We start from the raw sequence: 56,262 nt of genomic DNA on the forward strand, positions 1-56,262 counted from the left end.
AAAATATCAAACCCGCTATCGCAAAGATGGCGGGTTTTTTGTTGTCCGGATTTTGAAACAGAAACCGGCAACTAACCCGCTTAGGCCGGGAAGCTGTGATCTCCATCAAAGTAATTCCAGATATGTGAGGCCACCAGACCCAAGTGGTGATTGCCGCGCCTGGCAAGGCAGATTGACAGGCTAATGTCTCCAAGGGTTGGGAGTGGCTTCAGAACGCCCTCAGTGAGCTCCTGAGCAATCATGTGACGGGGGAGGCGGCCCCAGCCCAGTCCAGAGGTAATCAGATCTTTCTTCGCCTGCAGGTCCGTGACAAACCACTTAGGCGCATCTGAAAGCAGGCCGCTGTCCGGTGATTGAGCATCAGAAGACTTCACCACGATCTGAGGATGCTGAGCCAAACTTGCCCGCGTAAGCGAAGATGGGGCAACCTTTCCAAGCAGACCACCGGAGATAACAAGGGGCACATCCATATTGGTGATTTGCATGTAGTCCAATGACGCATTGCAAGTGGGGGCGGCGAAGATGGCCATGTCGACAGCTTCGGACAGGAGCATGCGCTCCCCTGAGGCTACTTCTACATCAAGATGGATCGTTGTCTGAGGAAATTGAGTACGAAGCGACTGCAAGAGGTCTGTGATCCAAGTGACTGGAAAGATGCTGCTGACAGCCAAGCGGATCTCTGGCTCGTTTTCTCCCTTGAGATCTCTCACTGAATCTTCGAAGGCTTTAGCCTGCTCCAGAAGCCTTCTGATCTGAACCAGCAGAGTTTTACCTTCAGGCGTGAGCTCCGGTCGGTACTTGGAACGATCAAAGATCTGGAGTTGGTAGAATTCTTCGACCTGCTTGACTGAATAGGATACCGCGGAGCGTGCCTTGTTCAGTTTTTCGCTTGCAAGTTGGAAGCTTCCGACCTAACAGATCGTGCTGATGACATTGAGATGATCTAAATTCGTCATGGTCTAATAATGTGACGGAGTTGGTCAGAAAGCTATGCTTTTTTCTGAATGAGTTGGGGCGTACATCAGTTTTCAAGAAACACAGACTGATTAGGAGTTTGAGATGAAAACTGTTGTTGTAGGTGGCACTGGCCTTGTTGGAAGTGAAGTTGCGAAACTGTTGGGGCAGGAGCATGAGGTGATCACTGTTGGCAGGTCCAGTGGTGATATGCAGGCTGATATTGAAGACAAAGCTTCTGTTGAGGTGCTTTTTGAAAAGATTGGGGCCGTAGATGCGATCATCAGTGTCGCTGGTGATGGTGTGTTTGGCGGCTTTGATGAGGAAGGCGACCATGCCTATGAGCGGGCTTTGCAGAGTAAAGTCATGGGGCAGGTGAACTTGACCGTGTTGGTCACAAATACCTCAACAAGGGTGGCTCTATTATTCTGACCTCTGGTGCTGTTGCCCAATATCCGATGCCGAACACCGCTGCAATTGCGATTGCAACGGCAGGTGTTGATGCGTTTGTGCGAACTGTGGCGCTGGAGCTGGCTGATGATAAGCGCATCAACTCAGTGAGTCTCTCGCTCGTGAAAGAATCTGCCGAGAAGTTTGGAATAGACAGCACGCATTGTGTGCCTGCTGCCAAGGTTGCGGAGCATTATCGTGATGTTCTTGGTAGTTCAGAGAGTGGCCAAGTGGTTCTGGTGCAGAACTAAGAATTTTTCGCGGGCAGGCTCATGAAAGCCGTAGTCCTCCAACGTTGCCCGCGTTTCAACCGGTGTGGTTGATGATGACAAGGACGAGGCTGTCCTTGTCATCTAGCAGGTTCTGCTTGCTGCCTAAAAGATTTGTCGCCGTAGATAAAGCGGGGACCGCGTCCATAGCTGGCGGCGGCGTCGCCTGCGTTGTAGAGCTCGCATTTGTCGAGTGAGAGACAGCCGCAGCCCATGCAGCCTTCCAGCTGGGATCTTAAGCGTTCCATGCGGGTGATGCGCTCATCCAAGTGCACTTTGAACTGTTGGCTCAGGCGTTTCCACTCTGCTTTGTTGGGTGCACGGCCCGGTGGCAGCGTTCCAAGTTGCTCTGAAATCTCTTTAATGGTGAAGCCAAACTCTTGTGCGACGAGAGCGAAAGACAGACGACGGATGTCGGCGCGCATGAAGCGGCGTTGGCCACCTGCGTTGCGGCTGGCTGTAACTATTCCCTTGGTTTCGTAAAAACGGATAGCGGATGTGGTGAGGCCGGATCTTTCGGCGAGTTCACCGATTGTCATGACGTCTGAGTGCTTCATAAATTTCTCAAAAATAGTGCTTGACTTAAACTTAACTTGAAGTCCTAAACAGGGTGTCATCAGAAGTCAAAAGAAAGGCTATTGCGATGACAAAGAGTTTTTTAGAGCACGTAAACATCACTGTTTCTGACCCAGTTGCGACCGCAGGCCGTCTTTCAGATTGGTTTGGCTGGCATGTGCGTTGGCAGGGTGCTGCCCGGGCGGGTGGAACCACTGTTCATGTTGGAACAGATGACAGTTACATCGCCGTTTATTCTCTCGGAAACACCAATGCGACCAAGGAAGACAATTACGTCACACACGGCAGTCTGAACCACGTTGGTGTGGTGGTTGATGATCTGGATGCGGTTGAGAAGAAAGTGCTGGCAGGCGGGTATAAGACCCGGAACCACGCAGATTACGAGCCTGGTCGCCGCTTCTATTTCGATGATGATGACGGCATTGAGTTTGAGGTCGTCAGCTACGCATAGAGCAATGTGTACCGGTGCAAGAGCGTTTCCCCATAATGAGGAAGCGCTCTTTTTCGTTTTACCAGAGGTCCAGCCCCAGAAGCTTTTTGCCGAGGTCGGTCAGTTCAGCAGTTTGGGCGTTTTTCTTCTCCCATTCGCGTGGGTCGCCGGGGAAGGATGCTCTTTCCGGCGGTTCCATATTGCGCCACTGATGGATGCGCTCCTGCCTCAGATCTTCATTGCTCTGCTCAGATGGGAACATGGAGATGTATTGGGCGATGCGTACCTTGTCTTTGGAGTTGTTGGGACGGATGCCGTGGGCGAGGAGCGCATTGAAGATCATCAAGTCGCCCGGTTCCATCTCGATCTTTTCAATTTCAAAGCCCGAGTAGTCTGGATGTTTGGGATCACGATCCTCCGGTTGGGTTTTAACCCACTCCTCAAAGTCTTCGAAGAGTTTGGGGATACATTGGAAGCCGCCGGTTTCTTCGTCCTGCTTCACCAATGAGAGGACGCCCTGCACGCTGATTGGCAGAGGGCGCAGGGAGGTGTCGACATCCCAATGAATGAAGCCCGGTTTTCCGTCGCGGTCTTTCTTAGGGGGATTGAGATTTGCGCGGTCGATGCTGACCCAAAGATCTTCGCGGTCCCAGATATCTACGAAGGCATCGTAGATGCGTTGCTGCATGCGGTTGTCCCACAGGTACTGGTGGTTATAGATCTCCAGTATGCCTGCGTTGTTGAGCTCCAGCATTTTGTGAGCGCGGCGTTGTGGGGTGTACCAGGTGGATGGATCCTTAGGATCTTTCTCATCAAACTCCCAAAGCAGATCCACCAGGCGCTTTACGTTTTCCTGCGGAACGGCCTGGCGTACGATGACATAGCCGCGGGTGATCCAGTGTTGCCAGTCTTCTTCTGACAGTACGCGCAAGGGCAGGGTTTTCCTGATGTCCTTCAACTGGGTGTCGGTTGCGGTTGAGCCCCAGTGATTGTCTGCAAGCAGTTCAGCGTCCATGTGGTCCTCCCAGATCCTTCAATGGCTTGTAAGTTTATTCACTTTGGTATGTGAGAGTTGTTCTAAACTAGCTGATACTGATACTATTCTGGCGTCTTACTGGTTCAGAGGGTGAAATGCGGTCATATCTGGAGAAAGTGCCAGAGTCTGAAGACGGTTCATTCAAGGTGATGAACCGGCGTCTTCATGATGGCATTCCGTTCTCCTGGCATCATCATCCTGAGTATGAGCTGACGCTGACCTTGAACTCGGAAGGCCAACGCTATGTGGGGGATCATGTGGGCGATTATGGGCATGCAGACCTTGTGCTGCTTGGGCCTAATCTTCCGCATACATGGGCGTCCAACAGCAGGCCTGATGATGAGGAGCCCCATCAGGCGCTGGTGATCTGGTTTGAGCCGGAGTGGATTGAGCGGATCACCAATGAGATGTCAGAGCTCTCAGGCGTGAAGAAACTGTTTCAGCGGGCCTTGGCGGGTTTGAGTTTCAGTGATGATGCAAGGCATCGGGTGGTGCCGAAGATCAGGAGATTCTTTCAGGAAGATCCGTTGGAGCGCTTGTTTACCATTCTGCGGGTACTGGCGGAGCTTTCTGAAGATGAATATGCGATGCAGCTTGCGCATGATCCGGTGGTGCTTTCCAGCGCGGATGGTGGGAATGAGCGGATTGACCGGGTGCTGACGCTTATTCATTCCGAGTATTCACGAGCGTTGCCTTTGGAAGAACTGGCAGAAACTGCGGCGCTCAGTGTTTCAGGTGTGCATCGGCTGTTTCAACGCCATACCGGGCAGACGGTCTCCGAGTATCTGAAGCGTATTCGGATTGGGGATGCATGCGCGCAGCTTTCTGGTGGGGATGCGCCTGTGTCGCTCATTGCTCATAATGTTGGATATTCGGCGCTGGCCAACTTTAATCGCCAGTTTCGCGCAGTGAAAGGCATGACACCGCGCGAGTACAGGGCGAGGTTTCGCCGGTAGCTGGCAGGCTACATCACCGCGCCAATTTGCCAGGGCACGAACTCGTAGTCGCCCAGGCCCTGAGCTTCTGATTTGCTGTGTTCGCCAGAAGCGACTTTGATCATCAGCTCAAACAGTTCCGTTCCAACCTCTTCGACGGATCTACCTTCGGAGATGATAGAACCTGAGTTGAGGTCCATATCCTCAGGCATATGTTCGAAGAGAGCCGTGTTGCTGGCGACTTTGATGGTTGGCGATGGTTTGCTACCAAAAGCGGAGCCGCGACCCGTGGTGAAGACGATCAGGTTGCAACCACTGGCGATCTGACCCGTCACAGAAGCTGGGTCGTAGCCGGGGCTGTCCATGAAGACGAAGCCGTTGGTTTCAATTGGCTCGCCGTATTTGTAGACGCCTTGCAGGGCTGTGGTGCCGCCTTTGGCGACTGCGCCGAGGGACTTTTCTAGGATGGTTGTCAGACCGCCGCGTTTGTTGCCCGGAGAAGGGTTGTTGTCCATAGTGCCGTTGTTGCGGGCAGTGTAGTCCTCCCACCAGCGGACCCGTTCCACGAGCTTCTCGGCGACCTTCTGGCTGGCTGCGCGGCTGGTGAGCAGATGCTCGGCACCGTAGATCTCTGAGGTTTCAGAGAGGACTGATGTGCCGCCGTATTTAACGAGCAGGTCTGTTGCATAGCCAAGGGCCGGATTGGCAGTGACGCCGGACCAGCCATCGGAGCCGCCGCATTGGAGGCCGACCATCAACTTGGAAACCGGTGCTGGCTGGCGGGTGGCTTTGTTGACCTCCAGCAGCATGGCTTTGACCTTCTCAATGCCTGCTTCGATGGTTTTGCGCAGACCGCCCATGCCCTGAATGTTCATGAACTGGAAGGTCGGTGATTGCTTCAGGCCGTAGGCGTCCAAAAGGAAGTCGATCTGGTTGACTTCGCAGCCTAGGCCGACCAGCAGAACGCCGCCGACATTTGGGTTTCTGGCGTAACCCCAGAGCACGCGTTGCAGGTTGGCGAAGCCTTCGTTGTCGCCTGCCATGCCGCAACCTGTGCCGTGGGCAAAGGAGGCAACGCCGTCGACGTTTTCAAACTGAAGCAGATCTTCGTCACTGAAAGCATCGGCGATGCGATGGGCTGCGGTGGCGGAGCAGTTTACGCTGGTGAGGACGGCGATGTAGTTGCGGGTGCCGACGCTGCCGTCTTCGCGGTGATAGCCGAGGAAGGTGCGTTCTTCCGGGTGCTCTGCGTATTGGGTTGGCTTGTAGTCCTTGCAGAAGCTGTGGTGTACGCCGGGATCGGAGAACTCCATGTTGTGCGAATGCACGTGGGAGCCCGCCTGAATGTCGGTGATGGCGAAGCCGATTGTCTGGCCGAACTTGATGAGTGCTTCGCCTTGCTTGATATCACGCTCAGCGATTTTGTGGCCTGCCGGGATGTTGTCGCGGACCTGAAGGTTGCCTGCCTGATCGCCCGGCTGTAGTGCTCTTGTGGCGATGATGACGTTATCCGCTGGCTGGAGTTTGACGCTGGCTGGAATGGGTGCCGACATTTCAGAGAGTTTCCATTGTTTTGGTGAGGTAGAACTTTGCAGCGGTGCCACCAAAGATGGCCTCCCAATCTGCCTGAGGCAGGTCAGCGGTGAGCTGCTCCACCATATCCACCCAGTTTTGATAGGTATTCGCGAGGAGAAGAACCGGCCAGTCGCTGCCGAACATCACGCGCTCAGGCCCAAAGCATTTCAGGATGTGAAAGGCGTAGGGGGCAATGTCCTCGATCTCTGCATTCTCGGAGGCTTCGGTCAGGAGGCCGGAGAGTTTGCAGCAGACGTTGGAGGTGCGGGCGATGTCGCCGACGTGTTGGGACCACGTCTCGATGGCCTTGTTGCGGATATCCGGCTTTGCGCCATGATCGATAACTGCGCGCAGATCCGGATAACGGCTGAGGAAGGTTTTAAGGTGCGGCAAGTGCCGGGGCTGGACCAGAAGGTCGAGCGTCAGGTTGTTGTCGATGAGAGCCTGAATGGCGGGGCGCAGGTTGTCCTGCAGCATCCACTCATCGTTCTCAATGTCCTGTATCATCGGGCGAATGCCGACCAGTTTTGGATTTTGTGAGAGCTCCCGAATAACCTCAGGTGCGTTTGCAGCTTCCATGTCCACCCAGCCGACAACGCCGAGGATCCAGTCGTGCTCTGCGGCCAGTTCCAGCATGAAGTGGGTTTCTTCAATGGTGTCAGCGGCCTGAACGAGGATGGTTCCGTCCATCTTGGCTTGCGTGAGCAGGGGCTGGATGTCACTGACAAGGAAGTCGCGATAAAGGACGTTCAGGTCTGAGGTCAGCCAGCTGTAGTCGCCGCGGGAAAGCTTCCAGAAATGGTGGTGGGCATCAATCCTAAGCATGCTTCACCTCTTGTTCGAAGAAAAGATTGCCAGAAGGGACAGGGGCGTCTGCCGGGAGTAGTTCTCTTTCTTTTAATCGCGCCCAGAAAGCGTCCGGGATGTCGGCTGCGATCCATTTGAGGATGCCTTCCAGCTCATTGCGGTTGCGCATTCCGGGAATGACGCTGGCGACTGCCGGGTGTGCGAGTGGGAAGTGGAGGGCTGCTGCAGCGAGATCAACGGAGAACTCCTGACAGCACTCTTTCAGCGCGTTCACATGTGTCAGTATCTCAGGTGGAGCGCTTTCATAGTTCCAGGTGTTGCCGCCAACGAGGATACCGGAGTTGAAGGGACCACCCAGAATGATGGAGGTTTTCGCTTCAAGGCAGGCTGGTAGCAGGTCTTGCAGAGGGGCTTGTTCCAGCAAGGTGTAACGCCCTGCGAGCAGGAAGGCATCCCAATGGGCTTGCTGCATCAGCTCCATGCAAATGGCGGTCTCGTTGACACCGAGGCCCATGGCTGAGATTGCGCCGGAGCTCTTGAGTTCCTGAAGGGCTCTGATACCGCCTTTCAGGTCTTTCATATGGCGCAGGTTTTCTTCCGGGCCGTGGGTGGCGGTACCGATATCGTGGACCAGCAGGATGTCGAGGCGGTCAAGGCCAGTGCGGTGCAGGCTGGCTTCGTAGGAGCGCATAATGCCGTCATACGAGTAATCATAGACTGGGTGGAAGGGAAGCGGATCTGGCCAGCCGAACTGGGCCGGATTGTCTGCCATGCCGGGTTTCAGCAGGCGGCCAACCTTGGTGGAGATGATGTAGTCGTACTTGCGTACGGCATCTCCAATGACGCGTTCAGAGCGGCCAAAGCCGTAGTAAGGGGCGGTGTCAATGTATGTGAGACCAACCTCTTTGGCGCGATCCAATGTGCTCATGGACTCTTTGCGAGGTGCTGTTGCAAACAGCCCGCCAAATGCTGCGCCGCCGATCCCCAACGTCGGTAGCTGCAGATTTGTTCCTCCCAATTGTCGATGAGCCAGCTTCCCTCCCAAGCCCATAGCGATTTCCTTAGGTTGTTACTGTGCCGTAAATGTTGGTTATGTCCTTCGCGACCTGAGCGTAGGCCTCCTGAACCTCTTCAATTCCCGGTGCTTTAAAGTCGTCTATCCGCTCCATGAACGGGCAGCTGAGTGCTGCAACGGCATGGCCGTCCGGTCCCAGAATTGGGAAGGCCAGATTGGTGACGCCGACCGTGCTGGCGGATGGCATGCGTACAAAGCCCTGCTGCTGCACCTCGTCCAGAATGGCACGGAACTGGTCGTAGCTCATCTCCGGTTCTCCGAGGGCGCGTTCATGCTGGTTGTACATGAGCTCGCGGATCTCCGGCTTTTGGAAGGCAGCGATTGCCCGTCCGGTGCCTGTGTTCCAGAGGCCGATGACCGAGCCGGTTTTGAGCACGAAACTCCAGTTGCCCGGTGCTTCCACGCTGGCGACGACGACGATCTCTCCCTGATGTTCCATGCCGATGTGGCTGGACTGGTGAACGTCTTTGGCCGTTTTGCGCATCATGGGGACTGCTGCTTCCAGCAGGCGGGTCACCGGTGGGTGGCGATGCGACATGGAATACATTTTCAGGCTGAGCTGAAAGCGGTCACCCTCGATGGAGCGGGAAACATACTCGCGGCGCACCAGTGTGGTGAGCATGCGGTAGATCTCGTTCGGAGACCGGTCGAGTGCTTTCGCGATTTCTGCCTGAGACAGGCCGGATGCGTACTGGGAGAGTAACTCCAGAATATCCAGTCCCTTCTCTAGGGCGGGCGCGCGGTATTTCTCAGCTTTGTCTTTTACTGCTTGTGTGTCTGCCATAATCAGCTCTGTTCGATTTGAGCTTATTGTTTGATGCAAAACCGGCGGTTGTCAATTTCTAATTTACATTTGAAAGAAGTTTTTATATTTAAGTTATGCCATTGTGTGATTTGGTGAACTGACGGATTTCTGCGGTCTTTGGGAGAAGGCCAAGGGGTCACCTGCCTTTTGCTTTGACGATAAGCAGTGCTTCCTCTCTAATAATCCGCATTTCTGGTTGGTTCGGCCGAGCCTATATTTTTAAAGAATTCAGTCCGGGGGAGGACACATGGGACGACTTACTGGCAAGACAGCCCTGATCACTGCGGCAGGGCAGGGGATTGGCCGTGCGACGGTGGAAGCCTATGCCGCTGAAGGTGCAAAGGTTTTTGCGACTGACATCAACGAGGCTGCGCTTGCGGAGTTGAACGCCATTGATGGTGTCACCGGCCTGAAGCTGGATGTGACCAATGCGGATGAGGTTCAGGAAACCCTGAAGAAGACCGGTCCGCTGGATATCCTGTTCAACTGCGCTGGCTTCGTGCACAACGGAACGATTCTGGAGTGTGATGAGGATGCCTGGGACTTCTCTTTCAATCTGAATGTGAAGGCGATGTACCGTTTATGCCGTGCGGCGATTCCAGATATGCTGGAAAACGGTGGTGGGTCCATCATCAACATGTCGTCCGTGGCGTCTTCGCTGAAAGGCGTGCCGAACCGGTTCGTATACTGTTCTTCCAAAGCAGCGGTGATTGGCCTGACCAAGGCGATTGCGGCGGACTTCGTGACCAAGGGCATTCGCTGTAATGCGATTTGCCCGGGTACGGTTGATAGTCCATCCCTGCATGATCGCCTGAAGGCGACCGGCAACTACGAGCAGGCCATGAAAGATTTTATTGCGCGTCAACCTATGGGACGCATTGGCAAGCCAGAGGAAATTGCTGCGCTGGCTGTGTACCTTGGTAGTGATGAAAGCGGATTTACAACCGGACAGACACACGCCATTGATGGCGGTTGGGCGGTTTAATAAGAAGGGTAGGACATGAAGCTCCTTAGATTTGGTGAGATGAACGCCGAGAAGCCAGGTGTTCTAGACGCGGATGGCAATATTCGTGATCTTTCTGGTGTGGTTGGTGACATTGCCGGTGACGTGCTGAGCGCAGAGGGACTTGCAAAGATTGCGGCTCTGGATCTGAACAGCCTGCCAGTAGTGGACGGGAACCCACGCATTGGCGCTTGTGTTGGTCATGTTGGCAAGTTCATCTGCATCGGCCTGAACTATTCTGATCATGCTGCGGAAGCTGGTATGCAGGTGCCGGAAGAGCCAGTGACGTTCTTCAAAGCGACCTCTGCAATTTGTGGTCCGAACGATGACATTGAGATCCCGCGCGGTTCTGTGAAGACAGACTGGGAAGTGGAGCTTGGTGTGGTGATCGGTAAGCACACCAAATATGTGAGCGAGGAAGAGGCGCTGGATCACGTGGCTGGTTATTGCGTGGTCAATGATCTGTCCGAGCGTGATTTTCAGCTGCATCGCAGTGGTCAGTGGGTGAAGGGCAAGTCTGCTGACACCTTTGGTCCGATCGTCCATGGCTTGTGACACGTGATGAAGTGGAAGACCCACAGAACCTTTCCATGTATCTGGACGTGAACGGCCACCGTTATCAGGATGGTTCCACCAAGACCATGGTGTTTGGTGTGGCGCAGGTGATTTCGCATCTGTCTCAGTTCATGAGCCTGCAGCCGGGTGATGTGATCTCCACCGGTACGCCTCCCGGTGTTGGTATGGGCCAGAAGCCAGAGACTTATCTGAAGCCGGGCGACAAGATGGAGCTGGGTATCGAGGGTCTCGGCGTTCAAAAACAGGTTACTTACGCCGCTGAATGAGGCGCGTGAGCTTGCTAAGCTCTGATGCCTTCAATAAGCTTTACAGAACTCTCCGCTGCGGTTTGCGCGGAGAGTTTTTTCATGAGCTTCCGAAGGAGGGGATGAGCATGACCACTGACGCAGAACCAATCACATATTGCACTTATGAGAGCCCAGTTGGGGAGCTTTTGATTGGCGGTGAAGCTGGTGGGCTGGAGTTTATCCATTTTCCTGAAAGTGCGCGCAGACGGTATGTTGAGGATGGCTGGATTGAGGATGCAACGTCTTATGCAGATCTGATTGCGCAGTTGGCAGCGTATTTTGCTGGTGATCTCAAGGAGTTTTCTCTCAATTGGAAGCTGATTGGCACTGAGTTTCAAAAGAGTGTCTGGGAGCAGCTTGCGGCGATCCCGTTTGGTGAGACGCGCAGCTATGGCGATGTGGCGAAGGCGCTGGGCAATCCGGGGGCGAGCCGTGCCGTTGGATTGGCGAACAATGCAAACCCGCTGCCGATTGTTATTCCTTGCCACCGTGTGATCGGCTCAAATGGGGCTCTGGTTGGTTTTGGTGGTGGCATAGATACCAAGATCTGGCTGCTGGATCACGAGGGCATTCCTCACGGAACCAAAGCCAACAAAGACCAGATGGCATTTTCTTTCTAAGCAAAAAGGGCGCCCGGATGAGCGCCCTTCTTTTTTGCCACTGTGATTGGATCAGGATGGCGTTGTTTCTGTTTCTTCAAACTGAATGCGTACGATCCTGTCAGTTCCAGACTCTCCGCCCCAAACTTCACCTTTGCGTCCTGCCATTTGGCGGACATCAGGATCGGTTTTGTTGCTTGGGAAGCTGGTGAACTCTTCTGTGTCCGGATCAAAGTAGACAACGGCATCGGCATCAAAGTCGGTGAGCCATACCTTGTCGTTTTCATCAACATAGACAGAGTAGGGCAGTGGGTCATTGCCGGGGAGGCGCCATTCGCGCCATGTGTCGGCTTGCGGGTCGTACTCGCTGACCTGTCCTGAGAGCCATTCACTGACCCAGAGTTTGCCTTCTGAGTTGGACCAGACACGTCGGGCGCCTTGTTCCTCTGTGGGAGGCGTGACAATGCGGGCGCGTCCGTTGGCTCTGTCGATGTTGGCGATGTGGCTGCCTGCGAGGGACGCGTACCAGACGTCTCCTTGCGGGGTGACGGTGATGCCATAAGGGCCGGGGCCTTGTGGGCTTGGCCAGACTTCAATTTCCTGCGTTACGGGATCAACGCGGCCATAGACGCCGTTTTGTCCGGTGAACCAGTAGATGCCATCGTGGTCAAATACGCCGGTGTTGAGGTTTGCGTCCTCAAACTCGGCGGGAAGCGGAATGAGGGTGACGGCGTCGGTGGCCGGATCTACGCGGGCAATGGCGTTCTGTCCGCCTTCTGTGACCCACATTGCGTTGTCCGGGCCAAGTACCACGCCGTGTGGCGCTGCTTTTTCGCCCAGTGAAACCGGGTGAAGTTCTCCAGTGTCAGGATCAAGACGTGTGAGCGTGCCATCTGCCTGTCCGCAATACCAAACCATGCCATCGGAATCGAAGCCAACGTCTCTGGAGCGCGCGCCGGGGCGGGCGTCAAAGTACGTGACCTTTGCGTTTTTGATGGAATTTGCTTTGTCTTTGCTTTCTGCGAAGACTGGTCCAGCCACGATGCCCATGTAATAGGCGCTGGAAATTGTTAGGGCAGATGCTCCGAGAAACTCTCGTCTGTTCATCCTACCTCTCCCTTATGCCGTCTCCTTGGTGGAGACAATCGGCTTGCCTTAATGCATGGGAGAGGCGTGTCTATGGCAAACTGCCTATACGCCCTCAAGCATTTTAAGTGAGGTTAAGGAACGGTCAGCGAAGCGGAGAAAATTGTTCGGGTCGTCGTGTTCCAGAATGTAGATTTTGGTGCGGCTCTTTTCCTGCAGGGCGGCGAGGATGTGGCCCCATGGAACGGTGCCAAAACCTACATCTGCCCAACCATCTTCATCCGTACCTTCGCCTTCCGGCGCGATGTCTTTGATATGGACAGCGGTGATGCGGGTGCCGTGGGCTTCGATCCAATCCAGCGGATCAAGGTCTGCCTTGATGATCCATGCAACGTCGATCTCCCATTCCACTGAAGGAGCTTCGGAGATGATGATCTCCATGGGGATGGTGCCATCGGGGAGGGGGCGGAACTCGAAATCGTGATTGTGCCAGCCGAAGTGAAAGCCTTTGTGCTTGAGCGTGCCTGCAACATGCTCCAGCCGGTGGGCGAAGACGGTCCATTCGTGCTTGGTTTTGGGGCGGTCTTCTGGCGTGAGGTAGGGAGCAAAGATGGTGTGCATGCCAAGGAGGACTGCGATCTTGATGCACTGGTCTAGGTTTTCTTCCAGATCCTTCAGATCAAAATGGCCGGAGGGCATGTCCAGGTCGTATTGGTCGAGCAACTCGCGGATTTTCTGGGCTGCTTCCAGTGTGGGATAGAGCTCTTCAAAGCCTTCGACCTGCGTGTATCCGAGGAGGGCGGTTTCCTGAATGACCTCTTTCCAGGGCTGGAAGTTTCGTGCGCTGTAAAGCTGTAGGCAAAAATCCATGATGCAGTTCCCCTCCCTGATCAACCAAAGCCTGCCGCTTCAGTTTAATCTTGCTTCACGACAATAGAGTTGCATCTGCCTGTAGGGCAAGGGGGGCTGCGAAACTGGCGGGAGGTGCGAGTGCGAACCGTCAAGCTGGGCTCCAGAATCGATCTTTAAGCAAAGGAAATTCAGGATTTGAACACACCCGGTGGAGAACGTCAGATTGCCGAAAATAGGTTCGAATTATTTCGCCGCGAAAATATTAGTTGGCTCAGTATATTTGAGTTTGAGTGAACACCTCAGTCTTTTCAAGGTGTTAAAGGAGACGGGTGTGGGGTGCAGGAATGACAGTTCTTCACCATTTTCAGCCGCACGTGGTGCGTTCTCATCCTAATGGATAACAACCGGGAGTTTCGTTTTGTCAATTTTCGAATTGACGCTTAAGTGGTTTCGCTTATATTTCGAAATTACGCGAATATGCGCGTAATCGGCTGTAAACGAAAATTGACGTGTAGGTTAGGACGTAGTTTAATTTTGGTCTCTAATGGCACTTTGTAGGGACGGAGCTGCGTAAGAAAGCAGAACTTGAAAGTGTTCGGGGAGGCTCGTGAAAATTTGACAGGAACGCAGCATCAAAAAGCTGCGATGTTCTTTAAAAGGCCTCGGCCTTTACTATGGGATTCAGCTCGGTTTTGAGCTGTTTATGGAATTACAGTCAGGAATTTAAAGGTACCGCAGTGCAAGCAGCGCGTACCGCAGAAAGCAGTCGGGTCGCTTTCTGTTCCGGGAGGGCAACATGCTTGAATTAAGGGGCGTCAGCAAAACTGTTGACGGCATGGATCATATTCGTGACGTGTCTCTGCGTCTTGAAAGTGGTTCATTGAACGTATTGTTGGGACCAACACTGTCGGGCAAAACAACGCTGATGCGTTTGATGGCAGGGCTGGACAAACCAACTGCAGGGCAAGTGCTCGTAAATGGACAGGACATGACCGGTGTTTCCGTGCGCAAGCGCGATGTCGCCATGGTCTATCAGCAGTTCATCAACTACCCGGCTCTCACGGTTTACGAAAACATCGCCAGCCCGCTGCGCGTTGCAGGGCTGAAGGGGGATGAGATCGAAAGCCAAGTGCGCAAAGCTGCGGATCTGATGAAGCTCTCACCCTATCTGGACAGAACACCGCTGAACCTTTCCGGTGGTCAGCAGCAGCGTACCGCTTTGGCGCGCGCGCTGGTGAAAGGTGCGCATCTGGTGCTGATGGATGAGCCACTGGCGAACCTGGACTACAAGCTGCGTGAAGAACTGCGCGACGAGCTGCCAAAGATCTTCTCTGAAAGCGGTGCAGTGTTTGTTTATGCAACAACAGAGCCAACTGAAGCGCTGCTGCTGGGCGGGCGCACTGCGACCTTGCATGAAGGCCGTGTTTCTCAGTTTGGCCCTACCATCGATGTTTACAGAAATCCTCAGGACATCGTAACTGCGCAGACTTTCTCTGACCCGCCGCTGAACCTGTTGGGCCTGACAAAAAGCGGAAGCGAGTTCCGTACGTCCAACGGTACGGTTATTCCGGCATCTGAGGAAGAAAAGCGTCTTCCTGATGGACATTACAAAGCAGGTTTCCGGCCCCATCACCTCTACCTGCAGCGCCCGAGCGAAGATGCTGTGTGTCTTCCTTCCGTTGTTGACGTCTCCGAGATCACCGGATCTGAGAGCTTCATCCACCTGACGTGCCTCAACCACCGCTGGGTGGCGCTGGAGCATGGCATTCATAACGTGGATGTGGATGCCGAGATCGAGGTGTACGTGGACGCCAAGAACTTCATGATCTTTGATGATGAGGGTCGCTCTGTTGCGTCTCTCATGAGCGAAGCGGCTTAAGGAGGCGAGCATGGCACGTATTGATCTCGACCACATTCGCCACTCTTATCTGCCGAACCCAACGAGCCCAAGTGACTACGCTTTGAAGGAAGTTAATCTGACCTTTGAAGACGGTGGTGCTTATGCGCTTCTTGGCTCTTCCGGCTGTGGCAAGACAACTCTTCTGAACATCATTTCTGGCCTGCTGACCCCATCTGAAGGTGAGCTGCTGTTTGATGGCAAGCCGGTCACGGAGCTTTCCACCGAAGCGCGTAACATCGCGCAGGTGTTCCAGTTCCCGGTCGTTTACGACACCATGTCTGTTTACGACAACTTGGCTTTCCCGCTGCGCAATCGCGGTGTGCCGGCGGCTGAGGTTGATCAGAAGGTCAATGAAATTCTGAAGATCATTGATCTGGAGAGCAAGGCCAAGCGCAAGGCGCAGGGTCTGACAGCTGATGAGAAGCAGAAGATTTCTCTGGGCCGTGGTTTGGTGCGTTCTGACACTAACGCGATCCTGTTTGATGAGCCGCTGACCGTGATTGACCCGCACATGAAGTGGGTTCTGCGCTCGCAGCTGAAGCATCTGCACAAGCAGTTCGGCTTCACCATGGTTTACGTAACCCACGACCAGACTGAGGCCTTGACCTTCGCGGATAAGGTTGTGGTGATGTATGGCGGTGAAGTGGTGCAGATCGGCACGCCGGATGAGCTGTTCCGACGCCCACAGCATACGTTTGTTGGTTACTTCATCGGTTCCCCGGGCATGAACGTTCTGCCGTGTGAGGTGGATGGCACCATGGCGCGCATTGGCGACCACAGTGTTCCGCTGCAGTGTGGTCTTGACCCGAAAAAGGTTGCTCAGAAGACCGAGGTGGGCATTCGCCCTGAGTTCGTGAAACTGGGTGGTGCTGGCGAAGGCCTGCCGCTGACTGTCAACAATGTGGAAGACATCGGACGTTACCGCATTCTGCGCGGTGAGATGGATGGCATTGCGCTGAACGCGATTGTTGGCGAAGGCGAGAGCATTCCGGAAAGCCCGACAGCTCTCTTCGACCCGACACAGACGAACCTTTATGCCGATAGCTGGCTCGTAAGTGAGGGGGCTTAAGCCATGGAAAAGACCGTAAACAACAAAGCCTGGTTCATGGTTTTACCGGTTCTTTTGCTGGTGGCCTTTACCGCTGTTATTCCATTGATGACCGTTGTGAACTACGCGTTTCAGGACAGCTTTGGAAACAACCAGTTCTTCTGGGTTGGTATTGAATGGTTTCAGGAACTGCTTGCCTCAGAGCGTTTTCATGATGCTCTGGTGCGCAACCTGATCTTCTCTTTCACGATCCTTGCGATTGAAATTCCGCTGGGCATCGGTATCGCGCTTTGCATGCCTAAAAAGGGCTGGGGTGTTCCGGTTTGTCTGGTGCTGATGGCACTACCACTGCTTGTGCCGTGGAACGTGGTTGGCACCATCTGGCAGGTGTTTGGCCGTGCGGACATTGGTCTGCTGGGTTACTTCCTGAACTCGCTGGGCATCAACTACAACTACACGCAGGATCCTGTCGCTGCATGGGCCACCGTGATTGTTATGGATGTGTGGCACTGGACCAGCCTTGTTGTGCTGCTGTGCTATGCAGGTCTGGTTTCCATTCCTGAGGCTTATTATCAGGCAGCACGCATCGATGGTGCGTCCCGCTGGGCTGTGTTCCGTTACATCCAGCTGCCAAAGATGCACAGTGTGTTGCTGATTGCGGTTCTGCTGCGCTTCATGGACAGCTTCATGATTTACACCGAGCCGTTTGTTGTCACAGGTGGCGGACCGGGTAACTCCACGACCTTCCTGAGTATCGACCTTGTGAAGATGGCGATTGGTCAGTTTGACCTTGGACCAGCTGCTGCAATGTCACTCGTCTACTTCCTCATCATCCTGCTGTTCTCCTGGGTGTTCTACACCGTGATGAACAATGCCGGAACTGAGAAGAAACAATACGCAGGCGAGGAGTAAGCACCATGTCGACAACAACTGGAACTGCTGCAATTGATCAGGGTGTTGCTGCTGGTGGACAGGCTCCACGCAGCCGGACCCGCGCAAAGGCACAAAGAACAGGAAGCCGTTATTCCTTCCTCGTGCCAACTCTGTACATAACGTTTTTGATGCTGCCGATCTACTGGCTCTTCAACATGAGCCTGAAGACCAATCAGGAGATCCTGAGCAAGTTCACCCTGTGGCCGGATGAGCCAACGCTCGCCAACTACATGGTGATCTTCACAGACCCTAGCTGGTACAGCGGTTACATCAACTCCATTACCTATGTGGCGCTGAACACGGTGATCTCCGTGGCGGTTGCGCTGCCAGCGGCTTATGCGTTCTCTCGCTACAAGTTTCTGGGTGATAAGCACCTGTTCTTCTGGCTGCTGACCAACCGTATGGCACCCCCAGCGGTGTTTGCGCTGCCGTTCTTCCAGCTTTACTCCGCATTTGGTCTGATCGACACGCACATTGCTGTGGCTCTGGCGCACTGTCTGTTCAACGTGCCGCTGGCCGTGTGGATCCTGGAAGGCTTTATGTCCGGCGTTCCGAAAGAGATCGATGAGACCGCGTATATCGATGGCTACTCCTTCCCGAAGTTCTTCGGCAAGATCTTCATGCCTCTGATTGCAAGCGGCATCGGCGTGGCAGCGTTCTTCTGCTTCATGTTCTCATGGGTTGAGCTGCTGATTGCCCGTACGCTGACAACCACTGCGGCTAAGCCGATTGCGGCGACTATGACCCGTACGGTTTCAGCTTCCGGCATGGATTGGGGTGTACTCGCAGCAGCTGGAATCTTGACCATTATTCCAGGTGCGTTGGTGATCTACTTCGTACGTAACTACATCGCTAAGGGCTTTGCCCTGGGCCGCGTTTAATCAGGAGAGCAAGGCATGGATTTTTCTTGGATGGCCTGGACGCAGCCAACTGCGATTTTCTTTTCCATGATTGCGCTGTTTCTTTCCGGAATGGCGGTTTGGGAGTGGTTTGTGCCGGGGGGAAGCCCGCGGCATGGCATCTTGAGATTTGAGACAACACGCGGCGACCGCTTGTTTGTCTCGCTGTTGGGCAGTGCGTTTATCTGCCTGTTTTGGCTTGGGTTTGTTAGCACAAACCTTTGGTGGGCTCTGTTGGTCTGTGTGGCATATGCGTTTTGCGTGTTCCGCTGGGTTTAGGAATGAGCTTTTTTCTCCGCACTGACGTCTAGGGGAACTGTCAGTGCAATAAATTATAGTCGGGAGGAATATATATGAGACGTCAGCTATTAGCGTCCGTTGGCTTTGCAGCCATGATCTGTGCTTCCAGCTCTGCATTCGCAGATATGGAAGCCGCTAAGAAGTGGGTGAGCGACGAGTTCCAGCCTTCTACTCTTTCTCAGGAAGAGCAGATGAAGGAAATGGACTGGTTCATCAAAGCAGCTGAGCCTTTCAAAGGTATGGAAATCAAAGTGGTTTCCGAGACCATTGCGACCCACGAATACGAAGCTAAGGTTCTTGCAAAAGCATTTACCGAAATCACCGGCATTAAAGTTACTCACGATCTGATCGGTGAAGGTGACGTTGTTGAGAAGCTTCAGACCCAGATGCAGTCTGGTGAGAACATCTACGACGCGTACATCAACGACTCCGACCTGATCGGTACTCACGCTCGTTACCAGCAGGTTCGTAACTTGACCGACTGGATGGCGAACGAAGGTAAAGACGTAACTCTGCCAACTCTGGACATTGAAGACTTCATCGGCAAGTCCTTCACCACTGGTCCAGACGGTAAGCTTTACCAGCTTCCTGATCAGCAGTTCGCGAACCTTTACTGGTTCCGCTATGACTGGTTCACCAACCCAGACATCAAAGCGCAGTTTAAAGCGAAATACGGTTACGAGCTGGGTGTTCCGGTTAACTGGTCTGCTTACGAAGACATCGCTGAGTTCTTCACCAACGACGTGAAAGAAATCAACGGCGAAAAAGTCTATGGCCACATGGACTACGGTAAGAAAGATCCATCCTTGGGTTGGCGCTTTACCGATGCATGGCTCTCCATGGCTGGTGCTGGCGACAAGGGTATCCCGAACGGTCTGCCAGTTGACGAGTGGGGCATTCGCGTAAACGGCTGTTCCCCAGCTGGTTCTTCCGTTGAGCGCGGTGGTGCAACCGATGGTCCTGCAGCGGTTTACTCCATCACCAAGTACATCGAGTGGCTGAAGAAGTACGCTCCAGCTGAAGCGCCAGGCATGGTGTTCTCTGAAGCTGGTCCGGTTCCGGCACAGGGTTCTGTTGCTCAGCAGATCTTCTGGTACACAGCCTTCACCGCAGACATGGTGAAAGATGGTATTCCAGTTGTGAACGCAGACGGCACTCCTAAGTGGCGTATGGCTCCTTCTCCGAAGGGTGCTTACTGGGAAGAAGGCATGAAGCTGGGTTATCAGGATGCTGGTTCCTGGACTCTGATGAAGTCTACTCCGGAAGATCGTGCGAAAGCTGCATGGCTGTACGCTCAGTTCACCGTTGCAAAGACAACTTCTCTGAAGAAGTCTCACGTTGGTCTGACCTTCGTACGTGACAGTGACGTTCGTGATGCGTCCTTCACCGAGCGTGCACCTAAGCTGGGTGGTCTGGTTGAATTCTACCGTTCACCAGCTCGCGTACAGTGGACCCCAACCGGTACCAACGTTCCCGACTATCCAAAGCTGGCTCAGCTGTGGTGGCAGAACATTGGTGATGCATCCTCAGGTGCGAAAACTCCTCAGGAAGCTATGACTGCTCTTGCTGCTGCTCAGGACAAAGTTCTGAAGCGTCTTGAGCGTGCTGGTGTTCAGGGCGAGTGTGGTCCTAAGCTCAACGAAGTTAAGGATCGTGACTACTGGCTGAACCAGCCAGGCGCACCTAAAGCCAAACTGGCTAACGAGAAGCCAACTCCGGTCACCGTTGACTACGACGAGCTGATCAAGAGCTGGGCAGACGCTTCCAAGTAAGCGCTGCTTCTAAGGTGTCCATCATCGGAAACAGAGGTCGTTTTCGATGATGCGCTTCCAAGACTAAACGAGAAACCCGGTGCCGTAAGGCGCCGGGTTTTTTGCTTTTGGGAGATTGGGCCGCACAGAAGGGGAGCACCAACCAAGGTGGTTGTTTCGTCTTCTGGTTGTGGTGTGCTAGGTAGATCTCGCGATGTCTTGGTCAGATTGAGGGAGGCTGCTGCTGTGAAGTGCCTACGTATCTACGCAACGCCGGATGGGGAATCGCATTTCGATGAAATCGAGATACCGACCAATCAGGTGTCGGTGCATCCTGATGCTGTGCCGTTTGATGTGACTGCCAGCTATCCGGCTTCACGTGTCCGCATCACCCGTATTCCGGCTGGGATGCGCCAAGTGGAGTGGCATACGGTTCCTGATCGGGTTTTGACTGTGCGGCTTAATGGGGCGGTTGAGTATGAGACCAGTGATGGTGAGGTTCGCACCGTCGAGGCCGGTGAGTTTTTGATGATTGAGGATACGCATGGCAAAGGTCACCTTTCGCGCCATTCGCAGGAGGCTCAGACCGTGATCTGGATTTCCTTGCCTAATGGGTTGGAGGAGCCAGCTTAGGCGGTGAGGTCAGCTGTGATTTACTGCTTCTAATTCCGCATATTAGAATTGTATTTTACAACTGGAATTCCTGCTGCGCCCTGCTAAACTACGTGGAATTGCGAATGATAGTGCGGCGCGGGAGTGCGCTTTGCCTCAGGGAGTTTCGAGTGTCTTCTTCAATTAAGTCATCAGGTCAGGTTTCCTATGAATTGCGCGGTGATGTTGCGGTTATGACCGTGAGCAATGCGCCGGTGAATGCGTTGTCTCTGGCGATCCGGCAGGATCTGGTTGCGCGCATCAAGCAGTTTGAAGAAGACGAAGCGGCGAAAGTTGCGGTGATTGTTGGGGAAGGTAAGGTGTTCATCGCGGGGGCAGATATCCGTGAGTTTAAGCGTCCAGCGACTGAACCGCATCTGCCTGATGTGATTGATGGCATTGAAGCCTGCACCAAGCCTGTGATTGCGGCCATTCATGGTGTCGCGCTGGGCGGCGGGCTTGAGGTTGCGCTGGGCTGTCACTTCCGTGTTGGGGTAAAGGGCGCCAAGGTTGGTTTGCCCGAAGTGCATCTGGGCATCATTCCGGGTGCTGGTGGCACGCAGCGGTTGCCGCGGCTTGCGGGCTATGAGAAAGCGCTGGAGATGATCCCGAGTGGAGCGCCGATTGGGGCGGATGCTGCGAAGGCCGCTGGTATTCTGGACGACGTGAGCGATGAGGCTGATGCGGTCGCAGCTGGTCTGGCGTTTGCACGATCTGTGATCGACAACGGAACTCCGCTGCGCCGTTGTTCTGAGTTGGTTGCTCCTGCTGTTGATGCTCAGGTGTTTGCGGATGCCAAGCTGCGGTTGCCAAACGGGCACGTGGTCAGAAGTCGCCGGTGGTTTGCGTTGAAGCCATTGAAGTTGCCAGCCAGACCAGCTTTGCGGATGGCATGGCGAAAGAGCGTGAGATGTTTATGGAGCTGAAGAACTCCGCTCAGCACCGCGCGCTGGCGCATGCTTTCTTTGCGGATCGGGCTCTTGGTAAGCTGCCCGAGATTGAAGGCATTGCCCCGCGTACGCTCAAGTCTATTGGTGTGATCGGTGGTGGAACCATGGGCGCAGGCATTGCGACCGGTGCGCTGATGAACGGGCTTTCCGTTACGCTGATCGAGCGCGATGATGAAGCGCTTGGCCGTGCGAAGGCGACGATTGCCAAGAACGTTGGCGGGGCGGTCAAGAAAGGTAAGCTTTCAGCAGAGCAGGAACAACGGATCTTTGATAAAGCGCTGTCTTTGAGCACAGACTATGCCTCGCTTTCTGAGGTGGATCTGGTTGTTGAGGCGGTGTTTGAAGACATCGACGTGAAGAAGCAGGTCTTCGAGAAGTTGGATGCTGTTTGTAAGGAGGGTGCGGTTCTGGCAACCAACACCTCCTACCTGGATGTGAACGCCATTGCCGCTGTCACCAAGCGTCCGCAGGATGTGATTGGCCTGCACTTCTTCTCTCCGGCGCACATTATGAAACTGCTGGAAGTGGTGGTTGCAGACAAGACGGCTCCGGACGTGATCGCGACTGGGTTCCAGCTTGGCAAGATCATGCGCAAGATTGCTGTTCGGGCTGGTGTTTGTGATGGCTTCATCGGCAACCGCATTCTGGCGACCTATCGCGCTGCTGCGGATGCGATTGTGGTGGATGGATCCACACCGTTTGAGGTGGATGATGTGATGCTGGAGTTCGGCTTTCCGATGGGGCCGTACGCGGTGGCCGATCTGGCAGGTCTGGATATCGGCTGGGCGACCCGCAAGCGGAAGGCGCCAACCCGTGATCCACGTGAACGCTATTTCACATTTGCAGACCGCATGTGTGAGCAGGGCTGGTTTGGACAGAAAACCAGCAAGGGCTATTACGTTTATGAGGATGGTGCCCGGAAAGGGACGCCAAACCCGGCTGTGCTCGACATTCTGACAGAAGAACGCAAAGAAAAACAAATCAACGCACAAAACCTTTCAAAAGAGCAGATCCTGGATCGCTATATGGCGGCGATGGTGAATGAAGCTGCGAAGGTGGTTGAAGAAGGCATTGCTTTGCGGCCATTGGACGTGGATATGACGCTGATCTATGGCTATGGATTCCCGCGTTGGCGTGGTGGTCCTATGCAGTATGCCGATGAGATTGGTCTGGAGAAAATCCTCAGCAATATCAAAGCGTATGCTGAAGAAGACGGCTACTTCTGGCAGCCTGCAAAACTGCTGGAGGAGTTGGTTGCTTCTGGCCGGAGCTTTGCTGATCTGAATGCAGAGAGCGGGAATAACTCAGCAGCTAAAAAGCACGAGAACGCTTGATTCTCTTCAGTTGCATCGCCATCTTTTAGCGGTGTACCCTTGGGGTAGCTCTGAAACAGCGCACATAGCAACGGCGCTGTTTTGGATGTTTGTTCGCGTATTCTCGTTCAGAAACCGCTGTTTGGTTCTCAGAGATATGCCCGTTGGAGATGGTGATGCTGAATTTTCTGGAATATGTGACCGGACGAGTTATCGCGATATTGTTCGCAATGGCTTTGTTGGCATTTATCCTCCTTGTGATCGGGTTTGCCTCAGGCCTGATGCTGGCCATCATTGCCATCACTATTCCCCTTGTGATCCTGAAGATCCTGTTTGGTAAGAACAAGCCCAAGATCACCTATCACTATGAGCGCAAAGACTAGCTTATTGGGGAATTTTTAATCTCGTTTTCGCCCCACATTTCCATTGCCTGAAGCACGGGTTGCAAGGATCTGCCTTTTTCAGAGAGGGAGTATTCCACATGGGGCGGGACAACTTCCATGACTAAGCGATCGACAATTCCGTCTGCTTCCAGTGATCTCAATTGGGCTGTGAGCAAGCGTTGAGAGACGCCGGACAGTCTGCGCTTCAGCTCGTTAAAGCGGCATGGAGCGGGCAAAAGCTCGTATATAATCAATAGCTTCCATTTTCCATTGAGAACGGTGAGCGTTCGGCGCACCGGGCATGTTTCGTAGCCAACGAATGCTCCACTTGGTGTGTCTGTGCTGTCATCGCTCATGGTATGCAGTACCCTTTTATATACTAGCTGCTAAAATAGTGCGTACTAGACCTTTTGTTTCTTTGCTTTCATATGGGGTTTGCCTAATGAAAACAAGGGAAATACACCAATGAACAAAGTGAAGCTCGCTGCTGCAGGTGCAGCTCTTGCCCTTTCAACTGCGGTTGCCGGTGCGACTGAAGCCACTGATCTTCTGAGCAAATTTTATGAGGTTGCTGATAGCCGTCCGTTTGACCGCGCGAAACTGGCTGAGTTCTACGCAGACGATATGGTGGACCATAACGGTCATGATGGCCAAAACGCCAAGCAGTCCGCGCTGGACACCTTCACAGCACTGGCAGCTGGTGCGCCGGACTCTCGCCATGAGCTTGGTATGATTGAGCCGGTTGGTGACGATAAGGTTCTGATTTACTGGCGCTATAAAGGCACAAACACTGATGGTCTGTTTGGTTCTGAAGCGAACGGTAACGCCTTTGATATTGCTGGCTTTGAGGTCTACCGCGTTGAAGACGGTAAGATCCGTGAGTTCTGGCATGTTGAAGAGCTGGCTTCCATGGGCGAGCAGCTTGCAACCAAGAAATAATCGATAAGGCCCGGGGTGTTCCTCCGGGCCTTCTTTTAAATCGGGTTTGTGAGATCGGGGAAATCAAGATTACTGGCTTGATCTGGCCGTGATTACCCGTTTTGTTAGTTGCAGCTTTGAGGGTGAGCAAAGACTGCCTGCCTTATTAGTTTATTGATTTCGCTTTTGAATTTGCATTGAGGAATATGTTTGTGAAGCTGCAAGATGGAACACTGAAACTTTCCGGTGGCCGCGTCCTTGCGTGGAGTGAATGGGGCGCTGCAGATGGGCGGCCCGTGATTTTGTGTCAGGGCGCGGGGATGGCCTCGGCCATTCCGTTTGGAGAGCAGGCCGCAACAGATCTTGGTCTGCGCATTCTCTCCGTTGATCGTCCTGGGCTGGGAAACTCAGAGGCAGATCCTGAGAAGAGTTTTGAAAGCTGGGCAGCGGATATCAAGGAACTGTTTGATTTTGTGAAGGCTAATCAGGCGTTTGCGATTGGCTTTTCGCAAGGTGCGCCGTTTGCGTTGGCGCTGGCTGATGCTGGCCTTGTTGATGGCGTTGCAGTTGTCTCCGGTCAAGATGAACTGGCCTCTCCGGAGCTATTTGCTATGCTTCCTGATGAGTTGAAGGGCATGGTTTCGCTTGCTTGTGATGATCCGGATCGTCTTGAGGCAGACATTACAGGCATGGCGACGGCTGACTGGTTGTGGCAGATGATTGAAGGGATGAGTGGGCCTGAGGACCGTGCGTTCTATGCCTCAGCATCGTTTGCTCCTCTTTATCGGAATGCGCTTGCTGCAGGCTTCTCTCAGGGTGCAGCCGGGTATGCCCGTGATACTGGGCTTGCCATGGGGCGTTGGTCGTTCGATGTCGAAAACATCAAGCAGGACGTGCAGTTATGGTATGGGCTGAAGGATACAAGCCCAGTCCATTCGCCTGATTTTGGTGCCACACTTGCCAAGCGACTGAGCCGCTCTGAGCTGCATCAGATTGCAGAGGAGGGGAGTGCTATCCTCTGGACCCGTGCTGATGCTATTTTGCGCAGGCTGTCAGAAAGTCAGCGCTAAGCAGAAGGCCCGGCGTAGAAGTTTTGTCGGGCTTTATGCATTCAGTCGGGAGAGCGGTAAGCTCAGACGGGCAGGAACAACTCTCGCACTTCTGAGCTTCTGGCTACTGGCGCGTCGTCCGTGTGAAGTGTCTGGTATCTATGGGGATCATCTGAGTAAGCTTTACCAGCGCCATGATAGCCAGCGACTTCAGGGTTTTCAAAGCCAGCGCTTTTGAGGTCATTGGCGAGGGACTGGGCAAACGGGAAAACTTTGGTGCCATCCAGTTCCGGATATTCTGGAGCGTCTATGTAACCCGGCTCAGATGCCAGTTTCAGCTCTTCCGGTTCAAATGACTCAGGCTCTGTTGCATCTGCGCTAAAGCAGCTTTCAACGCGAATATCGGTGAAGGATTTGTCCAAACCACCTTTAGAAAGTTGCTCTGCAAGATCCTTTGAGGAAACCGTCTCATAGCCTTCTTCGCTGGCGCTTCGTTTGCTGGAAATCTCATTGGAGCCGTATGCGCCGTGCCCGAGTACGTAGATTTTGCTTTCGCCATTCTTCAGCGTACCCAGAATACCGGTTTTCTCATTGCTGATAATGTCTGCCTGTTGCAGAACTTCAGCCTCAAAAGAGTAGTTTTGCGCCAGCTTCAGCATGTCATTGTAGGCATCTGAAGATATAAAATCCAAAAGCTCAAACCCTTCAAGGTTTAGCTCTGAAATGACTGCATTTGCTTTTTCACGAATGTCGCTGGCTTGTGTCTGTTTGCTTTCAATCAGTTGCTCTTTCAGAGTTTCCAGCTTGGCTTTGTCTGCATCGTTTGCCACGATGATGTGACGCGGTTGCTTGCCTGCGGTATTGCGGGATTGATTGGTGCCTGCGGCAAAGAGCAAAATATCTTCAGATGCAAAGGGTGCGTAGTAAAAGCCTGTTTTTTGGGGAGCTTCTGTCTTTGAAGCGGAATCACTCAAGTTAGTGGCTTGTGTTTCTTTGGTGTTAACTTGTGCGAAGCTTGCGCTTTGATCTATTTGCACAGTTGTTTGTGATGTGTTTACATTGGATATAGGCATGTTTGCACCAAGTTTATTGAGAATCAGAAGTATTTATCTGATTTCACTATTGGTGCTTTGCTTGGGTGGCTGTTGTATCATTTGATACAGCACGTGTAGATTGTTTATGCGTGATAATATCTACCTGGCTTCGGGCTGCGGAGGGACACCGCCAGAATTTCCCAATCACGGCATTGAAAAACCCGGCGAAATGTTCGGCCGGGCTGTTCTTCATTCAGTTGTGTTGCTCTTAGTTCAGCTGTGCTGCGTCACCCATGGAGAAGAAGAGGCTTTCGCCGCTGGCATCGTCTACGCCGTCATTGTCGGTAGAGACTAGGATGCGGCCATCTTTGGTGATTGCCAAGCCTTCCACCTTATCCGGTGTCCAGCCGTTGGTTGCAGACATGGCTGGCAGCAGGTCGAGAACGACTTTCTTGGTCAGTACTGGTAGCTCGGTGCCGTGTGGAGCAGGGGTGATGCCTTCCAGAGAGACTGTGGTTACCTGCTTGATAGCTGCTTCCTTACCGCCTTTGTTGTCACGCTCCAGAATAGCGAATTTGCCGTTGCCGAGAGCTGTGATTTCGGAGAGGCCAACCCAACCACCGGCGGAACTGCGCGGTGCGTCCAGCGGGTAGTGGACGAAGCCCCAACTTTCATCTGCAGGGTCGTAGATGCCGATTTTGGTCATGCCCTTTGGATCGTCGTTCCATTCACGCTGAACTGCGACAGCTACAAGAGTTTTGCCGTTCATCTCAAACTCGGCCACGCCTTCTAGGGAGAAACGCTTGGCCTGTGCGATGAGGCTTGCTGGCAGTTTGATTTCCTTCTGGATCTCACCATTGGCAGAGGCCTGAAGCAGGAAGTGCTCCATTTCCTTCTTCGCGTTGCCTTCAGATGCCAGCCAGAAGCCACCTTCTTTGCGCAGGGCAATGCCTTCCAGATCGTACTTTTTCGCGGTGCCGCCTGTCAGGTCCATGTGGCCTGTGATTTCAACCGGCTGCTTGGAAACGTCCAGCGTGAAGATGCGGGCCTTGTCGTAGAAGCTGTCAGAGACGGCATAGAGTTTGTTGGCGTCGTCTTTGTCTGACACCATGCCGGAGATTGCACCCCAGCCGATTGGTGCGTTGGTTTCCGGATCGATGTTGGAGATCAGTTGCGGGTACACAGCAGATGTTGCGCCGAACTCGTAGAGGCCAACGTGGGCGCGGACTTTGTCTTCTACATTGTCCTTCTCGTTAGCGACAACGAAGAGATTGCGGGATGGGATTGCCAACAGACCTTCTGGACCGATGTGCGTTGGCAGGAACTGGACGAACTCAGGTTCTGTGCCCGTGTCGCGGTATACTGCTACGAAGTTTCCACGCTCGGAGTTTACGAAGATCAGGGTTTCTCCGCTGAACTTGCCAACAGTTACCCCCTCTGGCTCGGTGCCCTTCTTGTGCGCGCGCTTGGCGGGGTAATGCCCGTGGGACATAGCCAGATGCTCCATCTGGTTGCCGCTGTCGAACTCGATGGTGCCGTCTTTGTTCCAGATGGTGAAGCCACGAGAGCCGCCTTTGTAATCCCCTTCGTTGGCTGTCACAAAGCGATTGTCATCAATCCAAGCCACAGCATCCGGTTCCCGAGGAACATTCACCTTCGAACCAGAGGCATCAGAGAGACGCGCCTTCTTAACCGGCACGTTTTCAGCGGTTGCTGTCCCGGCAGAGAAGTGGTTGATTATCTTGCCGGAATTCAGATCCACGATAGCGAGGTGGTTGTTTTCCTGAAGCGTGACAACAGCTTCGCCCTTGTTGTTGATGGCGACGTACTCTGGCTCTGGGTCATCGCCACCTTCCGCTGCAAGGCCTGTCATCTCCACGGTGCGCACAGTATCGCAGTTTGTTGGCATGCCGTTTTCGTCTAGATCGAAGATGGTCAAGAAGCCCGCTGGCAGCTGAGGTAAAGCGCCGTCGTTCAGGTCTTCGTCACGCTCGTTCTCAATAGCGATTGCGAGGAACTTGCCGTCTTTGGAAATAGCTACGGAGTCAGGCTGACCTTTCACATCGCACTTTGCCGCGATCTGTTTGGTTGCTAAATCGATGACAGCGAGGTAGCCGGAAGGCTTGGTGTAGCTTTCGGAGGTGTTCACGCCAGCAAGCGCGTAGTTGCCTGAAATGGCTACAGAAGTTGGCTCACCGCCGAGAGCGCTACGCCCTATCGGAACTGGCTGCGCGGCGTTGGAAGCATCGAGGAAGACGATCTCTTTCTGAGGGCCATCGGTGAAGGCAAGGGTCATGCCGTCCTCAGAAGCGGCAATGATTTCTGCGACGGTTTCAGACTTGCGGTCTACGCCTTCTGCCAATGTTTCGTAAACTGGCATGGTCGCGATACGGTTAAAGAACTTTGCTTCAGATGCAGTTACAGCGAAAAGACCTGCTGCCAACATGGCAACTGAAATGCCGCCCATAAGTGAAGTGCGAAGAACGCGCATGAAAATCCCCTGTCAGAATAGTTTTGCGGTTAAGTGCTTTCTGGTTAGGGGCACCGCATGGCAGGCCTATGAATGTTTGTTGAAGCTTTGATGACGTGATAGCGTGAAACCCAGAGGAACTGCGCTTATGGCGTTGTTGGTTCGATGCCGTCGATGGCGTCTATGAAGGGGTGTTTGGGTTTTAGCGGGAAGCTTTTTTCGAGCATTTGGGCGGATTTTATGCGGTCAAGGCGGAAGGTGCGGACGGCGTTGCGCAGGTGGTCCCAGGCCATGATGTACCAAACCGGATAGCTCAGGAAGAGGTAGTGCGGTTCGATGGTACGCTGGGAGAGATTGCCGTTTTGATCGCTGTATTCGATTTGGATGCACTTGCTCATCAGAAAGGCTTCGTTAATCGGGCTCATGGCGTCGCTGTCGATTTCCTCAAAAGATCCATAGACATAGACTGAAGCTGTGCCGCCGATCCAGATGCGGGACTTCAGGGTGTCGACTCGGGAGCGCAGTTCCGGGGAGAAAGAAGCAATTAGTTTACGGCGGATTGGCTTGAGGTTGGCCAGCAGGAGAGGGGAGCGCATGCTTTCTGCGATGGCGAGGCTGATAAGCAGATCGATGGCCTCTTTATACTCTAGCTTGAGACGACCAACTCCCCAACGTGATTGCAGGCGAATGCCGCCGCCGCGGCCTTTGTCCGCTTCAATCGGCAGACCGCGCTCGCGGAGCAGCTCCAGATCCCGGAACAGGGTTCTTTGAGAAACACCGAGTTCTTTCGCCAGATCATGGGTTGTCGGGCACTCGCCGGACTTCAGCAGCATTTCGATCTGCTCAAGTCGATCAAGGCGTTCTAGTGCCGTTGCTCTGGTTCTCTCTGTGGCCATAAAAGAAATGTGTCATTAAATGGCATATTTGTCCATACAAACGGGTCATCGAGACTTTTAAGGATAATAATGATGACCAACCAAGTGATTGAGTTTGCTCCTTTTCATCTTGCTGCTGATAAGACGGAGGCGGATCTTGTAGCTGCTTCTGAGCGGTTTCAGATTGAGTTTCTGGATGGGCATAAAGGCTTTGTGCGTCGTTCACTGGTGAAGCATGAGGATGGTGCTTATGCTGATATTGTGGTTTGGGCAGATAGCAGCGCGAGTGAGCGGGCATTTGCTGCGGCTGGCCAGCATGAAGCCGGGCAGGCGTATTTTTCAATGATCGATATGAGCCGTGAGCATCAGCCACGTAAAGCAGGTGCAATGGAGTTTTTTTGCGTGGTGGGGACTTATGGCTGAGCCTTTTAAAGAGGTCTTCAATCAAGCCTCTATCCAACGTGTGGCCTCTGCTTTAGTGAAGGTTCATCTTGCGTTTGACAGTGCTGGTTTTATGGTGGAAGCGCTGGAGGGATTGAGTGATCTGGAGCTGAAGGAGCGCTCACTTCATCTGGCACGTTGTCTGCGTCGTTATCTGCCGGAAGATTACAGCGACGCGCTCTGGATCATGATGGCGACGCTTTCTGCCCCGCTGGCTATGGATGACGAGCCTGTCTGGGAGCATGAAGGGGATGGGCTCTATGGTTTCATCACCATGCCGTACTCGGACTATGTTCTGCTTTATGGTCTGGAGCACTTTGAGCTTTCCATGGCGGCCATGAAAGAGATGACCAGTAGGTTCTCTGCTGAGTTTGCTATTCGTGCCTTCATTGAGCGCTATGAAGATGAAGCGATGGTGTTGTTGACTGAATGGGCCAAGGATGAAAGCGCCCATGTTCGGCGGCTCGTTTCTGAGGGGACGCGACCACGGTTGCCATGGGGGCAGCGGTTGAAGGGGTTCATTGAAGCGCCGGAGAAGTGTTTGCCTTTGTTGGAGGCGTTGAAGGATGATGAGACCGAGTATGTGCGCCGGTCTGTTGCAAATCATCTCAATGACATCTCAAAGGATCATCCGGATCTGACAGCTGAGGTGTGTAAGAGATGGATGGAAGAGCCTACTGAGCAACGGAAGCGGATGGTACGCCATGCTCTTCGGAGTAACGTGAAAGCTGCGCATCTGCCGAGCCTTGCGGTGCTTGGGTATGATCCTGAACATGCACAGGTTGTCTCCGGTGAGCTGCGGGATAGTCGCGTGGAATTTGGCTCCAAGCTCTCCTTTGCTGCTGAGATCGCGAACTCCTCCGACCAGCCGATCTCTTACATGCTGGATTTTGTAATCTACCATCGGAAAGCCAACGGGACTTTGGCGCCCAAGGTGTTCAAATGGAAGCGTGGGGAGTTGCGTGCTGGGCAGACGCTTTCTGTTACAGGCCAGCATAGTATGCGGCCGATTACGACACGGCGGTATTACGATGGTGAGCACAAGCTGGCGGTTTTGCTGAATGGAGTTGAAACACCGGTGGGCTCGTTTGATCTGGTTGGTGTTGAAGAGATGATGGCTTAGTTCCGTAACGGACAAGCCTTGACACAATGAGATAATAGATTATCTAAAATGACAATTTATTATCTTCGTGTTGAGGACCTAATGCGTTTAGAGGGGTATCTTGGGCTTTCTACTATTGTGAAGACCTTTCCTTATCGGATCTGTCTGACATGGGCTGCTGTGCTCGCAGAGAACTTTCTGATGGCGTTGATCCCGCTGCTGATCGGGTTTGCCATCGATGACCTGCTACAGGGTGCCTATGATAATGTCATTATAATGGGAGCCCTGCTTGTCGGGCTGACAGTGATTGCCGTTGCCCGGCGGATTTATGATACTCGCGCCTACGGTACCATCCGCGTTCATCTTGGTGCTGCGCTGGATCAGAAGCATCAGAATAAGCCGGTCTCTAAACGGGCTGCGCGGCTGAATATGAGCCGGGAGCTGGTGGACTATCTGGAAGGTGAAGTACCTGAGGTGCTTTCAGCTGTTATTCAGATCATTGTAGCTCTGGTGGTGCTCGCCGGGTTTCATTTGTTACTGTCTGCCTCTGCTTTTGCAGTCGTTCTCCTGATGCTGCTGACCTACTCGATGTTTAATAGCCGATTCTATCTGCTGAACTCCTCGCTGAATGAGGAGAGCGAAAATCAGGTGAATGTGCTGGAGCGCGGTAATAGGAAAGGTGTCTGGCGACATCTGAAAGCTTTGCGAACTCATGAAGTGCGGCTTTCAGATACAGAAGCGATCGTTTATGGCGTGATCTTCCTGTTTCAGATCGCCTTCATTGTCACCAACCTGGTGCTTGCAGCAGGGCTGCCGGATATGAGCACGGGATGATCTTCTCTATTGTCGCGTATTCATGGGAATTTGTAGAAGCTGCCATCATGCTGCCCATGACGATGCAGAGCCTGACACGTCTTAATGAGATCACAGCACGTATTAATAATGTCGAGGAAGAGTAGGGACGGGCAAGAGCTGGTGGTTTTTCCAGCTCTTGTGTTTGTCAGTTAGATCAGCGGTGGTTGGACAGGCGTGGGCGTGCGCCGTTGGCGATCTTACGCAGGCCTTTGAAGTCGAGAACTTCAATCTTGTGCTTGCCGATGAGTTTGACTGCGCCTTCTTTTTCCAAGCTCTTCAGAACACGGCTGACGGTTTCAGCGCGCAGGCCGAGATAGTCAGCGATAGACTGTCTGGAGATTGGCAGAGTGAACTCTTCCACGAAACGCGGGATGTTCATGCGGTTGCGCAGTTCAAAGATAAAGGAGGCCATGCGCTCTGTGGGGGTCTTCTTGCCCAGATCAGAGGAATGGTCGAACTGCTGGTGCATGATATCTGTTGCGCGGCGCCAGTAGATGCGGCGCAGGTTTCCATCCCGCAGGAGCAGTTCTTCGAACACATTACGCGGGACAAGCTTTACGGATGTTGGCGCAAGCGCGACAACCTCACCGGATGCGTGTCTGTCCGCGCGGTTCATGTCGAGGTATTCGCCCGGGAAGCGGAGTGTCAGCAGAGAGCGGCGGCCATCACTCAAATGACTCTCAACGGCAATCACACCAGTGAGAACAGCAAAGACGACTGGTTCCGGAAAGTCTTCGGGCGCCAGCTGATCACCTTCGTTCAGCTCGATGGTTCGAGCGGTGCGAAGTTCAGCTCTGTCGAAATGAAGATGCATAGGACGGCAGATGCATTCTTCGCCCTTAAAACCGCAGGTTTCATGAACACATTCAAAAGATGGTTGGTCAGGCGATGACGCTATCTTAGGAGGGGTTGTCCCCGACATGCGTTAAGCTCCCCGCTTATTACGTGATTTGGCGTAAAGTCCCCTGTAGTAAAGGACATTGATATAAATCAATATTCTAAGGATTACTTTTATTCAACATTTTGTTACCGGATGAAGGTGAAAAAATATCATTGTTTAGAACTCTTAAATCCAGCTTCTGATTGCAATCAATGAATGCAGTTCAACCCCATGCAGAAATAATGCGTATTCGGGGATCGACGCCGCTTGGCAACGAATCCAGGCGGCGTCATCCTAGGCAAACTGGGGGTAACAATGCGCCTTCTCGTCGGTATGTCGATTGCTTTGATGACAAGCACTGCGGCATTCGCAACAGATTTAGGGCCTGTTGCAAAAATTGAGCAGAATCCTGCTCTTGTAGAACTGGGAAAACGCTTATTCTATGATAGCCGTTTGTCTGGTGACACCAACCTTAGCTGTTCAACATGTCATGATCCAGCTAAGGCGTTCACAGATGGCGAACAGCTTTCTACTGCATATACAGGTACAGAAGGTTTCCGTAACACGCCAACACTGGCGAACGTCGGACACCGTGCTGCATGGATGCATGATGGCCGTTTGGGTACAAACCTGAACGACGTGTCTCGTGGTATGATCACAGAGACCTACATCATGAACATGGATATGCGTATTATGCAGGAGCGCTTTAAGCAGGATCCTGTTTACGTTGAAATGTTTAAAGCTGCGGGCAAGGGCGAACCATCCAACGGTGGTGCTCGTGGTGCTTTGGAAGCATTCCTTAAATCCATTACATCTCAAGGTTCCGCGTTTGACCGTGGTGAGCTGACCGTCGCTGAGAGACGCGGTTATGAACTCTTCATGGGCAAAGCAGGATGTTCTTCCTGTCACTCCGGCAACCGCTTCACTGATGATCAGCCACACAATACCGGTGTTCCAAACAACCCGGACATCTGGTCTGATCCGCTACGTCACATCACCTATGTGACTTACGCGAAGTTCATGGGCGTAGAAAACTACATGAACCTGCGTGAAGATCAGGGTGCATACATCCGGGATCATAAAGAAGAGAACAAGCGTTCCTTCCTGACCCCAACTCTTCGTGAGCTGACCTACACCGCGCCTTACATGCACAACGGCATGCTGGCGACCCTTGAAGACGTTGTAGAATTCTACAACCAGGGCGGCGGTGATGATGTCAACAAAGACTCACGTCTGAAGCCACTCAACCTGAAGAACAGCGAAAAAGCAAATCTGGTCGCGTTCCTCAAGTCCTTGTCTGGCGACAGCTTCGATACTCCTGAATACGTTTGGACAGCCGACGACTACTCTTACGAGTTGATCGAAGACTGGAAAAACAAGAAGAACTAGGGGGCTGCTAAAATGACAACATTCAAAAAAACCATTAGTGCGATTGCACTTGCTGGTGTTTCCATTGTTGCAGTGGCAGCTGGTGTTCAAGCGGCTGAAAAACGCCCGGCAGAACTGGCTCCTTTGGGAGAGCCTCCTTCTCCACCAGATAACCCAATGACACCTGAAAAGGTTGAGCTGGGTAAGCTTCTGTTCTTCGATCCACGCCTCTCCGGTAACGGTGCAATGCCTTGTTCAGCATGTCACCTTCCAGAACTTGGCTGGGATTTCCCGGACAAGATCTCTCTGGGCTACCCAGGTACTGTTCACTGGCGTAACTCACCAACCATCGTGAACTCTGCTTACTACGGCAATCTGTTCTGGACTGGTGTTTCCAAATCTCTGGAAGCTGAAGCCCGCACAGCTGCACGTGGCGGTGTTGCCGGTAACGGTGAAGACGACATGATGGAAGCACGCCTTGCGTTCATTCCTGAATATCGTGAGCGCTTCAATGACGTGTTCGGCACAGAATATCCGCTGATGCGCGACGCTTACATGGCGATTGCTGCATTTGAACGTTCCATCGTTCAGCGCGATACTCCGTTCGATCTGTACATGCTGGGTGATGACGATGCTCTGAGTGACCAGCAGAAGCGTGGTATGGAACTGTTCACCGGCAAAGCAGGTTGTTCAACCTGTCACGATGGTGCTCTGATCTCCAACCAGAAGTACTACAACCTCGGCGTTCCAGCTTATGACGGCTGGGAAGATGATGAGCTTGCACAGATCACCTTCCGCTTCGAGCTTTATGCAAAAGGCTCCACGGAAGAGAAATATCGTAAGTGGAAGGACGATCCGGGCCTTTACTTCGTGACCAAGCAGGAAGCTGACCTCGGTAAATTCCGTGTGCCTTCTCTGCGTTACACCAAGTACACCGCTCCTTACATGCACAACGGCATGCTGGAAACTCTGGAAGACGTAGTTGAATTCTACAACCAGGGTGGTGGCACTAACGACTGGGCAGCAACGAAAACTGACCTGATCAAACCTCTTGGTCTGACCGACAAAGAGAAAGCTGATCTGGTGGCATTCGTAGAAAGCTTCTCTGGCGAGCGTCTTCTCATGGAAACACCTGATCTTCCTGAGTATGAACCGCTTCCGGCTGTAACGAACTAAGAGGAGATGGAGATGACACATCAACCTAAGTCCGTCTCTCCTGAGATGATTGAGGTCGTTAACGGCCCTGAGGAAATCGCGAAAACTGGCAAGCGCTGCGTGATGACACGCCGTCAGTTCCTGCTGACTTCCGGTATTTCTACCTTCACCGTAATGGTGGCACTGAAGTCTGGTCCTTCCTCCGCGAAGGTGCCTGCAATGGTCTCCACTTATGAGCGCAAGTTCATTTGTAAGCTTTCTGACCTGAAAGAAGACGAGCCATTTGACTTCAGCTACCCAGATGATGGCGCTTACTCCGAGTCCATGATTGTTAAGCTGGGCAAGGAAGCTGGCGGCGGTATCGGTACTGACAAGGACATTGTTGCGTTCAACTACACCTGTACTCACCAGGGTGGTCCGCTGCAGGGTACCTATCAGAAAGGTGATAAGGCGCTGGGCCCATGCCCACTGCACCTGACCACTTTTGACCTAACCCGTCACGGTATCTTCATCTCCGGCCAGGCTTACCAGAGTCTGCCTCAGGTTCTCCTCGAGCTGGACGGCGACGATATCTACGCTGTTGGTATGTTCGGGCTGATCTATGGCCGCTACGACAATCTCAAAGGGTGAGGAGTAAATCATGTCAACTCCCTACTACATTCCTGGAACAAACATTCCGCTGCCTCCGGTAGACGCTGATGTTCTTTCCACTGCTTGTGATTATTGTATCGTAGCGTGTGGTTATAAGATCTATCGCTGGCCTGTTAAGGGCGGAAAAGTAGGTGGTGAGAAAGCCGCTGAAAACGCCTTTGGCGTGGACTTCCCGGTTGATCCGCTGGGCCCATGGGTTGCTCCTAACCAGTACAACGTTGTGCTGCACAAGGGCGAACCTCACCATGTGATCATCATTCCGGATAAAGATACCAAGCATGTAAACATCAATGGTAACTCATCTATCCGTGGTGGCGCGCTGGCGAAGAAGGTTTACAACCCTCAGACCCCAACTCGCGATCGTCTGAAGTCACCAATGATCCGCATGTTCGGCACTTTGATGCCAGTGACCTGGGATCTGGCTCTGGAAGTTGCTGCGGAAGTTGGTAAGCACGTTATCAAGAAGCACGGCGAGAACGCTTTCTGCGTGAAAACATTCTCCTACGGATACATGGAAAACACCTATGCGATTTCCAAGTATGCTCTGCGCTCTGTTAGCACTGCGAACTTCACTTTCCATGACACTCCGTCTGATGTGACCTCCACACCAGGCTTCCGTGATGCTGGTTTCGACAACTTCGGTCCATCCTATCAGGATTGGAAAGATGCTGAGACCCTGATGGTTTGCGGTACGGACCCATACGAGTCCAAGACCATCCTGTTCACTGACTGGATGATGCCTGCAATCCAGAATGGTCAGAAGACCATCTTCATGATCCCACGTAAGACCGCTGGTGTGGCTTACGCTGAGAAGAATGGCGGTCTGTGGCTCGACATCCAGCCTGGTACTGACCTTCTCGTTGTGAACGCGATTGCTCGCGTGATCATTGAAAATGGTTGGCAGGACGCTGAGTGGATCCGTGATTGGGTCAACAACAAGTGGGAAAGCTCCTCAGGCTTCGGTCAGGGTACCCGTAACACTCCATGGCAGTGGCGTACCACTTGGGGCAAATTCCAGACCAAAGGCTACGAAGACTTCGTTAAGTGGCTGATGGCTCAGGATGAGTTTGAACCAACAGCAGCTGCTGAAACCGCTCAGATCGATGTAGAGAAAATCTACAAGGCTGCTGAGTGGATGGCGAAACCTCGTGAAGATGGATCCCGTCCTAAGACGTCCATCATGATCGAGAAGGGCTTCTACTGGTCCAACAACACTGGTAACACCAATGCGATTTCTTCCCTTGGTATTATCTGTGGCTGTGGTGGTCGCCCAGGTCAGGTTATCGGTCGTGCTGGTGGTCACCAGCGTGGTGGCTTGAAGGGTGGTTCTTACCCACGCAACAAGTCTCCTGAGAAACTGCCAGGCCGTCGTCGCCGCGCAATGGATACCGACCGGTATCTGATGAGTGGTCACACCCGCTTTGCTCACGTGATTGGTAACACCTGGATCCAGTCCATGTGTGGTTCCCAGTCTCTTGCTGCAAAGTTTGAAGAGCTGACCGTTCAGAATCCAAATCAGGTGCGTTCTTACGACAAGCAAACCATCATCGACACACTGAAGAAGCGTGTAGACAGCGGTGGTATGGTTGTTGTGAACCAGGACATCTACCTCGTAGATCCAATTGGTGCGCGTTTCGCTGACATCGTCTTCCCAGCTGCTGGTTGGGGTGAAGACACATTCACCCGTGCCAACGGTGAGCGTCGTCTGCGTCTGTATCCAAAATTCTACGATGCACCAGGTGAAGCAAAACCTGACTGGTGGATTGTTGCGAACCTCGCGAAGAAAATGGGCTTCAAAGGCTACGATTGGAAAGACTCCAACGAAGTGCTTGAAGAAGCAGCCCGCTTCTCCCGTGGCAGCCGTAAAGACTTCTTTATGCTGAAGGTTGCTGCGCAGAAGGAAGGCAAGACACTTCACGAGAAGTTTGCTGAGTTCGGTACTGACGGTATTCAGGGCCCGGTTGTTATGCTTGAAGACGGCACCCTGCAGGGTACCAAGCGTCTGCATGATACCACCCGTGAACTGTCTGCGACTGGTCCAAGTGGTTCCAACCGCTACAACAAGAAGCTCACTCACTTCAACTCTCAGACTGGTAAGTGTAACATCCAGAAGAGCCCATGGAGCCTGTTCTCCGATTACTGGGCATGGATGAAGCCTAAGGATGATGAGCTCTGGGTGACTTCCGGTCGTATCAATGAGCGTTGGCAGTCTGGTTATGATGACCGCCGTCGTCCTTACATCGTACAGCGCTGGCCTGAAAACTGGGTTGAAATCCACCCGGATGATGCGAAAGAGCGCGGTATCGAGAACGGTGACTATGTGATGCTCTACTCTGACCGTATTCCGGTTCAGACAGACACCACAGTAGGTATCGAAGGCGATGACTTCACCTTCACCAAGCTGATGGACGAAGGCCATATCGAGCTGACTGAAGCGGCGATCACTGCGGTAGCAATTGTTACCCCAGCGCTGAAGAAGGGCATGCTTTACATGGACTTCCTGCACACTGCACAGCCAGCGAATGCTCTGTCTGGCCGCGTGGTGGACTGGATCAGCGGTAACTACAACTACAAGATGGGTGTTGGTCGCATCAAGAAGATCGGCACAAGCCCATACAAGGATAGTTTCCGGTCTATGTCTTTCGCACGTCGCGATATTGCATAAAAAATCAGGAACTGGCGGGCGCACCCCGCCAGTTCTTTTTCCACTTGTGCCAAGGGGCTTTCAGAGATCAGCCCTTTTGCAGAAGTGGACCTTGAAGCGGTTGGCTTTCGATGTTGAACCTTCAACCTGCTTTGAGTTTTAGTTTTGCGTATTCTTGCCGTGATCCGGAGCCCACTTTTCGAGAATACGCTTGAGGAGAAAAGCCAATCATGACGGTTTCCACCAGGCGTTTGGATCAGGATTTTGCAATCGAGCAGACCGAAGCTACCGATAAGCTCGTGAAGATCCTGTGTGAGTTGCTTGCAAACGGCGAAGAGCGTGAAAAGTGTTTGTCCGCTCAAATTCTTGGAAAATTTGGAAATTCGACAGCTCAGGCTGCGCTCGCGGAAGCTCTGCGGGATGAGGATGAAGACGTTCGCAGTGACGCGGTTGAGGCTCTGATCAGCGCGGGCAAAGGCCTTGATGCTGATGTGCTTCTCTGGAGCCTGCTGAACGACCCTGTGCTGGAAGTGAAGCTCTCGGCCATTGATGGTCTTGCAATCGTGGGCGGAACAGTTGCTGAAGAGTGGCTGACGAAGCTTGCCAAAGATCGCTGTGAAGATGACGTTGCCTGGGATGGCTACGGTGCTGAGTGGGATGACTGGCTGGATGTGCAGCGCAAGTCTATTCTTGCGCTTGGCACACTCAAATGTGAAGCCTCTGCTGCTACGTTGCTGGAAGCTGCGCGGGATCCGTTTGGTCAGGAAGTCTGGCCGGAAGTGACTGTGGCACTCGCTGAAATGGGTGTGACTGGCTTGTTGGAACTGGCTGGACTGGCGTCTGATGCTTCCGCTCGTGTGCGTGAGCATACGGCACGTGCGCTTTCTTCGGCGAAAGATGAGCGTGTTGGTGAGATCCTACGGGCACTGTTTGCTGATGCTGATCCGGATGTGCGTGTTGCAGCGGCTGAAGTGCTGATGGCACGTGGTGAGGAAGCTGATCTGGCTGTTCTGCTGGCAGATAGTGAGCCGCAGATGCGCCGGCTTGCTCTGAAAGCTCCGGGCAAGATCTCTTATTCCAAGCTTGAAAAAGTGGCTTTTGAGGATGAGGAAGAAACTCTGCGCGTGATGGCGCTGGAGCGGATGGTTTCCGTTGAGATCACCAAGCCGGATGCGTTGATTGAGCGGATTGAGCGTTCTCTGCGCAGTGCGAGTGATGTGTTTGTTGCTGCTCTTATCCCGGTCTTGGCGAAGGTTGAAAGTGAAGCTGCGACTTCACTGCTGAAGGAGATTGCGACCCACCGCACAGAAGAAGCTGTCTTGAAGGCATTTATCGTGCTGCATGGGGAGAAGCCGAGCGTTGAAGGGCTGGCTGTGCTGCAGGAGCAAGTCACCAGTGCTGAACAGGAAATCCGTCTTGCTGCTTTGAACTCTCTTGCAAAGCTGGCTGAGGGTGAGGGTGACATTGCAGACAATGCATCTGTACAGCTGGTTTGGGCTGTTTCCGGTAAGCTGATGCCTGAAGCACATGATCAGGATATTCTCGACACTGCGAAAGAGAAAGATCCGTCTGACCTAGGCAACAACGGCAAAGGTGAAGACAAGCCAACACGTGTTCAGATTGACCGCGAAGGCAATGTGATTGAGCCACAGGCACCGGAAGAGATCGTTGCTGAAGAAGAGGTTGTTTCGGAAGAGCCTGCTGCAGAGGATCTGGTTGCGAAGGTGACCTCCGGTGCAAATGAGGTGGTCTCAGAAGAGGTGCCGGAAGGTGCGATTGAGAGTGTTGAAGATCTGCCGGACAATGTTGTTGCCTTCCCGGGTTCCACTCTTGGTGCGATCCTGAACACTGAGGATGAGCTTGAGAAGCTGGCTGAAGAGCCTGTTGAGCTTGGCAAGAAAGACATGCACTTCCTTGAGTTGGCGAATGAGCTGATCGAAAAGAAGCGTGTTGTGCCAGGGCGTCCTGATGATCCTGCGCTGGACATCCGTCTGTTGGCTCTGCGTATCTGCGGTGATGCGAAGCGTCCGGAGCTGATTGATGCGCTGGTCTCTGCTTTGTCTGACCGTCAGATGCAGGTTCGCTTTGCCGCGAGCCAGAGCCTTGTGCATCTGGTTGAGAATGGTCTTGAGCTTTCCGAGGACGCGATTGACCGTATTCTCGCTCTGCCGCCTGAGAACGATGTTGCTGTGCGTGCTATGCGTGTTGAGCTGCTTGGTACCTCTTCCAAGCCGGAAGCTGAGAAGGTTGTGACAGCTGCGTTGAAGGACAAGACCGATGCTGTGTCCGCGTCTGCGCTAAAAGTTTTGGCCGGAAAAGCTAAGGCTAACATTGATGTGCGTAGCTATCTATCAAGTCCGCGTCGTCGTTTGCGGGTGACAGCTCTGGAGCTTGTGAGCGCTGAAGCTGACACTGGAGCGCTGGATGATATCTTTGAAGCTGCGCAGATGGAGAACGGAGTACTTATCCCGGGAGCTGCAACGTGCCTGCGTTGTTATTCTCAGGAAAAAGTCCTTGGTGCCATGGAGCAATGGCTGGAGGGAGACCTTTCCCGCAAGTTGGCTGCATTAGAGGTGCTCAACAAGTATGTGGCTTAGAGTATTGGGCTCTTTGATGAGCTGAAATGGTTTGTGCCGGTGTTTATCTGGTGCACAATACAGTGTAAGGAAACCTGCTGGCGTGTGCTGGCAGGTTTTCTTTTTTGAGGGGGCATCATGCGATCTAAGACACTTTCCACCGGTTACAAGATGCCAATGCTGGGCCTTGGCACGGTGAACTTTGGAGAAGGCAAAACCTATCCTGCACTGCGTGCGGCTTTGAAGGCCGGGTATCGTCACATCGATTGCGCAATGATGTACGACAACGAAGCGGAGATTGGTCAGGCAATCGCTGATGCGATGAAAGAAGACGGCATTAAGCGCAGCGATCTCTTCATCACCTCCAAGCTTTGGAACAGCTTTCACAAGCCTGAGGATGTGAGAGGCGCGCTGGAGAAGACGCTTGCGGATCTTCAGATGGAGTATCTCGACCTCTATCTCATGCACTGGCCTGTTGCGCTGAAGAAGGGCGTGAAGAAGCCAACCAGCTCAGCGGATTACTACTCGCTTGAGGACGTGCCACTGATGAGCACGTGGCGTGAGTTGGAAGAGTGCTTTGATGAGGGTTTGGTGAACACCATCGGCGTTTCCAATTTCAGCACTCACAAGCTGGAAGACCTTATCATGGAAGCACGGGTTGCGCCTGCGGTTAATCAGGTGGAACTGCATCCGTTCCTTCAGCAGAATGAACTGCGCTCTTATTGCCTGCACAACAACATTGCGATTACGGCTTACTCACCGCTTGGCCGCGGTATTCCTGCGGACCTGACTGAGCAGCAGAAGCAGGAAGTTGTTCTGGCTCACCCTGTTATAGAAGAGATCGCCGAGAAGCATGATGCGACCACATCTCAGGTGGTGCTGAAATGGGCGATCCAGAACGGCATTATTGTTGTGCCGAAGTCAGGCAATCCAGAGCGCCTTGCGCAGAACCTTGCAGCGCTTGCTTGCGATCTTGATGAACACGACATGTCCCGTATTGCACATTTGGACAAGAACCATCGCTTCATTCCTGGCGATGAGTACTTCCTGTCCGGTAGCCCTTACACTTGGGAAAACCTCTGGGACGAGCCTCGTCCTGAGTAAAGGCGTCAGACCTGAAACCTGGAAGAGTCGCGTACTAACAGATGCGGCTCTACACGCTCTGTCATGGTCGGTGCGGTATCTCCATCAAGGCGTTTGATGAGCAGGTTGGCGACGTCCTTGCCAATTGTACGTGGGTAGCTCTCCACTGAGGTGAGGGCAGGTGTCCATGCTTCGCCTTCTGGCAGGTTGTCGAAGCCGACCACGGCGAGATCCTCACCAATATTGCGGCCTGCTTTCTTCAACTCTGCTGCAGCGCCAACTGAAACCAGATCATTGTGGCAGAGCAGGGCGGTGAATTCGGTTTGGTTTGAGATCAACTCCTGCGCTTTGATGCGCCCACATTCACGGTCAAAGCCACATACTTCCACATGAATATCTGCCTCAGGAATGCCTGCTGCTTTCAAGGCGTCGTAGAAACCACGCTTGCGCTCGCGGCCTGGCATTGTTTCCTGCAAGCCTGCGATCATTGCGAACTTGCGGTGGCCTTGTTCCAACAGGTGTTTGGTGGCCAGCTGAGCGGCCTGATAGTTGTTGGAGCCGATGTAATCCATCGCCAATCCCTCAATCTCACGACAGAAGGTAACGACTGGGATTTTACGTGTGCTGGCAATCTCGAAATCACTGCGTTTGGTGCCCGCGCTTGGGCTGATGGCGATGCCGGCAACGCCGTGGCCGATGACTTCTTCCAGCATGGTTTGCTGGCGCTTGGTGTCTTCTCCGACATTTGCGATCACGGGTAAGTAGCCGTGTTCTGAAAGCGCTGCTTCCAGTGAGGTGCAGAACTCGGCATAAAATGGGACCGAGATGTCCGGCACGAGTACGCCAATGAGGCGAGAGCGACCGGAACGGAGTTTGGCGGCGTTGTAATCTCTTACAAAGCCTAGCTCTTGCATTGCTTTCTTTACGCGAGCTTTGGTTTCTTCCGTCATGCGCCCGGTGTCGTTTATTGTATTCGACACGGTCGCCACCGATACCCCCGCTGCTTTCGCAATATCGGACACAGTAACTCTGGATTTTTTTAAAGGCATGAATTTGCTTTATTTATAAAGTAAGTGGAACTCGCAGGTAACAATAACACCTGAATCGAGTGGGTGTGAGCTATATTTTTGTTTTTTCTAAGTAAATGTTGTTGAGGTTACGTATAGGTTAGAAATTTAGTCGGCTAAATACTTCTCCATTTCGCGTATAAGATGAAATATTTTCAATTACTTGGCGTCCCATCTCCAGTCGCGTTTCCAGTGTGGCACTTGCGAGATGGGGTGTGAGTGTTGTGTAGGGTGAACTGATCAGTTCATTGGGAACATTGGGTTCATCTGGAAATACATCCAATGCTGCCGCGCCCAGTTTTCTGCTCTCAAGTGCAGCGATCAAATGTTGAGTGTTTACTAATGAACCGCGGGCAATATTGATAACAAGGCCCTGAGGTCCGAGTGCTTCTAATATATTAATATCTATAATATTTTTTGTGTCGGTACTGCCTGAAGCGGCAATAACCAGTACGTCAGATTCGTTTGCCAGCTCAAGAGGTGTGGCTCTACATTGGCTGTCCTCGGTTGGGTCGCTGTTCCTGTCGCAGTACAAGATATGCATGCCAAATGTGCCGCCGAGAATCTCTGCGGTTTTTCTGCCAATACGCCCATACCCGAAAATGCCGAGTGTTTTGCCGCGTAAGCTGTAGCCGATGCCGAGTTTACCTTCGAGCCAACCGCCACTGCGGATAAAGCGGTCTCCCTCTGCAATTCTGCGAGAGGAGGCGAGAGCGAGGGCGACCACATGATCGGCAACGGCTTCGGTCAGTGCGTCTGGCGTGGTGGTGATGATGATGTTGCGGGCGCGAGCCTGCTCCAGATCGATTTTATCGTAGCCTGCACCGTAGACCGTGATGAGCTCTAGATTGGGCAGGGAGGCCATGAGTTCTGTTGGCAGGCCCACATCTCCCTTGGTGGCGACCACACGAATGTTTGGCAGGATTTGCGCTTTCAGGTCTTCGTCCTGCTGAAACTCCCAATAGCGGGCGGGCGAGAAGCGGCGATCCATCTCCTCGTTGATTTCATCGGGTGCATAAGGGCTTAGTTGCAGAACATCGGTCATGTACAGTCATCTGAAGATTACTTGAACGTCACCGTCAAGAATGACTCAAGTTGCGGAAGTTCGCCAGAGCAGAGTTTGACCTGTCCAACAGATGCTGCGTCCTAAGCTGTTGGAAAACGCAGAGAACTCAGGTCAGCGTGAAGATCAGATAAAGGAGGCCTACGAGGATACTGGTGACAGCCAAAGTGCCACAGAAGTCAGTTACCGCACACTGAATAGTCTTGAAAGGAAGTCGACGCATAATAACACCCCCAACCTTGGAGAGACCCCACAATCCCTCTCAGATATATTAGAAAGATGCGCTGTAAATAAGTAGACTACATAATGTCGCAGTTGCTTAAGCAGACATGGTTGTTTGCTTATCTGCGTGAGTTCGTAATTGGTTTAGTTCTCTGAATTTACTAAGGTTTTTCTTCTGGTGTTTTCGCGATATGTGCTTTGGGCGGGTTTAGGGTGGCAAGCTTGTTAGCTCAGGCGGGCTGTTGTAAATTAATGCAATTCCAAAGGCTGCAAACAGCTAAGAAAAACAAGAATAATTGGAGTGAGCGGTGGCCCGTCCAGCAAACCTCTCGAATGCGGTTTACGACAAGATGAAAGAAGCTGTCGATTCCGGAGAATTTCCGGAAGGCTTGAAGCTTCCGACTGAAAACGCGCTTTGTGAGCGGTACGGTGTCTCGCGGCCTGTTGTGCGCGGTGCGATGGAGCGTCTGCGCAAGGAAGGCTACATCAAGACTGTGCGTGGTTCTGGCAGCTTTGTCATCAAAGAGCACGTCACTCCAACCCCATTTGCTCCAACCCTTGGTGAGTTCGCGATCTCTGGCATAGGTGATGTCATCCAATGTCAGGAAACCCGTATGGCGTTTGAAGGTGAGATGGCGGCACTGGCTGCTGAACGCTGGACAGACGAGGAAATGGAAGAGCTAGATGCTGCACTGGCGCAGATCCATAGCGATGGCTTGGACTCTGTCGGCACCATTGATGGTGATATGCGGTTCCATGCTGCAGTGGTGAAGGCAGCGAAAAATGAATATGCGGCTGCAGTTTATGAGCTGATGAAGCCGCAGATCCTCGTGGGCATGAACATGAGCAAGGGGCTTTACCCGCTGCTGCCGGAATTTGCGCGTCGTCATGGCATTGAAGAGCACAAGGCCATTCTGGATGCGATCCGCGCGCGGGATGTGGAAGGTGCGCGCCGGGAAATGCGCAATCACATCGGTTTCTTTGGCGATCAGTTCAAATAGAAAAAGGCCCGCTGTTTTAGAGCGAGCCTTCTCTCATACTTGCCTATCAGATATCCCGAGCCTTCATGAAGGTCTCGACCTGATCCCGTGTTGGGATTGGAGCAACTGCGCCATAGCCCTGAGTGGTCAGTGCTGCTGCGGCGTTGGCGTATTTGAGGCTGTCTTCCAGTGACTTGCCTGCCACTACGTTGGTGAAGAATGAGCCGGAGAAACAGTCGCCAGCGCCTGTTGCATCGATAGCTTCAACCGGATTACCGGCCACGCGCTTTCTCTCAGATGCAGTGGCGTACATGGCGCCTTCTTTGCCCAGCTTCAGGATTACGTTCTTTGAGCCGAGGTTGAGGTAGAAGTCGCAGATTTTGTCTGGGTCAGACAGGCCGGTCAGCACCTCGGCTTCATCAACGCTTGGCATGATGAAATCAACGAGGCGAGCGGTTTCGTGGATGATGCCGCGGGCGCGGTTCAGATCCCACAGTTTGAGACGCAGGTTGGTGTCGAAAGAGGTGAGCGTACCTCCTTCTTTTGCAATCTCGATGCCTTTGAATACGCTGTCGCAAGAACTGGTGGAGATGGCCTGTGTGATTGCGGTGACGTGGAACAGCTTCGCTGCGCGGATTGCATCTGCTGGCAGCTGCTCTGGTGTGATCTGCGATGCGGCGGAGCCTTTGCGGGCAAAGCTGAAGTGGTGACCTTGCTCGTCGTGAGAGATGAAGTAAATACCGGTTGGCGCAATGGCGTTGCGTTCAATAAGGTGCGTCTGGACGCCTTCTTTCTCCCAAAGATCAATGAACTTGTTGCCGAAAACATCATTGCCCAGATGGGTCAGAATCGCGACGCTAGCGCCCTGACGGGCAGCGCAGCATGCGAAGTTTGAGGCATCACCACCGAAGCCGGAGAGATAGTCCGGGCCTTCACCGCTGTATTCCTTGACCTGATTGAACTCGAACAACGGCTCCCCAAAGCTGATGATTTCTGCGGTCATTTTGTCCTCATTGTTCAAAGTGTATCAGGCAGCATGCGTCACTTTTGGCCAGTCCTATCAGTTTCCTGCAGCCGGAGCGGTTGATATGATGCAGGAAAGATTCTGATGCTTGGAATGTGGTGACAGCTAATTGGTAGACCATTTTCCGATATTTCGGGGTATTTTGCAATTAGCTGCTTACACTTATTTTCGTTGATTTTATTGAAATTCTTGATGAGTTAAAACGGGAAAACCATCGGATATATACAGGGAGGTTATACTGGAGGTGAAATTGGTCGGCCAATATTAAGGCGGATCTTTCCTGAAATAAGCCACCATTTGCCTTGGTGGCGTTGTTTGCTGATTAACTATGAAATAGGACTGGTACACCTGAGTGGAATACGATTTGTGCCAGAGGTTGGAATGTTTCAGAAAATCAATATTGGGTCTTTGCCAAAGGGTCAGCGGAACACAATCTGTGATGTTCCGGGTGTCAAAGTTGGGCACGTGACGCTTTCAGATGGAGACTGTCAGACTGGCGTGACAGCAATTACCACTCACAATGAGAACGCCTTTAACCTGAGAACCCGCGCGGCTTCCCATGTTTTCAATGGGTTCGGCAAGAGTGTCGGACTGGTGCAGGTTGAGGAACTGGGAGAGCTGGAAACACCTATTCTGCTGACCAACACGCTGAGTGTTGGTGCGGTGAGTGAGGGGCTTATCCAGCATACGCTGGCAGAAACGCCAGACATCGATTTCGTGATGGGCACCATCAACCCTGTTGTGTTTGAGTGTAATGATGCTTTTCTGAACAAGATCAGTGCGTTGTATGTTCGTCCAAACCATGCTCTGGAGGCGATTTCTGCAGTTTCTGAGGAGTTTGAACAGGGTGCAGTTGGTGCAGGACGCGGCATGTCCTGTTATGGGCTGAAGGGGGGCATCGGGAGTGCCTCTCGTCAGGTGAAACTGGGCAATAAAGAGTACCATGTGGGTGCTCTGGTGCTTTCCAATATGGGCCGCATGCCGGACTTTACATTGGCTGGACGACACATTGGTCCTCAGATTGAAGAGAAGCTGGCACGTGATGAGAGTGGGCCTGAGAAAGGTTCCATCATCATGATCGTTGGAACGGATCTGCCACTGAGCGAACGACAGCTGAAGCGAGTAGCCAGACGCACATCCGTAGGACTTGCACGAACTGGTTCATTCCTTGGTCATGGAAGTGGCGATATAGCTTTAGCGTTCACAACTGCGGATCCGGTGGACATTAAGAGCAGAAAACGTACGCATTCGGTGGAACAAATGGATGAGCGGCGAATTGACAGAGTGTTTAGAGCAGCAGCAGAAGCTACAGAAGAAGCAATCGTCAATTCAATGTTGAATGCAGAACGCGTGACGGGTCGTGATGGCAACACACGCTATGCACTGGGAGATTTTGGCGAGTTAATGGGGGATGCAAATGAATAAGCAGGAAATCAAGCTCCTTGATGAAGCTTTTGCCTTGCCGGAAAACACCAAGTGGTCCTCTTTTGGAGAAGGCCATGCCAATGAAACATGGTTGGGAGAGATAGATGGTGACGAGCCTGTGGTTCTTCGTCGTCACAATCCAAACAGAACCGAAGAGCAGATCCTCTCCGAGTTCAAATGTCTGGACCTGCTTCATGATCTGATTGGCTATGAGGTTCCGAAGGCGCTTTATGGTGTTAATCAGGAACGTGTGACTGAGGTTGAGGGCGCTCACTATTCCGTCTTTGAATTGATTGAAGGTGCGACACCGCCGCTGGACAAGGTTGAGACCTGCAAGCAAAGCGGTCAGGCTCTGGCAAATCTGCACATCAAGCTTTGGGAGGAGCGGGATGCGTTTAAATTTGCAGAGGAAGAACGTCCGGGTGTCAGCAAGGAGACGTTGAAATCTGGCGCTGCGTTGCTGGAAGCGCTTTCTGGGATGGAAGCTTCCAAGAACATCGATGGCAAGTACCTGACTTCTGAGTACTGGACTGATGTGGAGGCATCACTGAATGATGCTCTTGGTGCGCTGGCGAAGCTGAGCGAGACCAAACATCTGATCCATGGTGATTTTGGCCCACCGAACACGCTGATCAGCGAGAACTCTGGTGAGCTGGTTGGTATTCTGGATTGGGATGAATGCCGTTGGGATTTGCCAGTTTACGATGTGGCTGGCGTTTATCCGTTCCTTTGTGAGATCGACAAGTCGCTGGGCGAAGCTTTTGTTGATGCTTACTTTGCAGGGCTTAAAGGCTCGTCTCACCCATTGGCAGCACGGGAGAATGAAACTCGTGATCTGATGGGGGCCGTGCAATACGTTGCGACTTACAAAGAGTTTGAGCTGATGGTTGAGAACCATCTTGATGAGCCAGACTATCTGGCGCAGCTGTTGGAACAGCTGGCCTGATACTCAAAGATCCTCTCTCACGGGTTTGTTTGGGGCATATCCTTTTCCGAAAACCGGTTTCCACTTTTCGGGGATGTGCTCTATCCGTGAGAGAAGCTTGGTCCGGCCTCGGACCATTTGATGTTGTTTTTGTCCAGATAGTTCAGGGCTTTCTTGATGTCCCAGTAGAGCTGCTCGACGGCATCGTGAGAAACGCCGTGGCGGATCATGACGCGCTGGACAACCGTATCTTCCATATCTGATGGCAGCGGATAAGATGCGATTTGCCATCCATTCATGCGCACGCGCTCTGAAAGATCGTAGAGCGTGTAGTGAGCTTTGTCCGGATGTTTGAGGCGATAGCACACGCAGGGCAGGGCGCCGTTGCCGTCGTAAAGGATATCCAGCTCAGGAAGCTCCGCCAGCTTCTCCGCCAGATACTGTGCGTTCTCTGCGCAGGCGGACTGGATGTCCCGGTAGCCATCCCAACCTAACCGCATGAAGTTGTAATACTGGATGACGATCTGTCCGCCGGGGCGAGAGAAGTTCAGTGCGAAGGTTGGCATGTTGCCGCCCAGATAATCGACGTTGAACACCAGATCAGACGGCAGCTCTTTCTTATCGCGCCAGATTACCCAGCCCACTCCCAGAGGTGCGAGGCCGAACTTGTGGCCGGAGGCGTTGATGGATTTCACGCGGTCGAGGCGGAAATCCCACAGCAGTTCTGGATGCAGGAAAGGCGCGACGAAGCCACCGGATGCGGCATCCACGTGGACCGGGATGTCCAGACCGGTTTCGGTTTGAAGTCTATCCAGCTCCTGGCAAATCTCTTTGACAGGTTCGTAAACGCCAGTGAAGGTCACGCCCAATGTGGGGACGACGCAGATTGTGTTTTCGTCCACGTAGTCTTTCAACTGCTCAGGCCGCATATGCAGGGAGCCTTCGCTGAGCGGGATCTGGCGCAGTTCCACATCAAAGTACTTTGCAAACTTATGCCAGCACACCTGAACAGGGCCACACACCATATTGGGTTTGTCGTGGGGTTTGCCTTCCTTTTTGCGGCGGTCTCTCCATGCCCATTTCAAGGCAAGGCCGCCCAGCATGGCAGCTTCTGAGGAGCCGGTTGTGGAGCAGCCGATCGTTTCTTCGGCTTCCGGCGAGTTCCAGAGGCTAGCGATGATGTGCACGCAGCGAGCTTCAATCTCTGCCGTTTGCGGGTACTCATCCTTATCGATCATGTTCTTGTCGATACAATCAGCCATGAGTTTGTGGACTTCATCCTCCACCCATGTGGTGCAGAACGTGGCAAGGTTCTGCCGCGCGTTGCCATCCAGATACAGCTCGTCCCGCACAAGATTGTAGGCTTCCTCCGGGCTCACTCCGGTTTCCGGAATGCGGGCTTTGGCTAAGCCTTCAACGGCGCGGGCCGTGGCGTAGATGTCGGGACTTTCGCTGGCACATGTCTTCCACAATGGCATGGGGTTGCTCCGAAATTGATAGGCTGATGCAACCCTAGCGACAGTGCCTGAATTCCGCGTAAGTTTCACAAGTTCAATTTGGAGTGTCCTGTTGACCTTTTTAAGAAAACGAGGGCGTTTCAGGTCAGCTTCGTTTATTACTCATTGACGTTTGAGAAAGTTATTACAGGTGGTCTGGAATGGATTGGTCTCCGCAACAAGATGATGCACTCACTGAAGTGGCGCGCTGGGCACGCTCTCACGGGCCGCAGGTGTTTCGCTTGTTTGGATATGCCGGAACCGGAAAGACCACGCTGCTCGCCATTTGGCAGAGGGTTTGGATGGCGAAGTTGCCTTTGGTGCGTTCACCGGTAAGGCTGCGCACGTTCTGCGCCAAAAGGGCTGTGCGGATGCGTCGACCATCCACTCGTTAATCTATCGCCCCAAGGGGACGAAGAAGGATGATGAAGACGAGGATGAAAGCCCTCAGTTCGCTATCAACCGCGATAGTCCTGCTGCCAAGGTGGATCTGATCATCATCGATGAATGTTCCATGGTGGATGAAGAGCTGGGCCGCGATCTGCTTTCCTTTGGCAAAAAGGTGCTGGTGCTGGGTGACCCTGCACAGTTGCCACCTGTGCGTGGTGGTGGTTTCTTCACTGAGGCAGAGCCGGACATCATGCTCACCGAGGTTCACCGTCAGGCGAAAGACAATCCGATCGTGCGCATGTCCATGGACATTCGTGATGGGGAAGAGCTGGACTTTGGCCAGTACGGTGACAGCGCTGTGATTTCCCGCCGGGAGATCGACAAGGAGCGCATCCTTGCCTCTGATCAGGTACTGGTTGGCACCAACAAGACGCGCCGCCTTTACAATGGCCGTATCCGTGACCTGAAAGGCTTCACCACGCAGATGCCGTCTGTCGGTGACAAGCTGGTGTGCCTGCGCAATGACAAGACCAAGGGCTTGCTGAATGGTGGCCTTTGGGAAGTCTCCCGCCTGCGTCCGCCACGTGGCAACACGCTGCGCTTTGACGTGATTTCAGAGGATGATTTTTCCAAGAAAGCCGTGAAGGTGAAGGTGCTGCCGGCGATGTTTGAAGAGGGCAGCGAGCAGCTCCCTTACGCCATCCGCCGCCGTGCTGATGAGTTCGACTACGGCTACGCGCTGACCGTGCATAAATCTCAGGGTTCTCAATGGGATGATGTGGTGCTGTTCGACGAAAGCTGGGCCTTCCGCGAGCACAAAACCCGCTGGCTCTACACCGCTGTGACACGTGCTGCGAAGAAGATTACAGTGGTGCGGTGAGAGGCGATGCTGTGTCAATGATTGCAGACCTGCATTCTGGCCGCGTCATCGCCTCACGATAAGGCACCCTAAAGAAGATAGTTCGACAGTTCCTGACGGATGTCATCTTCGAACTTCTTTGCTTTGTTTGTAGTCAGGTCGATCTGAACCATGGTGGTTTTGGCTGAAGCGGCGATTTCGTTGTTTTGGATGACGAGTTGCTGAAGTTCCAGTGAGCTTCCGCCAATTCTGGAGATGCCGGTGTAGATCTGCACTTCTCCGGGCCAGAAAACTGGGCGCAGGAAATCCATGTTGAGGTTCGCCAGGGCGAAGCCGCTGGTTTTGGTGAACAGGTTTAGCTTCTCATGGATGAACAGTTCGGTACGCCCGGTTTCTAAGAATGTGCTGAACACGGCATTGTTGACATGGCCCTGGCTGTCCGCATCGCAATAGCGGAGCTTGTCCGTGGTCACTGAAGCGTACTTCTCTAGATCACTCTTAGAAACTGCCATGCTTATGCTCCATTCCGTCTGGGGTATTGTACCCGTGATTCAAATGCTGCTGATGGTATAGGTGTGCCAGCTGCTCGCCAAGCTCAGAAGCCTATGCAAAAAATGGCAGTGATATTTTCTTTGGCTTTTTGCGTAAGTCGATAATTTATTGAGATCGCTGCTAGGCCGCTTTTGTGCTGTTGAGCGCTCTCTCTAAATCGTCGGCACCCATTCCATGGCCCAGTCACCTAGAGGTTCCAGGCGGTTATAGAGTTCCCGGCCTGTGCTGGTCAGGGTGTAGCCGTCTGAGGCTTTTTCAATGAGACCGACGCTGCGTAGTTCTTTGAGGCGTGTGTTCAGAACGCTTGGTGAGGCAGAGCCGCAATAGGCCTGAAGCTCGCGAAATGTGCGGTTTTTCTCGCTCAGCCCCCACAGTATGCCCATAGCCCATCGCCTGCTGAGCCAGATCGAACAGGATCATGATCGGTTGCCCGCTTTGGGAGCCGGGTACTGGTTCGCCATGTTTTGCGACGGGACGGTCTTCTTCACTCATGGTGCATGTTCCTTGCTTCTAAAATCGAAGCAGTGTAATGCTTCTAATATAGTAGCAATTTATCGGATTTCAGAGAATGCACAAGACAACTCTTTTTCATCTTTCCTTATGGCTACTACTCGCTGCCATGTGGAGCTCGTCTTATGTTGTGATCAAGATTGGCGTCGCTACGCTTGAACCTGCATTGCTGGTTTTCGGGCGGATGCTTGTTGGCAGCTTGATTATCTTTAGTGCTTTGAAAATACACGGTCTTTCTCTTTCCAGAGATCCTGCCGACTGGGTTTGCTATGCGGTGACAGGGCTTCTGGGCAGTGCACTTCCTTTCCTGCTTATCAGTTATGGAGAGCAGTCGGTCGACAGCGCTTTGACATCCATCCTCATGGGGACATCGCCAATGGTGACACTGTTACTTACCGCGTGGCTTGTGCCTGAAGAAGCACTCACGCTTAGAACCGCGCTTGGGGTGTTGGGTGGACTGACTGGTGTCGCGATCCTTGTTGGACCAGGTGCGCTTTCTGGATTGGGCGTGCAGGTTACGGGGCAGTTCGCCATCCTTGCTGCGACAGCTTCCTACGCAACCTCAACAGTTTACATCAGAAAGTACGTGAAGCGCCCGCCGTTGGAGATGGCGGCTGGTTCAATGATTGTGGGGACGGTCACTATCGGGATTTATGCCGTTGCTGCAGGCACAGACTTTTCAGCCATTGAGCTGACTGGATCTTCTCTTGGTGCAGTTGTCTATCTAGGCGTGATCTCAACAGCGTGCGCCAATTTGATTTACTTCTATCTGGTCCCCAAAATTGGTGCCAACAGAATGTCTCAGGTCAACTTTGCCGTGCCTGTTGGCGGCGCTATTCTTAGCGTTGTTCTGTTGGGTGAAGCGATGACCCCTCAGCGCTTTATCGCGCTGCTTGTTATTGTCGGTTCGGTCTATCTGGGGACGACGAAGGGGAGGGGGAAAGTTGCTGAGCAGACTGGTGAGACGGTGTGATTAGAGGTGCGACGCCGATAGCTGTGGTGCGGTGAAGTGAATTAAGATACCCATCTCATTTGAGAATTGCCTCAGCCTTCAATAAACGGGACTTTTTCTTCATGCCATCCAACAAACGAGTTGTTGCTTTTTTATGATATAAATCCTAGGTGGAATTGAAGTTTTAGATTTGGCAGGGTGTTGAGATATGCGTCATTTTATTGTTTGGTTCTGTGCTTGCTTTGCGATGACGTTAGGTGCTGTATCTGCTCAACATATTGGAGAAGAAACTCTCTGCGTTGATTATTTTGGTGTCGGCACGATTATCGATGACAGTTGTCGCCCTTTTCCCGGCCCTAACCGAAAAGTTGGTCCGTCTGAATTGAGTTCAGCATTGGCTGAAAAAATTACAAAGCTCAAAATTGTTTCCGATGATACGCCTGAAGAACCCTATAATCTCTCACCATTAGCGAGCGTTTCTAGTATACGTAGTCTTGACCTCTACCGTGAAGGCGATGTGGATTTAACGCCAATACAAAATATGAAGGGTCTGCGAAGCCTGAGTCTTGCAATCGACGCAGCAGCTGCCTTCGACCAACTCACAATCGGGCCAGAAGGTCTTGCAGAGCTGAGTTTGTATGCCCCACGTCTTGAGATTGATTTGAGTTCCCTTGCTCATTTGCCGAACCTTCGGGTGCTTTACGTGAAAGCAAATTCTATTAAGGGACAAGAAAGCCTGGGTGGCTTAAAGCACTTGGAAAGAGCCACATTTGAACTAGCCGAAGAAACCGACTTCTCCTCACTAACAGCGCTCACTCAGCTTAAGTGGCTTGAAATTTCTGGTAGCTTCAATGGAGCTGTTTTGTCTGGTGCAGGGTTCTTAGCTTCCCTTTCTGAGCTCACAAATCTAGATCTGTCAGACAATGAAATCAGGGATCTGACCCCTCTTGCGGGTCTTAAGAATCTTAAAGTTCTTACGTTGACTGGTAATTTAACGCTCTCAGATATTTCGCCTTTATCAGGCCTGACCGGATTGCGCCAGCTTCATTTGCGAAAGACCCAAGTGTCTGACCTTTCTGCTCTTCGCAATATGAACGAACTTGGCATTCTTTGGTTGAGTCGTACACCGGTTGTGGATCTTAGCCCTCTTGCTGAGTTACCTAAGCTTTGGGGATTAGAGTTGAAACGTACTGAAGTGACAGACATTACGCCTTTGCGTAAGTTGTCACTCAAGCATCTCGATTTACGCGGTACAGGTGTAACCGACTTCTCCTTCGTCCCATCAGGCACTAAGCTTAAAAAATAAAACTCATAAGCTTCGTGTATATAGGACCCGCTAAACGAGGTGATATTGGTGCTTTGTTTTGGAAGTCTGGAACTATCCCCTTTCCCTGTTCATATTCCTTTCTCGCACCTAGTTTTGCCCGCATTGGGGACCTAGGGTGGGCTTTCAATATTAATAAGCCTATGAGATTTGAATGTCTGATCTGAGCTCTGTTGCTTCCTCTTCCTCTCCTGCCAAAGCTGGTGCGCTCTCTGCGAATGTTGCGCTGCGGATTTCTCAGCGGATTGCTGGTGAAATTGGCTGTGCGCCGGGGCAGGTGAATTCTGCGGTGCAGTTGCTGGATGAAGGCTCTACGGTTCCGTTTATTGCGCGTTACCGTAAAGAAGCGACAGGCGGGTTGGATGATAGCCAGCTGCGTACGTTGGAAGAGCGCCTGATTTATATGCGTGAGATGGAAGATCGCCGCAAAGCGATTGTGAAATCCATCGATGAGCAGGGCAAGCTCACCGACGAGCTGGCAAAGCAGATTGCATCGGCGGACAATAAAGCCGCGCTGGAAGACCTCTATCTGCCTTACAAAAAGAAGCGCCGCACCAAAGCGCAGATTGCACGTGAAGCTGGCATTGAACCGCTGGCTGATCTGCTGCTGGGTGATCCGAACAAGATGCCTGAGAGTGAAGCGGGTAGCTTTGTTGATGCGGAGAAGGGCTTTGCGGACACCAAGGCCGTGCTGGATGGGGCGCGTCAGATCCTGATGGAGCGGTTTTCTGAGAACGCTCAGCTGGTTGGTAAGCTGCGTAACTACGTGGCGCGTCAGGGTGCTGTGAAGGCGGAAGTTGTTGCGGGCAAAGAGCAGGAAGGCGCGAAGTTCTCTGATTACTTCGGCTACTCCGAGAATTGGAAGAACATTCCAAGTCACCGTGCACTGGCGCTGTTGCGTGGTCGTAACGAAGGCATTCTGGCGCTGG

53 protein-coding genes and 3 pseudogenes (1 of these 56 only partly in view) are annotated in these 56,262 nt (G+C 52.8%); 35 read left to right on the plus strand and 21 right to left on the minus strand.

Annotated elements, in window-relative coordinates:
- Positions 1-80: 80 nt before the first annotated feature.
- Positions 81-710, minus strand: coding sequence for a LysR substrate-binding domain-containing protein (locus JCM12308_RS24250; protein ID WP_208609278.1), 630 nt, complete (start codon positions 708-710; stop codon positions 81-83).
- Between the two features lie 69 nt (positions 711-779).
- A pseudogene (locus JCM12308_RS32590) lies at positions 780-896 on the minus strand (LysR family transcriptional regulator); the annotation flags it as partial.
- A 163-nt stretch (positions 897-1,059) separates the two neighbouring features.
- Here JCM12308_RS32590 and JCM12308_RS31005 point away from each other — a divergent pair.
- Both JCM12308_RS31005 and JCM12308_RS31010 read left to right on the plus strand, forming a co-directional pair.
- Positions 1,060-1,386, plus strand: a complete 327-nt coding sequence (locus tag JCM12308_RS31005) for an NAD-dependent epimerase/dehydratase family protein (protein WP_208609279.1) — start codon at positions 1,060-1,062, stop codon at positions 1,384-1,386.
- Complete coding sequence (locus JCM12308_RS31010; RefSeq protein ID WP_244272018.1) at positions 1,383-1,655, plus strand: Rossmann-fold NAD(P)-binding domain-containing protein; 273 nt, start codon at positions 1,383-1,385, stop codon at positions 1,653-1,655. Before JCM12308_RS31005 ends, JCM12308_RS31010 begins: the two co-directional genes overlap by 4 nt.
- A gap of 98 nt (positions 1,656-1,753) precedes the next feature.
- Here JCM12308_RS31010 and soxR read toward each other — a convergent pair whose 3' ends face one another.
- Positions 1,754-2,230, minus strand: coding sequence for a redox-sensitive transcriptional activator SoxR (gene soxR / locus JCM12308_RS24260; RefSeq protein WP_054785334.1), 477 nt, complete (start codon positions 2,228-2,230; stop codon positions 1,754-1,756).
- Between the two features lie 86 nt (positions 2,231-2,316).
- Here soxR and JCM12308_RS24265 point away from each other — a divergent pair, with 86 nt between their 5' ends.
- On the plus strand, positions 2,317-2,700 hold the full coding sequence (locus JCM12308_RS24265) for a VOC family protein (RefSeq protein ID WP_054785335.1): 384 nt from the start codon (positions 2,317-2,319) through the stop codon (positions 2,698-2,700).
- 58 nt (positions 2,701-2,758) lie between these two features.
- Here the strand turns inward: JCM12308_RS24265 and JCM12308_RS24270 are convergent, their stop codons facing one another.
- A complete protein-coding gene (locus JCM12308_RS24270) occupies positions 2,759-3,694 on the minus strand; it encodes a phytanoyl-CoA dioxygenase family protein (RefSeq protein WP_054785336.1) in 936 nt (311 codons plus the stop codon).
- A 116-nt stretch (positions 3,695-3,810) separates the two neighbouring features.
- Here JCM12308_RS24270 and JCM12308_RS24275 point away from each other — a divergent pair, with 116 nt between their 5' ends.
- Complete coding sequence (locus tag JCM12308_RS24275) at positions 3,811-4,671, plus strand: helix-turn-helix domain-containing protein (RefSeq protein ID WP_054785337.1); 861 nt, start codon at positions 3,811-3,813, stop codon at positions 4,669-4,671.
- A gap of 8 nt (positions 4,672-4,679) precedes the next feature.
- Here the strand turns inward: JCM12308_RS24275 and JCM12308_RS24280 are convergent, their stop codons facing one another.
- The 4 genes from JCM12308_RS24280 to JCM12308_RS24295 are packed head-to-tail and all read right to left on the minus strand — an operon-like array spanning position 4,680 to position 8,891.
- Positions 4,680-6,203: a UxaA family hydrolase gene (locus JCM12308_RS24280; RefSeq protein ID WP_054785338.1), complete on the minus strand. Its 1,524-nt coding sequence runs from the start codon at positions 6,201-6,203 to the stop codon at positions 4,680-4,682.
- 1 nt (position 6,204) lies between these two features.
- Complete coding sequence (locus tag JCM12308_RS24285; protein WP_054785339.1) at positions 6,205-7,050, minus strand: amidohydrolase family protein; 846 nt, start codon at positions 7,048-7,050, stop codon at positions 6,205-6,207.
- On the minus strand, positions 7,043-8,083 hold the full coding sequence (locus JCM12308_RS24290) for an aldo/keto reductase (RefSeq protein ID WP_054785340.1): 1,041 nt from the start codon (positions 8,081-8,083) through the stop codon (positions 7,043-7,045). Before JCM12308_RS24290 ends, JCM12308_RS24285 begins: the two co-directional genes overlap by 8 nt.
- Before the next feature lie 10 nt (positions 8,084-8,093).
- Positions 8,094-8,891: an IclR family transcriptional regulator gene (locus tag JCM12308_RS24295; protein ID WP_054785341.1), complete on the minus strand. Its 798-nt coding sequence runs from the start codon at positions 8,889-8,891 to the stop codon at positions 8,094-8,096.
- Between the two features lie 268 nt (positions 8,892-9,159).
- On the opposite strand from JCM12308_RS24295, the gene JCM12308_RS24300 reads away from it, so the two are divergent.
- The 3 genes and pseudogenes from JCM12308_RS24300 (at position 9,160) to JCM12308_RS24310 (ending at position 11,398) form a co-directional block, all read left to right on the plus strand.
- Positions 9,160-9,897 carry an SDR family oxidoreductase gene (locus tag JCM12308_RS24300; protein WP_008552538.1) on the plus strand — a complete coding sequence of 246 codons (738 nt, stop codon included), beginning with the start codon at positions 9,160-9,162 and terminating at the stop codon, positions 9,895-9,897.
- Positions 9,898-9,912: 15 nt separating this feature from the next.
- Positions 9,913-10,757, plus strand: a pseudogene (locus tag JCM12308_RS24305) (fumarylacetoacetate hydrolase family protein).
- A gap of 107 nt (positions 10,758-10,864) precedes the next feature.
- Complete coding sequence (locus JCM12308_RS24310; RefSeq protein ID WP_054785371.1) at positions 10,865-11,398, plus strand: methylated-DNA--[protein]-cysteine S-methyltransferase; 534 nt, start codon at positions 10,865-10,867, stop codon at positions 11,396-11,398.
- Positions 11,399-11,449: 51 nt separating this feature from the next.
- Here the strand turns inward: JCM12308_RS24310 and JCM12308_RS24315 are convergent, their stop codons facing one another.
- Entirely contained in the window at positions 11,450-12,484 is a 1,035-nt protein-coding gene (locus JCM12308_RS24315) for a Vgb family protein (protein WP_054785342.1), read from the minus strand.
- Between the two features lie 84 nt (positions 12,485-12,568).
- A complete protein-coding gene (locus tag JCM12308_RS24320) occupies positions 12,569-13,333 on the minus strand; it encodes a sugar phosphate isomerase/epimerase family protein (RefSeq protein ID WP_054785343.1) in 765 nt (254 codons plus the stop codon).
- 778 nt (positions 13,334-14,111) lie between these two features.
- On the opposite strand from JCM12308_RS24320, the gene JCM12308_RS24325 reads away from it, so the two are divergent.
- The 10 genes from JCM12308_RS24325 to JCM12308_RS24365 all read left to right on the plus strand — a co-directional run bounded on the left by JCM12308_RS24325 (position 14,112) and on the right by JCM12308_RS24365 (position 23,443).
- Positions 14,112-15,194 carry an ABC transporter ATP-binding protein gene (locus JCM12308_RS24325; RefSeq protein WP_054785344.1) on the plus strand — a complete coding sequence of 361 codons (1,083 nt, stop codon included), beginning with the start codon at positions 14,112-14,114 and terminating at the stop codon, positions 15,192-15,194.
- A 10-nt stretch (positions 15,195-15,204) separates the two neighbouring features.
- The gene (locus JCM12308_RS24330) at positions 15,205-16,284 is read left to right on the plus strand and encodes an ABC transporter ATP-binding protein (RefSeq protein ID WP_008552531.1); all 1,080 of its coding nucleotides are present in this window, start codon (positions 15,205-15,207) and stop codon (positions 16,282-16,284) included.
- A 3-nt stretch (positions 16,285-16,287) separates the two neighbouring features.
- Entirely contained in the window at positions 16,288-17,175 is an 888-nt protein-coding gene (locus JCM12308_RS24335) for a carbohydrate ABC transporter permease (RefSeq protein ID WP_014287258.1), read from the plus strand.
- Positions 17,176-17,180: 5 nt separating this feature from the next.
- The gene (locus JCM12308_RS24340) at positions 17,181-18,077 is read left to right on the plus strand and encodes a carbohydrate ABC transporter permease (RefSeq protein ID WP_014287257.1); all 897 of its coding nucleotides are present in this window, start codon (positions 17,181-17,183) and stop codon (positions 18,075-18,077) included.
- A gap of 15 nt (positions 18,078-18,092) precedes the next feature.
- Positions 18,093-18,374: a DUF2160 domain-containing protein gene (locus JCM12308_RS24345; protein ID WP_037038130.1), complete on the plus strand. Its 282-nt coding sequence runs from the start codon at positions 18,093-18,095 to the stop codon at positions 18,372-18,374.
- Positions 18,375-18,448: 74 nt separating this feature from the next.
- Positions 18,449-20,167: an ABC transporter substrate-binding protein gene (locus tag JCM12308_RS24350; RefSeq protein ID WP_008552567.1), complete on the plus strand. Its 1,719-nt coding sequence runs from the start codon at positions 18,449-18,451 to the stop codon at positions 20,165-20,167.
- A gap of 225 nt (positions 20,168-20,392) precedes the next feature.
- On the plus strand, positions 20,393-20,779 hold the full coding sequence (locus JCM12308_RS24355; protein WP_054785345.1) for a cupin domain-containing protein: 387 nt from the start codon (positions 20,393-20,395) through the stop codon (positions 20,777-20,779).
- A 149-nt stretch (positions 20,780-20,928) separates the two neighbouring features.
- Positions 20,929-21,723, plus strand: coding sequence for an enoyl-CoA hydratase-related protein (locus JCM12308_RS32840; RefSeq protein WP_306303379.1), 795 nt, complete (start codon positions 20,929-20,931; stop codon positions 21,721-21,723).
- Positions 21,636-23,081 (plus strand): 3-hydroxyacyl-CoA dehydrogenase, encoded by a 1,446-nt coding sequence (locus JCM12308_RS24360; protein WP_306303380.1) that lies wholly within the window; start codon positions 21,636-21,638, stop codon positions 23,079-23,081. Before JCM12308_RS32840 ends, JCM12308_RS24360 begins: the two co-directional genes overlap by 88 nt.
- A 155-nt stretch (positions 23,082-23,236) precedes the next feature.
- Complete coding sequence (locus JCM12308_RS24365; protein ID WP_128647471.1) at positions 23,237-23,443, plus strand: hypothetical protein; 207 nt, start codon at positions 23,237-23,239, stop codon at positions 23,441-23,443.
- Here JCM12308_RS24365 and JCM12308_RS24370 read toward each other — a convergent pair.
- A complete protein-coding gene (locus JCM12308_RS24370) occupies positions 23,440-23,799 on the minus strand; it encodes a winged helix-turn-helix transcriptional regulator (protein WP_054785346.1) in 360 nt (119 codons plus the stop codon). The genes JCM12308_RS24365 and JCM12308_RS24370 overlap by 4 nt on opposite strands.
- A gap of 109 nt (positions 23,800-23,908) precedes the next feature.
- Between JCM12308_RS24370 and JCM12308_RS24375 the strand changes: the two genes are divergently transcribed.
- Both JCM12308_RS24375 and JCM12308_RS24380 read left to right on the plus strand, forming a co-directional pair.
- Positions 23,909-24,382, plus strand: coding sequence for an ester cyclase (locus JCM12308_RS24375; RefSeq protein ID WP_054785347.1), 474 nt, complete (start codon positions 23,909-23,911; stop codon positions 24,380-24,382).
- A gap of 185 nt (positions 24,383-24,567) precedes the next feature.
- Positions 24,568-25,431: an alpha/beta fold hydrolase gene (locus tag JCM12308_RS24380; RefSeq protein WP_054785348.1), complete on the plus strand. Its 864-nt coding sequence runs from the start codon at positions 24,568-24,570 to the stop codon at positions 25,429-25,431.
- 62 nt (positions 25,432-25,493) lie between these two features.
- On the opposite strand, the gene JCM12308_RS24385 is transcribed toward JCM12308_RS24380, so the two are convergent.
- From JCM12308_RS24385 to JCM12308_RS24395, 3 genes are all read right to left on the minus strand, one after another.
- On the minus strand, positions 25,494-26,384 hold the full coding sequence (locus tag JCM12308_RS24385) for a hypothetical protein (RefSeq protein WP_208609281.1): 891 nt from the start codon (positions 26,382-26,384) through the stop codon (positions 25,494-25,496).
- Between the two features lie 328 nt (positions 26,385-26,712).
- Positions 26,713-28,935, minus strand: coding sequence for an esterase-like activity of phytase family protein (locus tag JCM12308_RS24390; protein WP_054785350.1), 2,223 nt, complete (start codon positions 28,933-28,935; stop codon positions 26,713-26,715).
- 125 nt (positions 28,936-29,060) lie between these two features.
- Positions 29,061-29,810 (minus strand): helix-turn-helix transcriptional regulator, encoded by a 750-nt coding sequence (locus tag JCM12308_RS24395; RefSeq protein WP_054785351.1) that lies wholly within the window; start codon positions 29,808-29,810, stop codon positions 29,061-29,063.
- 72 nt (positions 29,811-29,882) lie between these two features.
- Between JCM12308_RS24395 and JCM12308_RS24400 the strand changes: the two genes are divergently transcribed.
- From JCM12308_RS24400 to JCM12308_RS24410, 3 genes are read left to right on the plus strand one after another with little or no spacing between them, the layout of a single operon-like run.
- Complete coding sequence (locus JCM12308_RS24400) at positions 29,883-30,212, plus strand: hypothetical protein (RefSeq protein WP_128647472.1); 330 nt, start codon at positions 29,883-29,885, stop codon at positions 30,210-30,212.
- Positions 30,205-31,353 carry a DNA alkylation repair protein gene (locus JCM12308_RS24405; RefSeq protein ID WP_054785353.1) on the plus strand — a complete coding sequence of 383 codons (1,149 nt, stop codon included), beginning with the start codon at positions 30,205-30,207 and terminating at the stop codon, positions 31,351-31,353. Before JCM12308_RS24400 ends, JCM12308_RS24405 begins: the two co-directional genes overlap by 8 nt.
- A 48-nt stretch (positions 31,354-31,401) precedes the next feature.
- Positions 31,402-32,166 carry an ABC transporter six-transmembrane domain-containing protein gene (locus tag JCM12308_RS24410; RefSeq protein ID WP_208978924.1) on the plus strand — a complete coding sequence of 255 codons (765 nt, stop codon included), beginning with the start codon at positions 31,402-31,404 and terminating at the stop codon, positions 32,164-32,166.
- Positions 32,167-32,341: 175 nt separating this feature from the next.
- On the opposite strand, the gene JCM12308_RS24415 is transcribed toward JCM12308_RS24410, so the two are convergent.
- Positions 32,342-33,109: a Crp/Fnr family transcriptional regulator gene (locus tag JCM12308_RS24415; RefSeq protein ID WP_208609282.1), complete on the minus strand. Its 768-nt coding sequence runs from the start codon at positions 33,107-33,109 to the stop codon at positions 32,342-32,344.
- A 225-nt stretch (positions 33,110-33,334) separates the two neighbouring features.
- Between JCM12308_RS24415 and JCM12308_RS24420 the strand changes: the two genes are divergently transcribed.
- The 6 genes from JCM12308_RS24420 to JCM12308_RS24445 all read left to right on the plus strand — a co-directional run bounded on the left by JCM12308_RS24420 (position 33,335) and on the right by JCM12308_RS24445 (position 42,565).
- Positions 33,335-34,456, plus strand: coding sequence for a cytochrome-c peroxidase (locus tag JCM12308_RS24420; RefSeq protein WP_208978925.1), 1,122 nt, complete (start codon positions 33,335-33,337; stop codon positions 34,454-34,456).
- Between the two features lie 12 nt (positions 34,457-34,468).
- Complete coding sequence (locus JCM12308_RS24425; RefSeq protein ID WP_054785354.1) at positions 34,469-35,611, plus strand: cytochrome-c peroxidase; 1,143 nt, start codon at positions 34,469-34,471, stop codon at positions 35,609-35,611.
- A 12-nt stretch (positions 35,612-35,623) separates the two neighbouring features.
- A complete protein-coding gene (locus JCM12308_RS24430) occupies positions 35,624-36,220 on the plus strand; it encodes an arsenate reductase (azurin) small subunit (protein ID WP_008552535.1) in 597 nt (198 codons plus the stop codon).
- Between the two features lie 10 nt (positions 36,221-36,230).
- Positions 36,231-38,906: an arsenate reductase (azurin) large subunit gene (locus JCM12308_RS24435; protein ID WP_054785355.1), complete on the plus strand. Its 2,676-nt coding sequence runs from the start codon at positions 36,231-36,233 to the stop codon at positions 38,904-38,906.
- A 209-nt stretch (positions 38,907-39,115) separates the two neighbouring features.
- Positions 39,116-41,482 carry a HEAT repeat domain-containing protein gene (locus tag JCM12308_RS24440; RefSeq protein ID WP_054785356.1) on the plus strand — a complete coding sequence of 789 codons (2,367 nt, stop codon included), beginning with the start codon at positions 39,116-39,118 and terminating at the stop codon, positions 41,480-41,482.
- A 117-nt stretch (positions 41,483-41,599) separates the two neighbouring features.
- Positions 41,600-42,565 carry an aldo/keto reductase gene (locus JCM12308_RS24445; protein WP_054785357.1) on the plus strand — a complete coding sequence of 322 codons (966 nt, stop codon included), beginning with the start codon at positions 41,600-41,602 and terminating at the stop codon, positions 42,563-42,565.
- Positions 42,566-42,570: 5 nt separating this feature from the next.
- Here JCM12308_RS24445 and JCM12308_RS24450 read toward each other — a convergent pair whose 3' ends face one another.
- Positions 42,571-43,593: a LacI family DNA-binding transcriptional regulator gene (locus JCM12308_RS24450; RefSeq protein ID WP_083417503.1), complete on the minus strand. Its 1,023-nt coding sequence runs from the start codon at positions 43,591-43,593 to the stop codon at positions 42,571-42,573.
- 118 nt (positions 43,594-43,711) lie between these two features.
- On the minus strand, positions 43,712-44,656 hold the full coding sequence (locus tag JCM12308_RS24455; protein WP_054785358.1) for a 2-hydroxyacid dehydrogenase: 945 nt from the start codon (positions 44,654-44,656) through the stop codon (positions 43,712-43,714).
- 548 nt (positions 44,657-45,204) lie between these two features.
- On the opposite strand from JCM12308_RS24455, the gene JCM12308_RS24465 reads away from it, so the two are divergent.
- Positions 45,205-45,897 (plus strand): FadR/GntR family transcriptional regulator, encoded by a 693-nt coding sequence (locus JCM12308_RS24465; RefSeq protein ID WP_008552540.1) that lies wholly within the window; start codon positions 45,205-45,207, stop codon positions 45,895-45,897.
- Positions 45,898-45,943: 46 nt separating this feature from the next.
- On the opposite strand, the gene JCM12308_RS24470 is transcribed toward JCM12308_RS24465, so the two are convergent.
- Complete coding sequence (locus JCM12308_RS24470) at positions 45,944-46,879, minus strand: sugar kinase (RefSeq protein WP_054785360.1); 936 nt, start codon at positions 46,877-46,879, stop codon at positions 45,944-45,946.
- Between the two features lie 402 nt (positions 46,880-47,281).
- Here JCM12308_RS24470 and JCM12308_RS24475 point away from each other — a divergent pair, with 402 nt between their 5' ends.
- Together JCM12308_RS24475 and JCM12308_RS24480 are read left to right on the plus strand one after the other, a co-directional pair.
- Entirely contained in the window at positions 47,282-48,325 is a 1,044-nt protein-coding gene (locus JCM12308_RS24475) for a DmpA family aminopeptidase (RefSeq protein ID WP_054785361.1), read from the plus strand.
- Positions 48,318-49,271, plus strand: coding sequence for a phosphotransferase enzyme family protein (locus tag JCM12308_RS24480; protein ID WP_054785362.1), 954 nt, complete (start codon positions 48,318-48,320; stop codon positions 49,269-49,271). Before JCM12308_RS24475 ends, JCM12308_RS24480 begins: the two co-directional genes overlap by 8 nt.
- An 80-nt stretch (positions 49,272-49,351) precedes the next feature.
- Here JCM12308_RS24480 and gad read toward each other — a convergent pair whose 3' ends face one another.
- Positions 49,352-50,728 carry a glutamate decarboxylase gene (gene gad, locus JCM12308_RS24485; RefSeq protein ID WP_054785363.1) on the minus strand — a complete coding sequence of 459 codons (1,377 nt, stop codon included), beginning with the start codon at positions 50,726-50,728 and terminating at the stop codon, positions 49,352-49,354.
- Positions 50,729-50,907: 179 nt separating this feature from the next.
- Here gad and JCM12308_RS24490 point away from each other — a divergent pair.
- A pseudogene (locus tag JCM12308_RS24490) lies at positions 50,908-52,016 on the plus strand (ATP-dependent DNA helicase).
- 68 nt (positions 52,017-52,084) lie between these two features.
- Here JCM12308_RS24490 and JCM12308_RS24495 read toward each other — a convergent pair.
- Positions 52,085-52,507, minus strand: a complete 423-nt coding sequence (locus JCM12308_RS24495; RefSeq protein ID WP_054785364.1) for an acyl-CoA thioesterase — start codon at positions 52,505-52,507, stop codon at positions 52,085-52,087.
- A gap of 192 nt (positions 52,508-52,699) precedes the next feature.
- The gene (locus tag JCM12308_RS24500) at positions 52,700-52,930 is read right to left on the minus strand and encodes a winged helix-turn-helix transcriptional regulator (RefSeq protein ID WP_306303381.1); all 231 of its coding nucleotides are present in this window, start codon (positions 52,928-52,930) and stop codon (positions 52,700-52,702) included.
- 185 nt (positions 52,931-53,115) lie between these two features.
- Here JCM12308_RS24500 and JCM12308_RS24505 point away from each other — a divergent pair, with 185 nt between their 5' ends.
- From JCM12308_RS24505 to JCM12308_RS24515, 3 genes are all read left to right on the plus strand, one after another.
- On the plus strand, positions 53,116-54,030 hold the full coding sequence (locus tag JCM12308_RS24505) for a DMT family transporter (RefSeq protein WP_054785365.1): 915 nt from the start codon (positions 53,116-53,118) through the stop codon (positions 54,028-54,030).
- Positions 54,031-54,217: 187 nt separating this feature from the next.
- Entirely contained in the window at positions 54,218-55,315 is a 1,098-nt protein-coding gene (locus tag JCM12308_RS24510) for a leucine-rich repeat domain-containing protein (RefSeq protein WP_054785366.1), read from the plus strand.
- Positions 55,316-55,487: 172 nt separating this feature from the next.
- A protein-coding gene (locus JCM12308_RS24515; protein WP_054785367.1) for a Tex family protein crosses the window boundary here: on the plus strand, positions 55,488-56,262 show its beginning. 1,682 nt of this gene lie beyond the right edge of the window; the window shows 775 of its 2,457 coding nt (coding positions 1-775); it begins with the start codon at positions 55,488-55,490; the stop codon falls past the right edge of the window.

The organism is Pseudovibrio denitrificans JCM 12308 (assembly GCF_001310815.1).
GTDB lineage: Bacteria > Pseudomonadota > Alphaproteobacteria > Rhizobiales > Stappiaceae > Pseudovibrio > Pseudovibrio denitrificans.

What these genes read in the sequence shown, in the direction of transcription:
- JCM12308_RS31005 (WP_208609279.1), top strand. Translation starts at nt 1,060, where the DNA reads ATGAAAACTGTTGTTGTAGGTGGCACTGGCCTTGTTGGAAGTGAAGTT.
- soxR (WP_054785334.1), bottom strand. Translation starts at nt 2,230, where the DNA reads ATGAAGCACTCAGACGTCATGACAATCGGTGAACTCGCCGAAAGATCC.
- JCM12308_RS24265 (WP_054785335.1), top strand. Translation starts at nt 2,317, where the DNA reads ATGACAAAGAGTTTTTTAGAGCACGTAAACATCACTGTTTCTGACCCA.
- JCM12308_RS24270 (WP_054785336.1), bottom strand. Translation starts at nt 3,694, where the DNA reads ATGGACGCTGAACTGCTTGCAGACAATCACTGGGGCTCAACCGCAACC.
- JCM12308_RS24275 (WP_054785337.1), top strand. Translation starts at nt 3,811, where the DNA reads ATGCGGTCATATCTGGAGAAAGTGCCAGAGTCTGAAGACGGTTCATTC.
- JCM12308_RS24280 (WP_054785338.1), bottom strand. Translation starts at nt 6,203, where the DNA reads ATGTCGGCACCCATTCCAGCCAGCGTCAAACTCCAGCCAGCGGATAAC.
- JCM12308_RS24285 (WP_054785339.1), bottom strand. Translation starts at nt 7,050, where the DNA reads ATGCTTAGGATTGATGCCCACCACCATTTCTGGAAGCTTTCCCGCGGC.
- JCM12308_RS24290 (WP_054785340.1), bottom strand. Translation starts at nt 8,083, where the DNA reads ATGGGCTTGGGAGGGAAGCTGGCTCATCGACAATTGGGAGGAACAAAT.
- JCM12308_RS24295 (WP_054785341.1), bottom strand. Translation starts at nt 8,891, where the DNA reads ATGGCAGACACACAAGCAGTAAAAGACAAAGCTGAGAAATACCGCGCG.
- JCM12308_RS24300 (WP_008552538.1), top strand. Translation starts at nt 9,160, where the DNA reads ATGGGACGACTTACTGGCAAGACAGCCCTGATCACTGCGGCAGGGCAG.
- JCM12308_RS24310 (WP_054785371.1), top strand. Translation starts at nt 10,865, where the DNA reads ATGACCACTGACGCAGAACCAATCACATATTGCACTTATGAGAGCCCA.
- JCM12308_RS24315 (WP_054785342.1), bottom strand. Translation starts at nt 12,484, where the DNA reads ATGAACAGACGAGAGTTTCTCGGAGCATCTGCCCTAACAATTTCCAGC.
- JCM12308_RS24320 (WP_054785343.1), bottom strand. Translation starts at nt 13,333, where the DNA reads ATGGATTTTTGCCTACAGCTTTACAGCGCACGAAACTTCCAGCCCTGG.
- JCM12308_RS24325 (WP_054785344.1), top strand. Translation starts at nt 14,112, where the DNA reads ATGCTTGAATTAAGGGGCGTCAGCAAAACTGTTGACGGCATGGATCAT.
- JCM12308_RS24330 (WP_008552531.1), top strand. Translation starts at nt 15,205, where the DNA reads ATGGCACGTATTGATCTCGACCACATTCGCCACTCTTATCTGCCGAAC.
- JCM12308_RS24335 (WP_014287258.1), top strand. Translation starts at nt 16,288, where the DNA reads ATGGAAAAGACCGTAAACAACAAAGCCTGGTTCATGGTTTTACCGGTT.
- JCM12308_RS24340 (WP_014287257.1), top strand. Translation starts at nt 17,181, where the DNA reads ATGTCGACAACAACTGGAACTGCTGCAATTGATCAGGGTGTTGCTGCT.
- JCM12308_RS24345 (WP_037038130.1), top strand. Translation starts at nt 18,093, where the DNA reads ATGGATTTTTCTTGGATGGCCTGGACGCAGCCAACTGCGATTTTCTTT.
- JCM12308_RS24350 (WP_008552567.1), top strand. Translation starts at nt 18,449, where the DNA reads ATGAGACGTCAGCTATTAGCGTCCGTTGGCTTTGCAGCCATGATCTGT.
- JCM12308_RS24365 (WP_128647471.1), top strand. Translation starts at nt 23,237, where the DNA reads ATGCTGAATTTTCTGGAATATGTGACCGGACGAGTTATCGCGATATTG.
- JCM12308_RS24370 (WP_054785346.1), bottom strand. Translation starts at nt 23,799, where the DNA reads ATGAGCGATGACAGCACAGACACACCAAGTGGAGCATTCGTTGGCTAC.
- JCM12308_RS24375 (WP_054785347.1), top strand. Translation starts at nt 23,909, where the DNA reads ATGAACAAAGTGAAGCTCGCTGCTGCAGGTGCAGCTCTTGCCCTTTCA.
- JCM12308_RS24380 (WP_054785348.1), top strand. Translation starts at nt 24,568, where the DNA reads ATGTTTGTGAAGCTGCAAGATGGAACACTGAAACTTTCCGGTGGCCGC.
- JCM12308_RS24390 (WP_054785350.1), bottom strand. Translation starts at nt 28,935, where the DNA reads ATGCGCGTTCTTCGCACTTCACTTATGGGCGGCATTTCAGTTGCCATG.
- JCM12308_RS24395 (WP_054785351.1), bottom strand. Translation starts at nt 29,810, where the DNA reads ATGGCCACAGAGAGAACCAGAGCAACGGCACTAGAACGCCTTGATCGA.
- JCM12308_RS24400 (WP_128647472.1), top strand. Translation starts at nt 29,883, where the DNA reads ATGACCAACCAAGTGATTGAGTTTGCTCCTTTTCATCTTGCTGCTGAT.
- JCM12308_RS24405 (WP_054785353.1), top strand. Translation starts at nt 30,205, where the DNA reads ATGGCTGAGCCTTTTAAAGAGGTCTTCAATCAAGCCTCTATCCAACGT.
- JCM12308_RS24410 (WP_208978924.1), top strand. Translation starts at nt 31,402, where the DNA reads ATGACAATTTATTATCTTCGTGTTGAGGACCTAATGCGTTTAGAGGGG.
- JCM12308_RS24415 (WP_208609282.1), bottom strand. Translation starts at nt 33,109, where the DNA reads ATGTCGGGGACAACCCCTCCTAAGATAGCGTCATCGCCTGACCAACCA.
- JCM12308_RS24425 (WP_054785354.1), top strand. Translation starts at nt 34,469, where the DNA reads ATGACAACATTCAAAAAAACCATTAGTGCGATTGCACTTGCTGGTGTT.
- JCM12308_RS24430 (WP_008552535.1), top strand. Translation starts at nt 35,624, where the DNA reads ATGACACATCAACCTAAGTCCGTCTCTCCTGAGATGATTGAGGTCGTT.
- JCM12308_RS24435 (WP_054785355.1), top strand. Translation starts at nt 36,231, where the DNA reads ATGTCAACTCCCTACTACATTCCTGGAACAAACATTCCGCTGCCTCCG.
- JCM12308_RS24440 (WP_054785356.1), top strand. Translation starts at nt 39,116, where the DNA reads ATGACGGTTTCCACCAGGCGTTTGGATCAGGATTTTGCAATCGAGCAG.
- JCM12308_RS24445 (WP_054785357.1), top strand. Translation starts at nt 41,600, where the DNA reads ATGCGATCTAAGACACTTTCCACCGGTTACAAGATGCCAATGCTGGGC.
- JCM12308_RS24450 (WP_083417503.1), bottom strand. Translation starts at nt 43,593, where the DNA reads ATGCCTTTAAAAAAATCCAGAGTTACTGTGTCCGATATTGCGAAAGCA.
- JCM12308_RS24455 (WP_054785358.1), bottom strand. Translation starts at nt 44,656, where the DNA reads ATGACCGATGTTCTGCAACTAAGCCCTTATGCACCCGATGAAATCAAC.
- JCM12308_RS24470 (WP_054785360.1), bottom strand. Translation starts at nt 46,879, where the DNA reads ATGACCGCAGAAATCATCAGCTTTGGGGAGCCGTTGTTCGAGTTCAAT.
- JCM12308_RS24475 (WP_054785361.1), top strand. Translation starts at nt 47,282, where the DNA reads ATGTTTCAGAAAATCAATATTGGGTCTTTGCCAAAGGGTCAGCGGAAC.
- JCM12308_RS24480 (WP_054785362.1), top strand. Translation starts at nt 48,318, where the DNA reads ATGAATAAGCAGGAAATCAAGCTCCTTGATGAAGCTTTTGCCTTGCCG.
- gad (WP_054785363.1), bottom strand. Translation starts at nt 50,728, where the DNA reads ATGCCATTGTGGAAGACATGTGCCAGCGAAAGTCCCGACATCTACGCC.
- JCM12308_RS24495 (WP_054785364.1), bottom strand. Translation starts at nt 52,507, where the DNA reads ATGGCAGTTTCTAAGAGTGATCTAGAGAAGTACGCTTCAGTGACCACG.
- JCM12308_RS24500 (WP_306303381.1), bottom strand. Translation starts at nt 52,930, where the DNA reads ATGGGCATACTGTGGGGGCTGAGCGAGAAAAACCGCACATTTCGCGAG.
- JCM12308_RS24505 (WP_054785365.1), top strand. Translation starts at nt 53,116, where the DNA reads ATGCACAAGACAACTCTTTTTCATCTTTCCTTATGGCTACTACTCGCT.
- JCM12308_RS24510 (WP_054785366.1), top strand. Translation starts at nt 54,218, where the DNA reads ATGCGTCATTTTATTGTTTGGTTCTGTGCTTGCTTTGCGATGACGTTA.